This window comes from Clostridium sp. D53t1_180928_C8, assembly GCF_015667795.1.
Lineage (GTDB): Bacteria > Bacillota > Clostridia > Clostridiales > Clostridiaceae > Clostridium.
Window position 1 is genome coordinate 1 of sequence record NZ_JADPEL010000002.1, and the last position, 47,111, is coordinate 47,111.

Sequence of the window (47,111 nt, forward strand, 5' to 3'; positions counted from 1 at the left end):
CTAAACTACTATTATCCATATTGGATACCTCCTTGTATTATAGTTGTGGTCGGCAAACCTACTATAATTTTACAACGGAGGTTTTTTTATTTCTACTCACCGCTAGAAGCTTTCCGGAACCACAGGTCGAACCTGTGGTATTCTAAATACAATAAAAAAGGTTGTAGTTTAAACTACAACCTATAACAATCTAAAATTATCTTCTATTTTGTTCTTTTTTAGCTCTTCTGCAAGCTAAACATCTTGTAGGTTCGTTATCGAATCCTTTTTCTTTGTAGAATTCTTGTTCTCCTACTGTGAATACGAATTCGCTTCCGCAATCTCTACATGTTAATGTCTTATCTGTCATAAATATTCCTCCTAAAATTAAAGATTCTAAATTGATATAATAATCTCTAATTTTCGAGAAACTATCTACCTAAATGAAACTTTTTTATTTGTTAGCAAATCTGCTACTCTTTTATAATAACATATTATATATTTAATTGCAACCTTTTTTAATGATATTTTAAAATTATTTAAATTTAATACAATATTTTCTATCAAAATACATTGTTTTTCCTTTTAATTTATCCCACTATCAACTTGCATATAATTAACTTTTTATATTTTAAATAAGATTACTTACAATAATAAAACGCCATTATAAAATATATAATTTCTAGTTTTTATTTTTTATTTTTTATTTTTTTTAAACATTGTTGCACCTAAAGTAGCCATTAAACCACCAATAGCAACAACTACCCCAGCCCCTATAGGAGCCCCTGTTTGCGGTAAGTTTCCATTTGGCTTTCCTGTACCTTGTGATGGTTCTTCTGGTTTAACTGATACTCCTGGTTCTTTATCGTCATCTGGAGTTTCTGGTTTTTCTGGTATCTCTGGTTTTTGATTATCTCCTGGATTTTCAGGTTCTTCTGGTATTTCTGGTGTTTCCTCTTCAGTTGCTACTCCAACAAAAGTAGGCTTAATTTCAAATATTTCTGTCTTTCCTATATTATCTGTCCATTGCAGTTTTACTGTCACAATATTAGTTGCTTCATCTAAAACAAATTCATTATAACCTTCTGTTAAGCTTCCTAGCTCTATCCACTCTCCTGATGATTTTTGAGCTGTAACCTTAGCACCTGAAATATTATCAATTCCTTGAACTACTGTTATTTTAGATGATAATTTATTATCTAAAATTTTATAAACTAATTCATCTCCTGCAACAATATCTCTGCTTGGTATATAGGCAGAGTTTAAGTTATTATCCCTTGTGTTTTCTGCTCTATCAATATATGTTCCCTTAGCAGTTGTAGTTACTAAGTATTCTTCAGTTAAATTATTTACAGTAAATTCTCTTACCTTTATCCAACGATCCCTGTATTTTGTTGATGTTGCTCTCAAATATCTAGCTTCAATATCTAAATCCTTAATTACAATATCATTAGGGCCAAAATCAACATCTATTTCAGTCCAATTTTCCCCATCTACAGAATATTCAAGTATTCCATTATTTATAAAGTCTTCATCATGACCTTGTAATAATCTTATATCTCTAACATTCATTGTCTTTCCTAAATCTATTTGAATGTAATCTCCCTCTTGAATAAATGGAGTTGTTACAAGTTGTGTTCCTGTATCATAATCATCTCCATAAATAGCTTGTCTGTGTGGTCTGTCAGGATTTATTGGTCTATTAGTTGTCATTGTTATCTCTGGCATACCCTCTGTATGGATTTTTATAGATTCCAAGTTAACTTTTGTATCATTTAATGCCCTTATTCTAAAGTACTTACCTGTAACAGGTTTTACTTCTCTAAATGATGAACCACTTTTTACTTCTTGCCAATTCCAACTTCTATTATCTAACGAAGTTTCTATTACAAAGTCTTCTGTATTTAAAACTCCTGTAGTAGTTAATGCAACTACTCTTTTTATATCATTTAATGCAATTCCTATAATTTCTCCTTCTTTTAAAGATACTTCTCCGATATTATCTAAGGATACAAATTCTTCATCTCCATCTGTTCCCTTTAGTATATTTACCTTTGATGAATCAACCTTTCCTAATGCCTTTTCACTACTTTTATTTACATTTACTTTAAAATCTCTAACAAATAACTTATTATCACTATCCTTAGTAGCTCTATATCTAACATATCTTGCTTCAATATCACATTCTACCAACACTTCTCTATTAGTTGGATTCGTAACTAACTCTGTCCAATTAGTACCATCGACAGAATATTCTAATGTTCCATCTAAAAGTATTTCTGTATCATATCCAGTTTTACCCATTAATAAATACACATTATTTAATTTTTCTACTGTCCCTAAGTCAAATCCTATATATTGATTAGATTTAATATTATCCTTTGACCAGAAACCATTATCTAGTAACTTATCAAACATCTTATCAGGTCCATGTGTCGCTTTAGGCATGTACCATTGTTCATATTCATTATGCTCTATATTTCCAATAGATGTGTAATTATACTCTTTATCTTTTAATACTGTTGTTTTATTATCAAAATATTTATTTCCAACTTCATGAGCTTCCCTTATAAATGGATCTACAACTAAATTAGCTATTAATTCCTTCTTACTATCTAATTCTAATAAGGCTTTTGTTCCCTTATATTTATTGCTCCAGAATCCAATCATATTATCTGATTTTATATCTTTCAACATTTCAACTGTCATTAATCCTGTATTAGCATACATTTCAAATTTTTCTAAATGACCTTCGATTTGTTCTAATAGCCTTTCATTTTCTAATGTATTTCTTAAGGTATCTGGAGTAGATTTCATTTTTTCAAATTCAGAAGTTAATTCATTTAGCTCACCACTTACATCTTCTCCTTTATTCCACTTTTCCCACATTGAATTTATAAGAGAATTTAATTCTGGTGAATCTGGTCTTCCTGTATCTAATCTTGTAGTGTGATTTGCAAATTCTTTTAATGAATCTTTAGCTTCCCCACCTACTATTTCTAATGCTGTATCCCAAGATCTATTATAGTCATAATTCTTAGTATTCCATGCATAGTCAGCACCTGTTATAGTTGATATTTTAGATGCTTCAGCAAATCTCATGGGATTAACAATAAATCCTGATATTTCATCATCTAAATTTGTATCTAAATCATATATTGGTCCTAATGCTAATTTATCCTCTTTATAATCATTAACAGGATAGTTCCACCATAACATCATTTTCTTACCGTATATATCAGTTACTTTATTAGCATCTTCCATAGATACTCCACCTGGAGGAATAACATCATTTCCAGTCCACATAACTTCTATATCTTCATCTAAAGTATTAGCAAAATCTTGTGTATATTGCTTTATATTTGTACTATTCATTTCAAACATAGAGCTAGCCCAATACTCTTTAGGAACTGTTATTAATGTTTTAACACCTTCTCTTGTCTTAACAAACTCTTCATTAAATCTATTTAATATTTCAGCCTGCTTAGCTCCTTCATTATTTTCTATATCATCCCAAAGTATGGCAAATCTTCTAACCCCCATATCATATAATGTTTGTGCTTTGTTAATTAAAGCTTGGAAATCTGCTTCTGCCTCTGCTGCATTTTCTCCATTTTCACCTTCAAACTTAATATCTAAACCTGGAGAAATAGCAAATACAAAGTCCACTTTATTTGCATCTGCAGTATGTATTAATTCTTGCATTCTATCAAGTTCTGATGCTGGATATGGTTCTCTCCAAAGCTTTCTATGATATGGATCAGATTTAGGTGCATATATATATGCATTCATCTTATTTTCACCATACATTCTTAGCTGATCTAGCCTTTCTTCTTGAGTCCAAGGTGTTCCATAAAACCCTTCTACTACAGCTCTTAATTTTACACTTGGTTCATCCTTTATAGTAACTTCTTCTATATTTTTATTATTATCATTTTCTATAATTTGCTTTAATGTTTGAACTCCATAAAAAGTCCCTGATTCATCATTACCTCTAATAATTATTTTATCGCCCTCTTCACTATCCCTAGTTACTAAAACATACCCTTCTTCTTTAGTAATCGTAGATGCATCTACTCCAGTTTCATTAAGAGCTTCTTCCAATTCAGTTATATTATCATTAACTTCACCTATATATATAGTTGTAGCACCTTCAACTAATGTTTCATTAACAGTTATATTCATGCTAGATAAAATACTTTTTAATAATTCAACAGCATACTTATCTGCTTCACTTCCTCCAATTATATTAATTGTTTCTGTTAATTCTACTTCATTTTGTAAAATTTCCATGCTTTGTGGTAATGGATTAATTGTTAAATTATTATTAGATAAAGTACTTACCACTTCTCTTGTTATTTCATTAGATGCTTGTACGCTTATTGATGCCATAGAATTTACAGCTAACATTGCTACTAAGCACATACCCAATTTCCTTGCAAATTTTGCTCTTGCCATATCTCATCTCTCCACTCTATAAAATATTTTCAATATAGTTTTTTCTATAAATTTAGCTTTTTTTACAAAAAAAAAGCTAAAGGATATAGAAAAAATCTATTCCCCTAGCTAATGCCTACTTATTTGTAGTTACACGCCTGTTAATTTATTAATTATATTAACTACACTTTACCATAGGCTTTCTTTTCGGTAAACATTTTCATACATAATCCCTAGAATTTTTCCATAATTTCTAAAATTTTTACTATAACTCTGATTTTATAAATTACTATATTGACACTCTTTTATTAATCACAGCATAATTTTAATATATCGTTAAAAAAATTAAAATTTTAAGACAATTTCGAATTTTCTCTCAGAAACCCTTTACACACTTTGTCGAATATTGTATATTATAGTTGTAATTTGTATAAACTAAAAAGTTAAATATATTTATGTAATATAAAGAAAGGGTGATATTATGGCTAATATCGGAATATTCGACGTTTTGGGTCCAATTATGATTGGTCCATCATCATCTCATACAGCTGGAGCTGCTAGACTTGGAAAAATAGCAGGAACAATTGTTAATAAACCTATTAAAGAAGTAAGTTTTCTTCTTCATGGATCATTTAGAGAAACATATAAGGGGCATGGAACCGATCGTGCTCTTGTTGCAGGAATATTAGGATTTCTTCCTGATGATCCTAACCTTAAAGATTCTATTTCAATTGCAAATGAAAAAGGAATAATCATTAGATTTCTTCCGGCTGATTTGGGACAAGTTCATCCTAATACAGTTAAATTTTTAATTAAAGATATTGATGATATTGAATGGGACGTACTAGGCTCTTCTATTGGTGGTGGATTAGTTGAAATCCATGAGATTAATGGAAAAAAAGTTAAAATAACTGGTGAATATCCTACTATTATTACTTGCCATGATGATGTTCCTGGTACTGTTTCTAAAATATCTACCCTTTTCTATGAAAATAAAATAAATATTGCTTTCATGTCACTTAGTAGAAATCAAAAAGGTAAAGATGCTACTATGACCTTAGAAGTTGACACTAATATTTCAGATGAAATTATAAATGAAATAAAATCAATAAATGGAGTAAACCGTGTTATTGTAATTAATTCTTTAGGAGGATTTTAACTATGAATATTGCAAAATCAGGTAAAGAACTTGTTAATATATGCCAAAAAGAACAAATATCTTTAAGCGAATATGCTATTCGTAAGGAAGTTGAAGCTAAAGGTGTTTCACGTGAAGAGTTATTTTCACAAATGAAAAATACACTCAATGCAATGAGAGAAAGTGCTACTTTAGGTAGAGAGAAAAAGGTGTATTCCCTTAGTGGACTTATTGGCGGAGATGCTTATCGTCTACAACAATATAGCAATTCTGGCAAATCCCTAATGGGTAGTGGTATTGTTACTGCAATGGCTATGGCTATGTCCTCCTCTGAAGTTAACGGTTCTATGGGTAAAATTGTAGCGTGTCCAACTGCTGGTTCATGCGGTATATTACCTGCAGTAATTTTAAGCGCTGGAGAATTATTAAATAAAACTGATGACGAGCTTATTACCGGATTATTTGCAGCTTCAGCTATAGGAATGATTATTGGAATGAACGCTACCTTCTCTGGTGCTGAAGGAGGATGTCAAGCTGAATGTGGTTCTGCTGCAGCAATGGCATCAGGTGCTGTTGTTGAACTTATGGGTGGAACTCCAGAAATGAGTTTAGATGCTGCCGCTATTATTTTCAAAAATGTATTAGGTCTTGTATGTGACCCTGTTGCTGGTTTAGTTGAAATACCTTGTGCAAAAAGAAATGTATCCGGTGCAATAAACGCCCTTTGTACAGCTGATTTAGTAATGGCTGGTGTAAATTCAAAGATTCCTTTTGATGATGCCCTTTCAGCAATGTATAAAGTTGGACTAGGAATGCCTGCTGAATTAAGAGAAACTGCTTTAGGCGGTGTTGCCATTACTGAAACTGGTTTAAAACTTAAAGAGAAAGTATTTGGAAAAACTAATAATTAATAGGGGGATTAAGATATGAATATTATATTTGGAACGATTCTTTTACTTATAGTTCTTGGATTATTTACTTTATTCAGTTATAAAGCTCCAAATGGAATGAAAGCTATGGGGGCACTAGCTAATGCCGCTTGTGCGAGCTTCTTAGTTGAAGCATTCCATGATGCATTCTTTGGAGGAGTATTAAATATTGGATTTTTACAAAGTGTTGGTGCCGCTAATGGTAGCTTAGGTGGGGTTGCTGCAGCAATACTTGTACCCCTAGCTCTTGGTGTTTCTCCAGTTTATGCAGTATTAGTTGGACTTGCATGTTCAGGATTTGGTATTTTACCTGGTTTTATTGCTGGATACCTTATATCTTATGTTATTAAATTCTTAGAAAAGAAAGTACCTGCTGGTTTAGACCTTATTGCTATTATAATTATTGCAGCTCCACTTTCTCGTTTAATAGCATCAGGTATGACACCAATTGTTAATAGTACATTATTAAAAATAGGTGATGTATTACTTTCATCTGCTAATTCAAGTCCTATAATTATGGGAATTATTCTTGGTGGAATATTAACAGTAGTTGCTACAGCTCCACTTAGCTCAATGGCTCTTACTGCTATGCTTGGATTAACAGGAGTCCCAATGGCTATAGGTGCCCTAGCAGTGTTTGGTTCTTCATTTATGAACTATGTATTCTTTGGAAAAATGAAATTTGGTTCTAAAAAAGATACTATTGCAGTTGCAATAGAACCTCTAACTCAAGCAGATATAATTAGTGCTAATCCTATTCCGGTTTACGTAACAAACTTTATAGGAGGTGCATTAAGTGGCATAATAGTTTCTCTTATGGGATTAGTAAATATGACCCCTGGTACTGCCACTCCAATTGCAGGCTTTGCAGTTATGTTTGCCTATAATCCAGCTATAAAGGTATTAATAGCTGCTGCTGGTTGTATTTTAGTAAGTGTTATCAGTGGATATATCGGATACTTCATCTTTAAGAATAAAAAAATTCTTACTGCTGATGAGATTAGAAATCCACAAGCAGCTTAATTAGCTTAAATATATTTTTTAAGGAAGAAGCCCATATGAAAATATTTATCAACGGGCTTCTTCCTTACTTTTAAAATCCATTACTTTATTTCTACTATTTATAAATATCAGTAATTCTTATTGTAAATATTAAATTTATATCAATAAATTTAATTAAAATGCTAATTTTCTAAAAATATTTATTATACTCTTATCATGCAAACTCTTTATAAGTGATACAAAAATGGGTAATCCTAATAATCCTATCATTCCAAATAAATGAACCCCTAACAACATACTCATTAATGTTATTAATGGATGAAGTCCTACTTGTTTTCCTACAAGCTTTGGTTCAATAATATTTCTAACAATAGTAATTGCTATATATAACGTGCCTATTCCTATTGCTACTTTATAATTTCCAGATATTATAGCAATAATAACCCATGGTATCATTACTCCCCCACTTCCTAATACAGGAAGTATATCAAATAGTGAAATAGTAAATGCAATAATCCCAGCATTGGATATTCCTATAATTGAAAGCCCTATCCAAATTTCAACAAACGTTATTATCATAATTAATGCATATGAATATATACACTTAAATACAGTATCAAATATATATCGCTTACTTTCTCTTAAAATAATCGTTACTTTACTTGGAATTAAGTTTTTTATAAAATTAATTATTCTATCAAAATCAATTGTAATAAAAAATGTTGCAATAACAGTGATTATTGTCTTTATAAATATACCAGGAATTAATGTTGCAATATGAGAAAGTCTTGTTACAGCATCAGTAGATAATCCACTTATAATCTTACCTATTGATTTTATAACCTCAAATGAGCCTTGTTCTAAAAGCAAAATAATCTCTTGATCTAAGGAGCTTATTACTCCCTCAATATTGCTAAATATATTTTCAATAAAAGGAATAAACATTCCTGTAAATAACTCTGGCAAACTACTAAATAGCTTTTTTATAAATACATAAGATTCACATCCAATGTTAACTACTAATAAAATTGTAAAAATAAAAAATATTATTACCATTAGTATAGAAATAATTCCACGTTTTAAGTTTGTTTTTTTTACTATAAATCTAATAGGATAACTTAAAATACATGCTATTATAAAAGCTATTATAAAAGGTATAAATATAGGAACTATAAACTTTAATATAAATAATGTTATAATAGCTATTACACTAAAATAGCATATTTTTATTAGAAAGTTTTTTTGCTTTTTTAATATTAATTCACTCTCAAAATTCAATATTGCTTCTCCCTCCTAGACACTATTTATATAAAATAAGAACATTAAATTTTTCTTTATCACACAAATAACTTTTAATTTCTCCATTTTACTTTTGGAATAAAATTAGTTATAAACTTTCCCTTTCCTCTTTTCTTTAAATAAAAATACCCAAAAAATGAAAATATAAATGCACCTATAAAATTAACAAATAAATCCTTCATAGTATCTATAAGGCCAATATCAAGATATCCTCCAACACCTAGACTTTTACCATTAATAATTACTTCCTGTATATTTTCAATGGTTACTGGAATATTATGTCCATCTGAATTTAACTTTACTGAATTTATAATATTTATAATGCTATCCTTTTGCATATCCATATTAAAGAATATATCCATTCCACATTCAAAAAACTCCCATAATACTCCTATTGTCATTGAAAAACAAAATGCTACCAAAGCTTGATATACTGGTGATAATGAAACTGAAACTCTTTCATTTCTATTTAAAATATCAACTAATGCAAAACCAATAGCTGCTGCTAAAAATCCATTTATAGTATGAAGCATAGTATCCCAAAATGGAAATTTAACATAATAGGCACAAATCTCCCCTAAAATTTCTGCCGCAAATATAAACAATAGAATAATTGTTTCTAAAACACTTGGAAGTTCTATATGAAACTTCTTTTGTATAAAACTTGGTATCATAAACAGCATTAATGTTAATATGCACAAAAATAAATTTTCATAATTTCCCCTCATAAATGCAAGTACCATTTCTATAACTACTATTGTTCTTAAAAAAATATATATTATAAAAGTACTCTTATTAGATTTAAATTTTTTTAATTCGATATTACCTTTATGCCTTAATCTTCTCATTAAACTCACCATTATAATAATAAAAATATACAGACTTAAATTTTTTAAAATAAATGAATGAAATAATAATTGCCAACACCTCAGCAAATGGAACGGAAATCCATAATCCTGTTACTTTAAATAAACTAGGTAGAATTGTAATTCCAATAATTAAAAATACAAATGTTCTTAAAAATGATAATATAGCTGATACCTTACCATTAGATAAAGCTGTAAACATGGATGATGCAAATATATTTAGCCCCTTAAACAAGAAAGCTATTGCAAATATAGGCAATCCTTTTGCTGCAATAATAAATACACTACTTCCAACAGGAGCAAAAATTGACACAAGATTTTTTGAAAATATTACACATAATATACAAACTGTTATAGAAGAAATAAGTAGCGTTCTCACACTTATTTTCAATATTTTCCTTAAATTCCTCCTATTTTCTTCTCCGTAATTATAACTTATAAGAGGTGATACCCCCATAGAATACCCCATATATATAGCAACCAAAAGTGAATCCGTATAAAGAAGAACACTAATTGCTGCAACTCCATCAGGTCCTATCATTTTCATCATAGCAATATTAAAAAGATAAATAGTTATACCTCCTGCTAAATTAGATACCATTTCTGAAGAACCATTCATAAGACTTTCTTTTAAAACTTTAGTATCAAATTTAGGTTTTATTAAATATAAAGTACCTTTTCTATTTACAATAAAATAAAGTAACCCTAAAATACCTGGAATAGAGTATCCAATTCCTGTCGCAAGTCCAGCTCCAGCAAGTCCCATGTTCAAACTTCCTATAAATATATAGTCAAGTATAATATTTGTTATTCCTCCTACTGCTACAAAACCTAAACCTAATGCTGATTTACCTGCTGTTACAAAAAAAGACTGAAAAATTACCTGAAGCATTAAAGCTGGCATAAAACCTAACATAATTTTCATATAATCATAACAATATTGAGATACAACATCATTAGCTCCTAAAACTTTAATTAATGGGTTTATAAAAACATTACCAATTACTAAAACAACAATACCAACTACAATTCCCATAAGTACTAATAAAGAGAAATTTTCTCTTGATTCTTTGCTCTTTCTCTCTCCCATTTTTCTAGCAACTATAGCACTACCACCAGTTGCTAACATAATACCTATTGTACTTATAACCATTATAAATGGACTAATAAGATTTACAGCAGATAACGCATCAGTGCCAACAAAATTAGATATAAAAATTCCATCTACCATAGTATACAAACTCATAAAAGTCATCATAATAACTGTTGGTATAGAAAATTTAATTAATGATGCTATAGTTATTTTCTGTGCTAAAACATTACTCATCTTTCTCCTCCTAAAAACTTAGAAATTAAGCTTATACTTTAAATTTTTACAAAAAAATAATGATAAATAAACTTATCAATTTAAGGCTTATAAATAACTTTTAAAACTTCTATATAATACAGATAATCTAACCCTATTCGCCCTTTCTATTGACTTCATCTATATCTATCATATAATCTAAAGTATACAGTAACTGTAATGTCAAGAGGTGAATATTAAAAATGGCTAATAAAAATTATATTCTTTTCACAACTGGTCAATTTGCAAAATTACATGATATTAATAAACGAACATTAATATACTACGATGATATTGGACTCTTTTCTCCAGCAATAAAAAAAGATAATGGTTATAGGTACTATACATATTTACAAAGTCCTGTTCTTGAAATGATTCTTACATTAAGAGAACTTGATATGTCAATTGAAGATATACAAAAATATCTAAACCACCGTTCTGCAGAAGCCTTATCTAACTTAATAACTACAAAACTTACTGAAATTGATAATAAAATTAAGACTTTAAAAAAAATAGATAATCTTCTTCTTGAAAAGAAGGAACTATTAAATATAGAGCTTTGTAGTAATCTAGATAAAATTGAAATTGTTGAATGTAAAGAAGAGTACTTATATCTTAGTGAATCTATAACAGATATAACTAATGAAATAGATTTATCAACCATGATTGAACACGCAAAAAAATTTCATACTAACCGCTTATTTAACCATAATTTTGGTAGTATGATTTCAATAGATAAATTAATTAAAAATGATTATAATAATGCTGATTACTTCTTTACAAAAATAAAAAAGCCAACAAAAAAATCAGGATTGTTTATTAAACCTAATGGTAGATATATAAAAGCCTATTGTAAAGGTAATTGGGATGGCCTTCCATATAAATATAATGAAATATTATCTTTTGCAAATGAAAATAACTTAAAGCTATTAGGTTATGCTTATGAAGAAGGAATTAATGAACTTACAATTAAAAATATGGATGAATATATAACACAAATTACAATTCATTGTGAATAAATACCTTAATTATAATCTGTGTTGCTAATAATTTAGTTTATAAATTTTATCCTTATATAAAAAACGTACCACTACTTATGGTACGTTTTTTTATCTATATAATATAATTTTTTATAGAGCTCCAATTCTCTTAAGTGTATCAGTAATATGTCTACCTTCTTCAACACCTTCAATAATTCTTCTAGCTCTTACACTATCACCTATGTTAACAACTTCAACATTAGTTCCAGCAAATTTACCTTGTAATTCTGCCATTAATGGAGAGTATGCTCTCATTCCTAAACATACAAATCCATAATCAAAATTAATTTCTTCATCTGCTCCATCTTTATTAACTATAAAGCTATGATCCTTAATTTCTAATAATGAAGTTTCAACTCTTACATCTACTTCCTTCTTCTTAAGCATAGTCATGAAGTCAAGCTTAGTTATTATATCCATACCATTACCTACAGCTGGCATTCTTTCAACTATAGTAACGTGAGAACCTTTGTGAGCAAAATATTCAACTACATCTAGTCCAACAGCTCCTCCACCTATAACTCCTATTTTCTTGCCTTCTAAGTTCATTTCATTAAACCTTTCAATATTATTTATTAATCCAAATATTGATAGCACTTTTGAATCTTCCTTATCAACTCTATCATGTAATCCAGCTATTGGAGGTAATAATGGAGTAGATCCTGTAGCATTAACAACTACATCTGGTTTTAAGTTTTCTATTGCTTCCATTGTAGCAGTAGTATTTTTAAATATATAAAGATTTCTTAACTTCTTAGCTCTGTTAATTAAGTAATCTGGGAAGTCATTAATTCTATCCTTAGCTGGCAATTTAGCTATTTCCCTAGCTAATCCCCCTAAATATGGCTTAGCTTCAAATAAGAATGTTGTACATCCAACTTCAGCAGCTGTACAGGCAGCTTCAAGACCTGCAGTTCCTCCACCAATAACAACAACATTAACTAGTTTGTTTACTTTCATTGAAGTATGAGCTTCTTCTCCTAAAATAACTTCTGGATTTATTGTACATCTTACTGGTCTATTTATTCCGATTCGATGTCCAGCACATCCAATATTACAAGATATACATTTTCTTAACTCATCTTCTCTTCCACTTTTTACTTTATTAACCCACTCTGGATCAGCTATAAGTCCACGTCCCATTGCTAATAAATCAGCATGTCCTTCTGCTAATATCTTTTCAGCAATTTCTGGGTTTCTAATATTTCCTGAAGTTATAACTGGCTTATTGAACTTTTCCTTAAAAGCTTTAGCCATATATGATCTCCAACCATCTTTTAAGTAGTTAGCATCTATTTGATATTGAAGCGTATCATTAACCGCTGCAGATACATTTAATATATCTATTTCATCAACAAGATATTCTATCATATTTAATGTATCTTCTAATGTATTTCCACCCTCCATAAATTCATCAGCACTAAATCTAAAGCTTATTGGGAACATTGGTCCTACTGCAGCTCTAACCTTTTCTAATACTAACTTAGGAAATCTTACTCTATTTTCTAAGCTTCCACCAAATTCATCCGTTCTTTTATTATATAATGGTGATAAGAATTGACATAATAAGTAAGAGTGTCCTCCATGAATCTCAACAGCATCAAATCCAGCCATTTGAGCTCTTCTTGCAGCATCTGCATACTTGTCTGCAATTTCATATATTTCCTCTACTGTAAGTGATCTTGGAATAGCTCCACCTGTTTTGGAAGGTACATTTGAAGAAGATACCGGAGTATGTCCTTCTATTCTTCCCGGTACAGCTGATGCTCCAGAATGATTTATTTGAATAGCAACACAAGCACCATGTCTATGTAATCTTTCAGTTAATCTAAATAAATTTGGTATATATCTATCATGGTCTAATCTAATTTGAGTTGTTCCATTTGAACCTACTGGAAAATCAACACAAGCATTTTCTACTATGATTAAACCAGTTCCACCTTTAGCTCTCTTTTCATAATATTGAACATGCTCTTCAGTGAAATCCCCCATTGCCCCACCATAGTTTGTTCCCATTGGAGGCATAGCAACTCTATTTCTGATAGTCATATTTTTAATTGTTAATGGTGTAAATATGTTTTGGTACTTATTCATCCTACATTCTCCTATAAATATATATTGATAAAGTTTTAACTTTTGTTTTCATACATTTCCTTAGATAAGTATAACCCTATAGCAATTATAAATCTAATGAATATTTTTATCTTTTTCTATAGATATAATCTATATAAAAGATATGAGTTAAGAAGTAAACATAAAGAGTTAAAGTAAAAAAACTCGGGTTTCTTTTTAATATAAACTTTAAAAATTCACATAACCGAATTATTCCATAAATTCTTCACTTTTACTTCAAAAATTAAAAGGCTGTGCATATATCTACAACAGCCTACTAATATTATTTATTTCTAGTGATATAGTCTTCTAATGCTTCCATTGCTAAAACATAACCTTTTTCACCGAACCCACACATTTGTCCTATGCAAGCTGGAGCTGTCTTAGATTCTTTTCTAAATTCTTCTCTAGCATGTACATTTGAAATATGAACTTCAACTGTCGGAATTCCAGTATTTCCTTTGATTGCATCATGTAAAGCTATGCTATAGTGAGTGTATGCACCTGGGTTTATAACAACACCATCAAATTTTTCAAAGTAAGCTCTTTGTAAGAAATCTATCATAGTTCCTTCACAGTTACTTTGAAGAAGTGTAACTTCATGTCCTCTTTTTTCCCCTTCTTCTTTTATGTAATGACAGATCTCAGTAAAACTCTTTGATCCATATATTCCTTTTTCTCTAACCCCTATCATGTTTATATTAGGTCCATTTATTACCATAAATTTCATAATTAATTCCTCCCAAATTTTAATTATTTACTACCAAATAAGAATTCTTTCATGTGTTCTATTGGCATTTCTTCTCCAGTCCAGCATTTGAATGCTTCTGCACCTTGGAATAACATCATTCCTAATCCATTTATACTTTTACATCCAACTTCCTCAGCTAATTCTAGTAATCTAGTTTTTGCTGGTTGATATACAACGTCACTTACTATAAGATCTGGTCTTAACATATCTTTTTCTATGTAAGTTTGACCAACGTATGGTTTCATACCCATTCCAGTAGCATTTGTGAATATTGCAGAGTCAGCAATTTCTTCTCTTAAAGCTTCCTTATCTTCTAATCTAAATAATTTAGCTTTACAGTTAGTTTTTTCATTTATTTTCTTAACTGTTTCTTCTGCTCTTGCAAAGAATTCATCATCTTGATTAAATATTGAAAGTTCAGCTACTCCATCTAAAGCTGCTTGTATACAAATTGCTGTAGCTGCTCCACCAGCTCCAACTATAGTCATCTTCTTACCAATAATATCAAATCCAGCATCACTTAATGATCTCATATAACCAACACCATCAGTTATATGTCCAGTTAAAATACCATTATCATTTATTACTGTATTTACAGCTCCTGCAAGTTCTGCAGCTGGAGTTAATTTATCTAAGTATTTATGAATAACAGTTTTATTTGGCATTGAAACATTGCATCCTCTAGCTTGCATTGCTTTTAAGCCTTTTACTGCATCTTCTAATCCATCATTTCCAACTTCAAATGCAAGGTAAGCATAATCTAAACCTAAGTATTGGAATGCTTCATTATGCATCTTTGGTGAGCTTGTATGCTTAATTGGTGTTGCTAATAATCCTATTAATGTAGTATAACCTGAAATACGTTTTTCCATTGTATTCTCTCCTTTATATCAATAGCCTCTTACTATAAGCTACTCTAATCAACTTAATCGTCTTAGTATTTTTGAATAAAAATAATGAACGTTAAATATTTAACACTTAATTCACTTTTATTATATTCTAGTATTCTATACTATTCCAATTGATTTTAACCACATTATCTATAGATACAACCTATATATTATATCATATTATATAACTATACTTTATGAATTCACTTAATAAATATCTATTTCATTATAAATAATATCCTAAATCTTAAACCTAATTTATTAAATTAATGAATTAGCTAGTGTAAAAGGAGTTTCTATTAATATATAAAAATAATGATGAATTTAAGATATAAGTATCTTAACTCATCATTATAAAAATCTTATGCAATTGATTCTTTATTTTTCTTTATCCATTTATAGTACTTATCTTGACATTCTATAGAACAAAACTTATTTCCATTCCAGAAGTCTACATAATTAGTTTCGCCATTACAAACACTACATTTAAGTGTTTCTTTGACTTTCATCATATTATATTGCCCCATATTTAATTTGTTGAATTTCATTTTATATGCCCCCTTATAATTTAAATTATTATATATATTTTATCACTTTTATATCTAATTAGTAATTCTTTTTATAGATATTTTCTATCAATTTTATAGTTTTTTTCTATATTTTTATTATATATAATTCATTTCCTATTACATACATTAGTTAAATTATTGACATATTATTTCATCTAATATATTATTTATCGTAGCGTTAAATAGTTATATTCCATTAATAAAATATTCAACACTTAATTTTCAATCTGTTAATTTACAACCTTTACATAGGCTAAATATTATCAGCATTTTAATATTAATTATTGGGAGATAATTTTATGAAGTTTAATTTTACAAAAGGAAAAAATAAATCTACTGAGCTTGCTATAAGAATGGCAATATCTCTTGTACTAGCTCTAATTATCGGCTCTGCTTTCATATTACTAAGAGAAACATTAATTGCTAATGATAAAATCTTTATATGGAATACTATTAATAATATTTTATTTCAAGATATAACTACTGATGAAGGAAGAAACTCTATAGGTATCTTTTACATATTAGGGCAGCTATTTATTAACTGTCTTCAATTAATAATAATTCCAATGGTATTTTCATCAATAGCACTTGCTATGTGTCATATTAGTGATACTAAAAAACTTGGAAGAATATCATCAAAAACACTATTAGGATTTTTAGCTACATCTGTATTTGCATTAGCAACTGCATGTCTATTTGGTTTTACTGCTTACAAGCTTGGCTTCTTTAATATTAATCTTTCTAGCGACGTTGCTACATCTGTGACTACAGCTAGTGGAAATAATCCCTTGCTTGTAATACTTAATGCTGTTCCTAATAACATAGCTAACGTTATGACAAATAATTCAATGGTATTATCCATAGTATTTTTAGCTGTAGTTGTTGGTTTATGTATTAATTCTCTTGGTGAGAAAATATTAGTTTTAAAGAGTTTACTTATTGATATTAATAATATAATTAGTGTATTTTTAGGGTTTATTATAACTAAATTTAGTCCTATTGCTGTTTTCGTATTAGTTACTAGAACTTTTGCAGTATATGGGCTAGATCGTTTAAAACCGGCTTTAGCATATATGCTTACAGTTGCAATTGCATCAATAATATTTTTAATGATTGCTTACCCACTATTTGTTTATTTATTAACTAAATTAAATCCAATTATATTTATGAAAAAAATTGCTAAAGTTGCTCTTTTAGGTTTTTCAGCTGCAGCCTCTTCTGCTGCATTATCATTAAATGAAAAAACAACAGTTGAAGAACTTGGAGTTGATAAAGATATTGCCTCTTTTGTACTTCCCTTAGGAATGACTATTAATATGAATGGTACTGCAATAATGCAAGTAATAGCAGCTATATTTATTGCTGCTAGTTCTGGTTACTCATTAACTATTCAAAATATAATATTAATAGCAGTTTTAGCACTAATAGCTTCTATAGGAACACCATCTGCACCTGGTTCATCATCAATAATACTTTTCACAGTATTAACAGGAATGGGATTTAATAATGAAGCTACACTTATAGCTTATTCATTAATTATTGCTATAAATAGACCTATAGATATGCTTATTACTTGTTTAAATGTAATTGGCGATTCTGCAACTGCTGTTGTTGTTGCTAACTCTGAAGGCTCTTTAGATAAAAATATCTATAATAATTAAATTAAAAGGAGTATCTACTACTATCTTAGATACTCCTTTTAATATTTTAAAATTACACTAATAATACCCTATCTATATATTGTTTTCACTTATATTTCCTTGATTATATTCTATATTATTGTCCATTATCTTATTTCCTTCATGTAATGTAAAGGCTGTTGGAATAATGGATAATATTGCAGCTATAACACCAATCCTTCCAATTGGAATTTCTATTTCATAATTAAAAAAATCATAAACTCTCTTCTTAAAGCCTTTATTTATTAAAGCTTCTGTATTTATTTTCTCTTTTAACTCTGAAGTTAATTTTATATCATCAAAACTATTCTTTATTTTGCTTCTTACTTCATCATCAAATAATGAATCAAAATCTTTATTATCCAATTAAATTCCCTCCTTTTCAATAATCCTTTTTAACGCTATTTTACCTCGCTTAAGTCTAGTCTTTATAGTATTTTCTTTTTCTCCAAGTATAATTGCAATTTCTGTTATTTTCATTTCTTCAAAATAAAACATATATAGCAATACTCTATATTTTTCAGGAATTTTCATTAAAGCTAATCTTATATTTTTAGCTGTTAAGGTTTTTAATATAATCTCTTCTGTAGCCTTATTATCATTAATAAAGTCTATATATAGAGATATATCGTCTAATTTAAATTTATTTTTCTTCTTTAATATATCAAAGCAAGTATTTATGGATATTTTATAAATCCAAGTATATATTGATGAATCTCCTTTATATCTTCTTATATTTTTAAACACCTTAAGAAACACTTCTTGAGTTGCATCTTCTGCCTCTTCTATATTACCTAGTTGTACAAAACATAGCTTTAATATCTTATCACCATAAACTTCTATAATTTCTTCTACTACAGCCTGACTATCATCATTTATTCTATTTAATAACTCTTTCCCCCTTAGGTTATCTATCATCATTCTATTACATACCACTCTCTCATTTTTTTATCAAAACCTGTTTTATTAATTTCTTCTAATCTATTTATTAATTCATCTCCAAGCTCAGTATCTCCTCTTTCATAAGCAATTCTCATTAATGGGTAAATATATTCCTTATTCATAGGATCATTTTTCAACTTTTCATATAGCCAATTATATCCTTCATCTATTTTATAATCTAATATCAGCTTTTCACCTTCATTTAACTTCTTCTTTTTTAGCTTAACTTCAATTGGCTTAGTAGATTTTGATAATATTAGTCCATTTTCATCATACGCATTAACACTTATATATATTTTTTCAGTATCTATAGCTCCCAAATAATATTCAGAACTCATTCTAAAATTTCCATCTTCATCTTCTGTTTGAGTCATAATTGAAAAACTTTGAAGTGAACCTTTAGTTAATGGAATCCTTATTTCATTATCACTTGTTATCTCATTAATATATATTACGTAACAATCAATACCAATATCTACTCCATAATAATAAGCATTAGGATATTCTTCACAATTAATAACTATTTGATCATTCTCATAATCAGCCTTTATATCATTAACCTTAACTTCATCATTTAAAGTAATATCAATATTAACTTTTTCTCCTTCATTTAAAGATATAGGAGTAACATTTTCCTGTCTTGAAACCTTATCTCCATAAACAGATGGTATAGATAAAATTATTCCATAATCTATATTTGGAAAAACCTTATTAAAAGTAAATTCTCCATTTTCATCTGTATAAACAGTTTGATTATATTTATAGTTAGATCCATTAAAATCTAATCTACCATTTTCAGGGTTAATACCAATACCACCCCATTGTTCATGTAAAATAACAGCTGTATTAGCTATTGCTTTTCCCTTAACTGTTACTTTTCCACTTATTTCTCCAAAATTAATGTTTTCTGTACTTACTCCTTTTTCATACCATTCTATAGGTCTAATAAAATCTATATCCTTTAAAATATCAGCTGAAACTATTAACTTATTTTTTTCAGCCTCTTCTCTTAATTTTTCATTATATTTATCAATATCCTTGGAGTCTACTAAATTACCTTCTGTTTCAATTTTATCAATATCACCTTTAATATAATTAATAGAATTTTTATATCCCTTTAATACTGGTAGATATTCTTCATTTTCATCACATAAATTTAAAGCTTTATCATACTCCCCTTGCTTTGCATAATATATAATTTCATTTAATAATGCTACTTGATTAATAGCTTCACTTTTACTCTTTTTAGCTTCCATTATTAAATCAAATGCTTTATCAGCATTTCCTAAAACCATTTCTAGGTTTATTAAAGCATTTAAATTTTTAGCGTAATAACTATCTTCTTCTCCTAATTCTATTCCCTTTTCAAAATAACTCTTTGCAATTAAGGCTTGCTCCATATTTCCACTTTTAATTGAAGTAAGAGTAGTTCCATTTGAATAGTAATATAGCACTTCCCTAATATAATCATAATTACTCATAGCAATCATATAATAAGTTCTTCCCATATCAAATTTAAATGTTGGATAGTGCTCATATAGCTTTAAAAACCCTGAAGTATATGTCTTTATATTGCTTTCATTTCTGTTGCTACCAGCCTCAAAACCTATAACCCCTATAAAGTAAAATATATATGGAATAGTAAAAAATAAAATAAATATTGATAATATAATTGTTTTAACTTTTATCTTTATTACCTTCATTAATATGTGTCCCCCTTTTCCTCTTATATAATCTTAGACTTATATTTTTTAAAAAGGTTTCACAAATATAAAAATAAAGCATCTAAAATAAGATGCTTTATTTTTATATCTCTTTTATCTATTATTTTTCCTTAATTACAGCTTTTCTAATTAATAAAAATGATACTCCACATAAAATTATTGTTATTACTAAAAATGTTAATATGCATGCAAAAACATTTACCGGATTAAAACCAAATATATAATCAAAAAACTTATTTATTTTCATTGTTAATCCAGGATTTTTTATAGAAAAATTGCCACTAAATATTATAAATGCTATTGGAATAGCTGATACTATTACTTTTATATAACTATTAGATCTATAATAAACCATGTTAATTACTATACCTGCTACATAAGCTAAAAGACAAAATGTAAATTGAAATAAAATTGTATTAATAATAGTAGTAAAACTATTATTTTGCACCCAATAACCTTGATAAACACTATTCATTCCATCGATTAAATTTCCATAAGCCATATCATAAAGAGTAGGATTTTTAACAAAAATATTATTTAATCTATTAATTATAATATCTATAATTGACATAGATAAAGACACTGGCACACTTGATATTAATAAACCTTTAATAAATGTTTTTCTTGAAACACCACTACTTTTAGCAAAATAAAAATTTGATTTAAAAGAATTTAATCCACAAACAAATAAAAATATTATAGTTGCAAACTCTAGTCCTGACATTGTACTGTTTATATTATTAATATAATTAATTGTACATAAGCCTATAATTATAACAATAAATATTGAATAATATATTGCTGCAGATTTCATAATACTTTCAATATTCATCTTAGCAATCTTCAAACTTTTCATATTAAACCTCCTCCTTTTCAGTTAAATATATAAATAACTTTTGTAATTCAACCTTTGAAAACTTTAAGTCTAAATCTTCCGCTAACTTCTTATCTTCCTTAGTTAAATTACCTATTATAGTGGCAGATTTAAATGATGTTATTTCTTCAATATTTACTATATTTTTTGCTTCTACAAACTTATCTATATTTTCAGTTAATCCTGAAACTGTATATGATTTTTCTAATAATTCCTCTGCTTCATCACTAGTAATAATTTTACCATTATTTAAAATAACTACCTTTTCTATTAAATTTGAAACTTCTTCAATAATATGAGTAGATAAAATTATAGTTTTAGGGCTTTCAATATAATTTTCCATTAGCACTTTATAAAATAATTCTCTATGATTTGCATCAAGTCCTAATACAGGCTCATCAAATATTAGTACTTCTGCATTTGAAGCAAGTGCAGTTATTATTTTGCATATTGAATTATAGCCTGTAGAGAGATTCTTTATTTTAGTATTAACATTTAGACTAAACTTTTTGGCTAATTCTAAAGAATACTTACTATCAAAATTATTATAAAATTCCTTAGTCCATTTAAATATATCTTTTACTTTAAAGTCCTCTGGATAAAGAGTTTTTTCAGTCATAAAATATATCTTTTCTAACGCCTTGTCATTTTCATATACATTTTCACCATCAACTGTTATTTCACCAGAATCAACTATTGCCCTATCAGTAATTAAATTTAATAAAGTAGTTTTTCCAGCCCCATTTCTACCTAGTAAACCATAAATTTTATTTTTCTCAAAAGTTATATTTATATCTTTTAAAACTTCTTTTTTGTTATAACTTTTATTTACCCTTTTAACCTTTATTGTAGCCATATTTTTACCCCTCTTTATTAATCATTTTTATAATATCTTCAATTGATATATTTAATTTCTTTGCCTCATCTAAAAGTGTAATTATATAATCATTAAAGAAACTTTCTTTTCTTTTACTCATTAATAATTCCTTACTTCCTTTTGAAACAAACATACCAACACCCCTTTTTTTATATATAATTCCTTCATCAACTAAAATATTAAATCCTTTTCCCACAGTAGCTGGATTTATCTTATACTTAACTGATATTTCTGTAGTTGATGGTATCATTTCATCTTCTTCGAAAATTCCCTTTATAATATTATCTTCTATCGATTGTGCTATTTGAATGTAAATAGGAATATCATTGTTAAATTCTATAATCATATTTTATTCTAACCTCCCTTTTGTTTAGTAGTTAATTAGTTAATTACTTATATAATTAACTATATAACTTCTGGTTATACCTGTCAACTAATTTAATGTATATTTAGTATATTTTTACAAATAACTTTATAAACATTATCTAATATGATATTGATCTTATTTTATTGTATAATATATCTATTATTTAATAATTGAAGGGAGTTATGTTAAATGAAAGAATTAGAAACTAGAGTAATGGATATTGATGTTGAAGATATTAGAAATAAAATGAATTCTTTAGGCGCTGTTAAAGTTAAATCTGAAGATCAAGTTAATGAAATATATGACTTTGAGGATGGTAGGCTTTTAGCTGCTAAAGGCTATGCAAGAGTTAGAACTACTATTGATAGACTTACTGGCAAAGAAACTGTATTTATGACTACAAAAAAAATGTTAAGTCAAGGTACATTTAAAGTTATGGAAGAAAATGAAACTATAGTTGAAGATGGAGAAATGGCTAGAAAAATATTTAAATCTTTAGGCCTTATGCTTCAAGAATCTATTTCTAAATATAGAGAAAGCTATAAAATCAATGATTCTTTAATTGAAATTGATATTAATGATAAGAGCTTTTGTCCTTTTCCATACTTAGAAATTGAAACTACTTCTGAAGAAAAACTTGAAGAGACACTTAAATTAATAGGTTATACTTTAGCTGATACTACGTCTAAAACTATTTATGAAATTCTTGCCGAAAGAGGAATAGAAGGTAAAATAAAAGGAAGATAAAAAATATCGTAAAGAAAAAAAGTTAAGGACCTATCGTCAATTAAGTTTTAAACTTCTTAACTGCCTACCAGGCCTTAACTTTTATATATTTTGTAATTTAATTATTTGACTCATATTATATTTTACTTTATAGTCTTAAACTCAAAACCTTTGCTTTGTAAATACTCAATTATTCTTGGAAGGGCCTTTACAGTTTCTTCTTTTCCATAAGTGTCATGCATTAATAAAACAACGCTATCTGCATTTGGTCCTAAAGCTTCTACACTTTCTTTAGTACATTGTACTAATTGATCTGCATTTTTCTTTGCACCTTCAGCATCTTTGTCTAAGGCATTCCAGTCTACATTATAATATCCATCTTGTTCCATGGCCTCCTTCATCGCTGTACGACCGTCCCATGACCAATATCCACCCGGTAATCTAATTACTCTTGTTGTAAAGTCTTTTCCTAATACTTCTTTCATTACATTTTCATTTTTTTGAAGGTCTGATACAATATTATTTACATTCATAACTCTATTAGGATATAAATATGAATAGTCATGGCTATATGTATGATTTGCTATTGCATGTCCTCTAGCAACTTCCTCTTTTAGTAATTCTTTTGCTTGATCATTAGCTGATATAGATGTTCCTAAAACAAAGAATGTTGCTTTTACATTATATTTATCTAATATATCTAATACACCTGGGGTATTAGTAGTTGATGGTCCATCATCAAAAGTTAAATAAACAACCTTCTTACCATCTGTTCTTACAGGATATGTTTTAGTTCCATTTAAAAGTCCCTTAGTATTTGCTGCAACAACCGCCCCATCATCTGCATTAGGGTCTTCTTCAAATGATGTATAACCACTATTATCTAATTTAGGAACTTCTACCTTATCTTTATTCTCTGCCTCTTCCTTATTATTAGATTGTCCATTATCAATTGTCTCATTGTCATTTTTACCATCATTACTTGTCCCATTATTTTCTATTTGCAAATTTTGATTTTCATGTTTAGGAATAAATTTAATTCCTACAAATACTGCAATCACTATTAAAATACATATTGCTAATATAGCCTTTTTTCTTTGTCTTTTCTTCTTTTTACTAACTCTTTTATTCTTATGATCCATTATTTTATGTTTTCCTCCACCATTTTTTTTAATTAATTTCATTATACATCTGCTCTTTTCTCTAATAATACTATACAACATATCTATATATAAATTCGTTACAAAAGTATTACAATTATATTTCAATAAAAAAATAAAAGGACAAGTTTTTTACTTATCCCTTATTTATGTATCTAACTATTTGATAGTTCTAAATTCATATCCACTACCTTGTAAATATTCTATTATTTGTGGAAGAGCCTTTACAGTTTCCTCTTTTCCATATGTATCATGCATCAAAAGAACAACACTATCTGCATTTGGTCCCAAAGCTTCTACAGTTTCCTTAGTACTTTGTAGTAATTCTCCTGCATTTTTCGCCTTACCTTCAGCATCCTTATTTAGTGCATTCCAATCTATATTACAATATCCCTTTTCTATCATTTTATCTTTCATAGGTGTACGTCCTTCCCATGACCAATATCCACCAGGGAATCTAATAACTCTTGTTTTAAAATCCTGTCCTAATATTTCCTTCATTACATTATTATTTTTTTCAATATCTGAAACAATATTATCTACATTCATAGTTCTATTAGGATATAAGTATGAATAATCATGTCCATATGTATGATTTGCTATAGCATGTCCACTTTTCGCAATATCTTTTAATACATTTTTTGCCCCTTCATTGCCTTCAAGTGATTTTCCTAAAACAAAAAATGTTCCCTTGACATTATATTTATCTAAAACTTTTAGTACTTCTGGGGTGTTTGTTGTTGATGGTCCATCATCAAAAGTTAAATAAACAACCTTCTTACCATCAGTTCTTACAGGATATGTCTTAGTCCCATTTAAAAGTCCTTTAGTATTTTCAGAAACCATTGCTGCATCATCTGCATTAGGATCATCCTTTAACTCTAAGTAATTACTATTATCTAATGTATTTCTTACTTTGTCTTCTGTATTATTTGTAACTTCTTTATCTTCAAAATCATTTTTTTCTTGATTATCTTTAGATTTGTTTAATTCCACATTATTTTTTTCTTGCTCTTGATTTGCACCAACTTGTACATTAAATTTATCCTTTTTAGGAATAAACTTAATAGCTAAAACAACTGCACATACTATAAAAAAAGTTACTACTAAAAAAATAGCACTTTTTCTACTTTTTCTAGCCCTATACTTCTTTCTATTAACCCTTTTTCCTTTCATTGTTAACATCCCCTACTTTTAAAATTATGTAATTTCTATTACTAATATATATTAACATATATTAAAATATTCTCCAAAACTCTTTTCCTAAATTTTTAAATATACTTTATATTCTTCGTCTTATTTTTACATAATAAAAAGGAAAAGTCATCACTTTTCCTTTTTATCTATTAATCTTCTATTAATTAAAATAAGTTTTATAAATCTGGTTTCTTATATTAATTTCAACTGTATCATCTTTATTAATTCTTTGAATGAAATATAATATTATAGTATTATTTTCTGGGTCAATTACGGACTCTGTTCCAGCCCATCCTCCCCACCCAAATTGCCCTATAGCTCCAGGAGTATTAGCTGAATTTTTATCTTTTAAAACCTTAACTAAAGCACCATATCCATATCCCTTTAGTTTTTCCCAATCATATGTTTTTATCTGTTCCTCATTTAAATGATTAGTTCTCATAAACTCAATAGATTCTTTACTTAAGATTCTATTATTCTTATATATTCCATCATTAATTAACATAATGTCAAAATGTAAATAATCATCATATGTAGATACTAATCCCGCTCCCCCTGACTCAAAACCTGGCAATTTATTTTGTCTCATTATAGCCAAATTATATCCATTATAAGGTCTTAATTTAGGTTCTTCTTCAAAATATTCATATACCTTTGCAAATCTATTCCACTTTTCTTCCGGAACATAAAAATCTGTATCTATCATTTCTAAAGGTTTAAAAAATTCATCCTTTAAGAAATCTCTATATTTTTTTCCTGATACAACTTCAATTACAGCACCAAGTATATCAGCTGAAAATCCATAAGCCCATTTCTCGCCTGGTTGAAACTCTAAAGGTACTTGTCCTAATTTATTGCAAAACTCTATTGTTTTTAATGGTTTTCCCATTAACTCTTTTTCAATAGCTTCATTAACAACTTCATTAACCTTTATCCCAACCTCAGTATCGCTTGGATATGCCACTCCCGAAGTCATAGTTAATAAATCTTTTATTACTACTTCCCTATGAACATCTTCTAACTTTCCATTACATAAAACTTTTTGATTTTTAAAACCATCTAAAAATTTAGATACTGGAGTATCTAATGAAAATAATCTACGTTCAACACAAATCATTGCTGCTGCAGCTGTAATTGGCTTAGTCATTGAATATATGTTAAAAATGGTATCTCTTTTTATTTCTATTTTTTCTTCTAAATTAGAATATCCAAACTGCTTACTAAAAACTTCTTTACCATCTTTAACTGCATAAATACTTACACCAGCTAAATTTCCATTTTCCAATTCTTCTTTTACTAATTTTTCAATCTTTTCACTCACCTATACTCACCCTTTTATCCGTTGCATATTTTGAATTAACTAATTATCTGATAAAGGTACTCCATCAGCGTCTGTAGTTATTGTAGTTCCACATAAAATAAGTATTCCTTCAATAAATCCCCAAAGGCTACCTGCGCCACAAGTTAAAATAGTAACTACAATTTGTAAAATTCCTATTCCTACATATCCTAAGTAAAATCTATGAATTCCAAGTCCTCCAACCAAAATCCCTAATATTCCTGCTGCAACTTTTGATTTTTGTCTTTTTGTTACATAACCTTGGTTATTTCCTTGATTATTATAGTTACTAGAATAACCTGTATTATTATTTGAAGAATAGTTTTGATTATTATAAGTATTTTCCTTTAAATCTTCCTTATAATTTTCTATTACATTTCCACAATTACTACAAGTAGTTCCATTTACTCTTACGCCACAATTTTCACAATAGCCTTGTCCTTCACCTGCTTTAAATCCACAGTTAAAGCAAAAGTTAACACCTTCATTTAATTTTTCTCCACAATTTTTACAATACATATTCCTTTCCCCCTTAATCAACTATGTAAATATTATACAGTATTTATTGAAAGCTTATCTATATATTTCATTATATACTTTATTATTATTACTACTTATTCTAAAAAATGTGGTTTTTAATATAATAATAACAAAAAACCTAGGTTATTATTACCTAAGTTTTTTGTTAACTTTTATATTAATTTATTTACTTTTTATTATGCAATTTAACTAAAAGAAACATTTCCTATTTCCTTTATTTCCTTTATTTCTTTTATTTGAGATAAAACACCTCTTATACTTTCAAATATTATCTTATTTTTAATTCCTTTAGCTGATACAATATGCTCTTTCACTATTTCTATTATATTATCAATATTTTCTTTTCCTACCTTTGATAATAAATTTAAATCATCAAGCATATGTTCAACGTGTTTATACTTAACTTCACTTCTTTTTACTAATGCATATAATTGATAAATATCTACAACTAATTCCCTTATTTTATCAAAGTAAATAGAATCACCCTCAGTAACTGAATCACTGTTATTTGAAGAAATCCTCTCTTCTATCATCGAACTTACAAGTATTAATGTATCAATTTCATGAGTATTGTCATTCTCATTTTTTGCTTCTTCATATACCTCATTTAACATCTCAGATACTACTTCACTATACATATCCATTAATTCTTTATTCGCATCCTTCATTTTTACTGGTAATACAAATCTATTAATTATTATACCAATTATAATACCTACTATAACAAATAATATTCTATCTAATGTTAAAACAACTTCTCCACCTAACATTGCTGCTGAACCTATAGCAGATACTGTACTATAAATAGTTCCACACCTATAAGTTGTTGTATATGATTTTAAATAACCTGCAATCATTAATATTAATACCCTTGATAATGTACTTGTAAATATAGTAAATAGTATAACTATTATAACTCCTCCAACAAGTGTTGCAAACATTCTATCCTTCATTTTTTGTTTTGATAATTCATATATAGGAATTATTATAGATAATGCTGTAAAGTAAATCCATCTACCTTCTGCAAGCTTAAAGTAATCACAAATAAAAGCCGCAACAGTTATACCTAATGATACCCTTACTGAATATGAAAACTTTAATGACTTACTATAGAACTCTTTCTTATGAACATTAACCATTTTATACTTGTCCGGTATACCAGCTTTATCATTTATATTATTATAATTTTCTATACCTAATGATTTTAACTCTTCTAAAGATATATTTAACATATTAATAGTGTTTAATATTCTTAAATCATATACATCAGAAATATCTTCTTTAGTATAACTATTTATTAAACTTCTTATATTCTCATTAATACTAGTTAAATTATCTTTATCCCCTAAACTTTCTTTTAATTCCTTTAAGCACTTTACTAAATCATTTAATATTTTTCTATCATTACAACTAATTTTATCTATTTCATTTGAAAGTTTCTCTAGTATTACAACAATATTTAATTTTATTCTTCCTTCTTCTGTTATATAAAAATCATCTTTTCTATTATCAAAAATAATTTTTCTAAATTCATTAGAATTACTTTTTATTGATTTATTTATTTCATCTTTACTAATACTATTGTCACTTATCTTTTTTATAATATCATCACAAATACTACCTATTAACTTGTTTCCAACCTTAGTAGTTTTATTTTTATTAACTAATAATTGAATTAACATAATTCCAATTGGCGCTGCAAGTAATGAAATTAATCTCATTGGCAATTCAGCTAAAGTAATTGGTGTTGCTATTAAAAATAAATATTGTAATGAAAATGGTAAATATATCGGGAACTTTAAATTATAATAAAATGTGTAACTTATTATAAATATAGCTATAAAATTTAAAGGTATAGCTCCCCACGTATTAAGATTTGCTAGATATGAAAATATACCCATTCCTATATTTATTACGAATAATTTCATCAAATTTTTTCCTGGAGAAATAGTAAGATTAACTTTTGTAAGCATTAACATTGCTGTTATACTTGTTACTCCTATAAGTGTATTTTTATCTCCCAAAATAGTTTTAAATATAATTACAAATGCTACTATAAAAACATATAAAATAGTCTGTGATATAACAAATTGTTTAGTTATTCTTTTTTGCCACTCCAAAATACTCTCCCCTTTTACAAATAAATATACAAGAAACAATTCTACTACTAATTAGTTATTGAATCAATTTCATATTTTAACAATATTTATTAAAATTTTTCTTAATATACCTATAACAAACGATTTCATCTGTGTTATTATCTTTTATTCATAACATTATTTAACTTTTCTCTTATTATTCTTTGAATTTAAATAACAAAATGGAGGATTCAAACTAGAATCCTCCATTTTTTATAAATTATTATTAAAGATTACTTACTACGTATGTCTTTAATAACACTTATTATTTTTTCTTTCTTCTTAATAATGAACCTACTCCTGCTGTTATAGCTCCTAATAATACTGCTGCTACTGATGAAGTTCCCCCTGTTGCAGGTAACTTTCCATTGCTATTTCCATTATTATTGTTTCCTGTACCTGCATTATTTGAGCTATTATTATTTGAGCTATTGTTATTTGATCCATTTCCTCCATTATTAGAGTTATTATTGTTATTATTTGAATTGTTATCATCTGCATTAGCAATTAATCCATCAAGAGCTCCCTTTAATTCTCTTTCTGCATTTATTACCTCTTCTTCAGTTGCATCATCATTTGCTAACACAACTTTAGCTGAATTAAGTTTTGAAACTAATGTATTCCATGTATCTTTAGTATACTTATTTGAATCTAATCCTTCAGCTTTATTTATTAAATCTTCTAGTCTATCTTTACTTGGTTTTAATCTTAATTCTAAGAATGCTCTTAATAACTCATCATAAGTTTTAGTAACTTCTTCTTCCATAGCATTTTGGTCAGCAATTACACCATTAGCTTTTGCTAATACTACTTGAAGCTTATTCCAAGTATCTGAAATATAATCATTACTTTCTAATCCGCTAATTCTTTCTACTAATGAAATTAAGTGTTCCTTATTTCCTTTTTCAAAAGATAACATTTGCATTGCTTTACTTAATCTATCAAATGATGTGTTAACTTCTTCTTGAGTAGCATCTTTATTACCTAATATTGTTTTAGCTTCTGCAAGGGCAGCCTTAAATTCTTCAACAACTACAGGTACAACATTTTCAAGATCAGCTTCTGATACCTTTTCAGCTTCTTCTACAGCTATTTGTAAATGTTTATTTATTACATTACTTTCTTCTTCTTTTTCTATTAAGCCATCAATAGCTGCTTCTACTGCTTCAATAGCACTATTAACATCTTCTGTTGTTGCTGCTGCATTTTCTACTACTGTAGTTGCATTAGCTATTGCTTCCTTAAGAACATTTAATGTTTCTTCAGTATATTGAACATCACCATTTATAATATCATTACCTTTATTTATAACGTTATTTAATCCTGAAATATCAACTAATCCAGTTATTGCAACTGTTAAGTTTTCTTTAGCAGTATTAACATCTTCTTGTGATGCACTTCCAAGATTTTCAACAACTTTCTTTGCAGCTTCTAACGCTTTGTTATATGCATTCCAGCTGTTAGCTGTATAATCTTCTTGAGCATAATTACTTGAAGCTATAAGTTCTTCTAAGTCGCTTATATTAGGTACTTCATAATCATTAATTGTAATTAATTCATAAATAGTAGGAGCTGTTCCTTCCCATTCAATCTTAACTTCAAAAATATTATCATACTTAGTATTTACTATTTCATTTAAGCTCTTATTTAATACTCCAATTTGGTTCCAAATCTCTTCACCAGCTTCATTATATCCAGTTCTAACCATTACCTTAGCATTTGAAATACTGCTTCCACTTTGAACAATGTTTATCTTCTTAACATCAGTATTTTCAGATAATCTATAAGTTAAGCTTCCACTCTTTATTTCTCCATTATTAGTATTTGGTTTATATGCACTAGTTAAATCTCCATCTTTAATGTTTTGTGGTTCAAATCCCTTTACTTCTATTGGGTTAGAAACAAATGTTGGATCATTAACTGTTGGAATATATTCTCCATTGTTTATTAAGAATTCATTAATAACAGTCCAACGATGATCATAGTTAGCAGTAAATTCTACTCTTAAATATCTAGCCTCTTGATTTATTTCTCCACTATCCATATAACTATGTGAAATTGGAACTATTCCATTTGATAAACTACCATGAGTATATCCATTATCTTGTGGTTTTGAATCCATATCCTCTCGTGAGTTTGCAACTCCATCACCTATTGTGATTACATCAGTCCATTCTTGTCCATCTAAAGATAATTGAATCTTAGCATCACGAATATGATCCTTTTCTGTATCTAACACAGCATATTTAAGGTTATTTACATTTATAGTTTGTCCTAAATCATAAACTATAGTATTTCCTTGTCTAGGTACTGCTGTAAATTTAACACCAGTATTAAAGTTTCCATCAAATACTACCGCTGGATCAGCATTATATGCTGTATATGCACTTACTAATGATGGTGAGTAAACTTCATTTGATTTAACTTCTAATTTATTTAAATCAAATGTTACGCTCTTATTAGCAATTAATCTAACATAACGAGCATCTTGTAAATTTGAGTTATCTGTAACATCATTCCACTCTACTGCATTCATAGATGTTTGTAATTTTAATCCATCATTATTAGAAACATCTAAAGCTATTTCTTTTAAATCCTTTATACGACCTAGTTTAATACCAATATATTCGCCTTCATTTAAAGTAATATTTTCTTTTGCTACTAACTTAGTTAATTCTTCACTTTCTAAAATTGACTTTACATCTAATTGTGTGTTTGTATAAACATATTTAGAAGATGGTAATGAAGTACAAGCTTCAACATTAAATTCTGAGAATTTAACCCATTTGTGTTCTTCCTTCATATTTGTCAATCTTACATATCTAGCTTCAATTCCTTGGAAATCTTCATCAATACTATCTTTTCCACTAGCCTTACCATCATATTCTTTGAAAGTTGTCCACTCTTGATTATCAGTAGAATATTCTAATTTATATTTTGTCCACTTATCTCCGTTGTCAGCTCCAACTACAAAGTGAACTCTTCCAACTGGAATTACTTTTCCCAAATCTAAACCTATATAATCTCCTACACGAGTCATATCACCAGTATGTGTTCTATACCAAACACTTGTATTATCATTACCATCAGTTAAATTAGCTTCATTTCCGCTATAAACTCCCCAGCCTGGTGTTCTTATAAGAGATGCATTTATTTCTGTATCTCCTCCTGCCGATTCCATATCACCTTTGTTTACAGTAATATCTTTAATACCTAACCAAGTATTTGATTTATCTTTAGTTGCAATTACACGAACTCCCTTAACTTGTAAATCTAATCCTTCTATTACAATTTTTTGTGGCATAGAATATACTTCTTCATTTATATCTACCCAATTGTCCCCATCTACTGTATATTGAACTTTAGCTTCTTGCATTGTATCATTTGCATTTGCTTTTGCACCCATTACAATTTCAACATCTTTTAGTTTTATAAGCTTATTGTATTTAACTCCAACATAAGTTCCTGTTGCAACAGAATTTGGATTTTTATAAACAATTTCAGTTTCTGGGTTATTATCGAATAAATTATCTGTGCTTCCTGCTGGTGCATCTGTTCTATTTGTTATAAATGTAGATATTACCTTACTTGGATCTACAATTGAACCTACAACACTTGAAAGATTTTGTCCCATAAATTTAATAAATGGAACTATATGTTGTACACCTACTTCAGCATATTCAGTATGATCTACATAATGGAATCCATACGTCTTAGATTTTTCAAATGCAGCTTGTGCCTCTGAATATTGAGCCCAAGTTTCATTATTATCCCCTTCTTCTGCAGCAATTGCAGCCTTTAAATATCCAATTGCAGCTGTTGTTGTGTCTTCCCAACAATTTAACCAGTAAATTATTTGATCTCTAGTACGAGTGTTACCTGGATTTTCTTTATAATAAGCAGCATATTCCTTTAACTTTGTAAACTCTGCTATTAAAGCTTCTGCATCTTCTTTAATACTAGCTCCAGTTGCATACTTTTCCTTAAATGCATTTAATTTTGGTGCTAATTCTACTGATTCTTGTAATGCCGTAACACGACCATCCATGTTTTGATTTATCATGTGCTTACTTAATTCTCTTAATGCTGTAGACGATGCTGTTTCTTCTGCAGTTCCATGATCCATATATTTAAATGAATCTTCCCAGTTTTTATCTGCTCCAGCTTTATCAGACCAAATATTCCAAGCATAATCGGCAACTGCAAATAATGCTGATTTATTTGCTTCTGCTTGTTGCATTGGGTTTAATACTATACCCTTAACTGATTCTGGTTGTACCCCAGGATGTAAGAATGTATCATTACCACCCATAATTAAATGCTTCTTAGAGTTATCTGAACAAGGCCAGTTTATCCAGAAATAAGGAGCTCTTCCCTCATGTCCTTCTGATGCAATGTTATTTTTAAAGCTTGTAGCAAAGTTTTGAGAAACCTCTCCCCATATTTTACCACCAGTCATTACTATACTAACATTATCTCCAGCTTTATTAACCTCTTTTAATTGCTCTGAACCTCCCCATCCCATATAATCATTTGGACAGAAGATGATATCATCTTTTAAATCTGGATAAGTTTCTTGTTGTTCTCTTAACCATACTGTTAAATCATTTAATAATTTTACATATGTTTTTGGCCCTTGAGCTGGAACTCCTGCATCATCAGCTAAAATACCAAACTGTCTAACTCCAGCTTCTAAAAGTTGTGTAAACTTCTTTTTTATTATATTAAGGTCATTTTGATAATTCTCTTCCGTATCAAATTTAATAGCATTATGCATAAAAGGGTGTAATGCATAAACATATCTAGTTTTACTTGCTTCACCAGCAGCTGCTAACTTCTTAATCCCTTGAAGTGCATCTTCTGGATATAATTCTCTCCATTTAGAATTGTGATATGGATCATCCTTAGGTGCAAATATATATTGATTTAATTTATAATCCCCACCATAAGTCATAAGATCTGCTCTATCGTCATTAGACCATGGATTTCCGTAATAGCCCTCAATAAATCCACGATATGCTACATCTGAGTAATCATCTATTCTAAATTCTTTAATTTCATTGTTTTCTAATTGATTAAATACATGCTTTAAAGTAGTTACACCATAAAAGGCACTATCTGCATCTTCCCCTAATACCCCAATAACATTATCATTAGAAGAAACTATATGTGCATCTGTTTTTTCTTCAAAAAATTGCTCTTCATGAGGTACTTGAGTATTAAAATAATTATCAACAACTCCATTAGATTCATTAATTCCAATAAGTATATTAGTTTCTCCATCTACAATTCCATCAGAAATATTAAAATTAATATTATGTAAATTCAATACTTCCTTAAGTTTATTTTGAGTATATATATCTACTCCACTCTCAAATACAACGTTTACAGACTCTCCAACATTAAAACTAGTATTTTCATAAGTTGAAGATTGTGGAACTGGATAAATTTCATATCCTTCATTCACAATTGGTGCATTTGAATCTGTGTTTGAAATTACCGTTGCCGATATTTCCCTTGGTAACATTAAATTAGATACAGCTATTGTAGCCGCAATTAAAAGTGATAACCCTTTTTTTGTTCTTTTTATCATCTTTTTATCCCCCATTTAATATAATTTTATTTTTATAGAAGCTTAATTTAAAAAAATAAAAAAAGCTGAAAAGGACAAACTAATCCTTTTCAGCTAATGCTCAATAGTTATTGATAGCACGCTAAATTTAACTTCTATATTATATTAACATTATTTTACTATAGAAACTATAACTTTTCAACTACTTATGTTAATTTTTTTATATTTTATAAAAAATTTAACATTTATATTTTCTATAGCTGTTCTCTTCTTAAAGAAGATTTTATAAATAGTTCTTCTAAGCTAACCTTATCATCATTTTCTAATGAAAGTTTTATTTTATCTAATTCTTTTTCAAAATTATTAATTGATTCAAGTAAATTTTCTTTATTTCCTAAAAACAACTGACTCCACAAAGATTCATTTATATTTGCAATTCTAGTTAAATCTCTATAACTATCTCCTATAAATTCTCCTGTATTTCTACCTTCCATATCACTATTTATCAAAGCTACAGCAAGTGCATGAGGTAATTGACTTGTAAATGCAATCATCTCATCATGATACTTAGGGCATATTCTCTTTACATGCTTAAATCCCATTTTGTATGCTAAATTTTCAATTAAATCTAAATTTTTTTCCTTATTTCTATCTATAACTGTTATTAAAAAATTAGCACCTTTAAATACTGTATTTGTTGCATAATCTATTCCCTTCTTTTCTCTTCCTGCCATAGGATGAGCAAAAACAAAGTCAATATTTTTAGGTAATATTTCAATTATTTCATTAATAAATAATTGCTTAATTCCTGTAACATCTGTAATTACTGCACCATCTTTAAAATGTTCTTTATTATTAATAATAAAATTTTTCACTAAATTAGGATAAATAGCTAATACAATTAAATCAGCCTTTTCAACAATTTCCCTCTCATCTTCATATCCTTCTTTTATAATACCTAAAGCTTTTGCCTTTTTAAGAGTTTCCTTGTTTTTATCTATACCATAAACTTCAGTATAACCAGCTTCTTTAAGTGCCATTGCATATCCACCACCAATAACACCAAGCCCTACAATAACAATTCTCATAATAACCCCCTTTTTATTTAGTTAGGAGTTAGTAATTTTTAGTTTAGTAATTACTTTTTAAAGTTTCTAAAAAGTACATTTTCAACATCTGGTAAACGAGATATTATTCCTTAACTACTAACTCCTAACTGCTAACTATATTGTCTTTCCTTCAATTTCTGCTAAAACTTTTACCTTTTGCATTACTTTATCAAACAATTCTGGTTTAAGTGATTGTTGTCCATCACTTAATGCACATTGAGGATTATTATGAACTTCTATCATAAGTCCATCTGCTCCTGCTGCTATTGATGCCTTTGCTAGTGGTTCAACTAAATGCCAGTATCCCGCTGCATGACTTGGATCTACTATTACTGGTAAATGAGATAATCTTTTAACAACTGGAATGGCACTTAAATCTAATGTATTTCTAGTGTAAGGCTCAAAAGTTCTTATTCCCCTTTCACAAAGAATTATATTCTCATTTCCACCAGCCATTATATATTCAGCACTCATAAGCCATTCTTCTATAGTTGATGATAAGCCCCTCTTAAGTAAAATTGGTTTATCAGTTTTACCAAGTTGCTTTAACAAGTCAAAATTTTGCATATTTCTAGCCCCAACTTGAATTACATCAACATCTCTTACAAAATCATCAATATAATCTGTAGACATTATTTCTGTAACTATTGGTAACCCAGTTTCTCTTTTTGCAATTTTTAATAAATTTAATCCTTCAAGCTCTAACCCTTGGAAACTATAAGGTGAGGTTCTTGGTTTAAAAGCCCCCCCTCTTAAGAAGTTCGCTCCTGATTCCTTTACTGATTTAGCTATTTCAATTATTTGTTCTTCACTTTCAACAGAACATGGCCCAGCCATAATCCCAAGATGATTTCCACCAACTAAAGTTCCATTTACATTAACTACCGTATCATCTGGCTTAAATAATCTATTTGCCTTTTTAAAAGGCTCTTCAACCTTTAATACCTTGTCAACTCCATCAAAAGTTAATATCTTATCTGCATCTATACATCTTGTTTCACCAACAACACCAATTATGCAAAATGTTGACCCTTGAGAAAGGTTAATACCTAGCCCTAATTTAATTAATTCACCTTCTACATTTTTAATTTCTCTTTCACTACATTTAGGATTCATTACAATAATCATTCCTACCATACCTCCATACTACTTTTAATTTATATTTTAAATTACTCCTATACTATAAGGAATTTTAAGTTGTCTTTTAATTTAACTGATAATCAATTTTTAAATAAGATTCGCTATCTTATCCACAACCTCATCAAGACTTCCTGTATTTTCAACTCTATAATCACAATAGTTCTTATAAAGATTATACCTTTCATCATATAATTTATATAATACTTCTTTACCATTTGCTAGTAAAGGTCTCTTTTCAACCTCTATATCACTTAATATATTTTCTACTGGTCTATCAATAAAAACTACTATAGAATTATTCTTTAAATACTCTATATTTATCGCTTTTTTAACAACCCCTCCACCTGAAGAAATAATAGTTTTTCCTTTTTCTCCAAGCTCTCTACATGTTTCAGTTTCTATATTTCTAAAATAATCTTCTCCATTTTTGAATAACTCAATAATAGTTTTTCCTTGTTCCTTTTCAATATAAAAATCCATGTCAATAAATTCATAATTCAATTTATCCGAAAGTAAATTTCCTACTGTAGTTTTTCCACATCCAGGTAACCCTATCAGTGTAATACTCTTCTCCATATCCTTCATACTTACACTCCTACTTAAAATCTTTTGATATATCATCATATACATAGTTTATTAGTTCTTCACTTATTTCTTTATTATTAAATATAGCTTGACTTTTTACTGCCTGCCCAACAAGCATATGCAATCCACCTATAGCAACCTTCCCTTGTTCTGTTGCTAGCTGAAGAAACTTAGTTTGTGTAGGATTATATACTAAATCTACGGCCACATCATAATTTTTAACTACGTCACCATTAACTACAGATTTATCAATATTAGGATACATTCCAACTGGTGTTGTATTAATTATTAGATTACCTTTTATTTCATTTAACTCATCATAATTAATTATACATATCCTTTCATTTAACATATTCAAACTAATGCTTTCTGGTGTCCTACTTACTATATATATTTTCTCTATCTCATTATCTAACAAATAAGTAATTACAGCCTTACAAGCACCACCTGAACCTAGTATAACTGCAGTTTTATTTTTTAGTTTAATATTTTTACTCTTAATCATAACTCCAATTCCAAAATAATCAGTGTTATACCCATAAAGTTTATTATCTCTTAACATAACTGTATTAACAGCACCTATTCTAGTTGCTTCATCTGAAATATAATCTAAATATTTCATTATACTTTCTTTATATGGAATTGTAACATTAAACCCATTTATCTTAAGTAATTTTACTGCCTCTACAAAATCTTCTAATCTATCTTTAGGAATTTCAAATAATTTATATGCACCTTCAGTATTATTTTTTTCTAGTATCATCTTATTGATTCTTGGAGATAAACTATGCCCTAACTTTTCACCTAATAATCCATAGAACTGCATTTAAACACCCCCTTTAATTAGCTGATAGTTTTTAGTTTAAGGTAAAACCCTTTTATAGTTCCTAACAACTAACCTTCTTGTAGTTTCCAAGCAATTTGAAGTATTCACTTTTTCCTTCGATTAACTTAATTGCTTTTTTTACGTCTTCACTTTCTACATTACCTTCAAAATCTACATATAAAAGATATTGCCAAGGTTCATTTTTACTTGGTCTTGATTCTATCTTAAGCATATTAATATTATTTTCTGCAAAATGTCTTAAAAGATTATATAAAGTACCTGACTTATCATCTAATGAAAATACCACTGTAATTTTATTACATTCATTTGATGATTCTAGCTTTCTTCCTATTATAATAAACTTTGTATGATTATTATCCCTATCATTTATTGCCTTTTTGATTACATCTAATCCATATATTTCTGCTGCTCTTAAGCTTGCAATAGCAGCCTTTGATTTATCATTAAGTTCTGAAATATATTTAGCACTTATTGCTGTATTATGAAATGGTATAAGCTTTAAGTTATTACAACTACTTAAAAACTCCATACTTTGCTCAAAGCCTTGAGGATGAGAATATACTTCTTTTATATCCTCAAGTTTAGTCCCTTTGACTCCAATTAAGTTCTGGTCTATTTTTATACACTCTTCTCCAACTATATATAGACCATACTTAGCTAATAAATCATAAACAGTAGTTATTGCTCCTGTACATGAGTTTTCTATTGGTACTATTCCATAATCAATTTTATTATTTTTTAAAGCTAAAAATACATCTTCAAATTCTTCATAATCTGTAGTTGTATGATTTTCACCAAAATATTTAATCATTGCCTCTTCACTAAAAGAACCCTTAACACCTTGATAACCAATCTTAATATTATCTAAAGTTATTTTACTTTCATTATTTGATATATTTTCTTCTATTAAATCTCTACTGATATCTTTATTAGAATTAAACCTCTCTCCTTGAAGACTCCTACTTAACTCCATTAAATTAGCAAAAAATTTTTCTGTAAGCTTTGAATATTCTTTATTATTAAGCCTATTAACATTATTTTCTATAACTTCAGCTTCTCTAGCTTCATTAAGAATAGGAATATTATTTTCTATTTTATATTCTGCTACCTTTATTGCAACATCCATTCTTCTTTCAAATAACTCAACTAACTCTTTATCTATCTTATCAATTTCTTTCCTACATTCTGAAAGATCCACATTATTCACCACCCTTATTTAGTTACAAGTTTCAAGTTTATCAATATTTTTTAACTCCTAACTAACTCTAATATTCCAATAGCTGTTACCGCTTCTATAACTGGAAGCGCCCTTTGAACTATACATGGATCATGTCTTCCTTCTATACTAAGTCTAGTTTCTTTCATAGTTGCTATATTAACAGTATTTTGTTCCTTGAATATTGATGCTGTTGGCTTAATTGCAACCTTAAAAATTATTGGCATTCCGTTAGTTATTCCACCTAAAACTCCACCATTATTATTGGTTCTTGTTTTAATATTTTTACCATCTAAATAATACTCGTCATTAGCTTCCGAGCCTCTCATTCTAGAAATATCGAAGCCTTTTCCAAATTCAATTCCCTTAACTGCTGGAACCGAAAACATTAAATGAGATAATGTTGATTCCACCGAATCAAAAAACGGATTACCAACTCCAGGCTTTATACCTAAAACTGCACATTCTATAGTTCCACCAATAGAATCCATATCCTTTCTTGCATTCATAACTTCTTCTCTCATAGAATCTTCTAAGGATGAATTAATTAAAGGTAATTCTTTTCCCTTAAACGATTCTATTAATTCTTCAGTTATATCACTTTCTAAAAAGCTTTTATCTTTAACATTTCCTATAGAATTAACATGTGCTGAAATTATTATTCCATTTGCTTCTAATATTTGCTTACAAATAGCTCCTGCAAATACTAAAGGTGCAGTAATTCTTCCCGAAAAATGACCTCCACCCCTGTAATCATTAAATCCATCATACCTCATAGCACCTGTATAATCTGCATGTCCTGGTCTCATTACATCTTTAAGCTTTGAATAATCCTTAGATTTTGTATTAGAATTTCTTATTATTGCACAAAGTGGTGTTCCTGTAGTTTTTCCTTCAAAATATCCACTTAATATTTCTGGAATATCCCCTTCTTTTCTTGGCGTCGATAGTGGACTTTTCCCTGGGGCTCTTCTTGCCATTTCTATCATTACCTTATCCATATCAATAAGAAATCCTGAAGGTAATCCATCAATATTAATTCCTATTGCATTTCCATGAGATTCTCCAAAAATAGATATTCTTATATTATTTCCCCACATTCCACTCATGTACATTTCCTCCTAAAGCTTTAAAATCATCAAAGAAATTTGGATAAGATTTTGCTATACATTCATAATCTTTTATTACTATCGGCTCTTCGCATCTTGTAGAAGCAATTGCTAAAGTCATTGCTATTCTATGATCTTTATTACTCCATACTTCTACTCCACCTTGAAATTTTTCTACTCCTGTAACTATTAATCCATCTTCTTTTTCAATTATTTTAGCCCCTAATTTATTTAACTCTGATGTTACTGCAGCAAGCCTATCACATTCTTTAATTCTTAATCTTCCTGCATTTATTATTTCTGTTGTACCTTTTGTTAAAGCAGCTACAGCTGTAAGTACAGGTATAATATCTGGACACTGACTTCCATCAATTACTGTACTCTTTAACTCTCCATTAAGAGTAGCACTTACCCCTATGTCATTTGCTTCAAATAAAACATTCATTCTTTCTAAGATATCAATTACTTCCTTATCACCTTGAAGAGAATTTAAATCTAAATCCTTACATAATACATCATTACCTAACGCATCTGCTGATAAGAAAAATGCTGCTTGAGAATAATCTCCCTCAACACGATAATTTCTTGCCTTATATTTTTGATTTCCCCTAATAATAAACTCTCTATAATCATTATTAATTACTTCTATTCCAAAATCACTCATTGCTCTTAATGTTAAATCAATATATCCCTTAGATTCCATTTCAGTAGTAATTATAATTTTAGAATCTTCATTTAATAGTGGTAATGTAAATAATAAACCAGTTATGAATTGAGAACTTACATTACCTTCTACTTCAAATACTCCTGGCTTTAACTCTCCATTTATAACTAAGTTAAGGTTGCCTTCTTCATAAGAATATTCAATTCCCTGATTATCAAATATATTATAATAAGTAGTTAATGGCCTTTTTCCTAAATTACCCCTACCTATAAATTTATTGCTTCCTTTAAATAACAATGAAATAGGAACTAAAAATCTTAATGTTGATCCAGATTCATTACAATCAATGATTCTACTCTCCTGTGGCTTTTTAGGATTTCCATATACCCCTATTACCTCTATATGATTTTTATATTTTACTATTGTAGCTCCCAATGAATTCATCGCAGCAATAGTTGCTATAATATCATCTGAATAATCTATATTTTCTATAATACATAATCCATCACTTAATGCTGCACAAATAATTGCTCTATGTGCCATACTTTTTGAAGGAGGAATTTTAACTTCTCCTTTTAGTTTAGATGGAACTAACTTTAAATCTGCCATATCACACTTCCTCCATTGTTCCGGTATCTTGCCCCAGGGGCGCCCCAGAGGCGCCCCTGGGGCACCTGTTAATTTAAAAATTCTGCCGTTGTTTTATAAATTTTAGAATTTCCTATTTTCTTTAATATAATAATATTTAGTTCTTTACCTAATTTTTTCTTATCTAAATTAATTGCTTCTAATATATCTCTTACTTTAACATCCATTTCATATGGAAGGTTATACCTTATTAAAATATCTTTAATTCTTTGAGCTGTACCCTTTTTAGTTAATCCTTTTTCCTCACTAATTTTACTTATTACGTACATTCCAATAGCAACACCCTCACCATGACTATACTTAGTATAATTATAATGTTGTTCTATTGCATGACCTAAAGTATGCCCAAAGTTTAAAAGCATTCTTTCCCCTTTATCTTTTTCATCATTTTCCACAACCCGTCTTTTAATATCACAACATTTGTGGATAACCAATTCCATATTGTTTATTAATTGTTGATTATTTTCCATTTTTTCAAGATACTCAAAAAACTCTTTATCTTTAATACATCCATACTTAATTACTTCTGCCATTCCATCTATAAAAAATCTATCTTCTAAAGTATTTAAAACCTCTGGATCTATTAATACACATTTTGGGTGATAAAAACTACCTACTAAGTTTTTTCCCCTATCTAAATCCACTGCAACTTTACCCCCAACACTGCTATCAACTTGTGCTAAAAGTGATGTAGGTATTTGAATAAAATCTACTCCTCTTAAATATGTAGAAGCTATAAAACCTGCTAAATCACCTATAACTCCTCCACCTAAAGCAATTATTAAATCACTTCTAGTTAAATTAAAGTCTAGAAGTTCATTATATACAATAGGTAGTTTATTGAAATTTTTAGTTTCCTCACCAGGCTTTAATGATAATACCTTAACTTCAAAATCACTATTCATTAATTGATTACTAACCGTTCTACCATAATATTTATTTACATTATCATCAGTAATAATAAATATTTTTTTTCCCTTGTATACCTTCTTTATTTCTTCAGAAACCTTATTAATAATTCCTTTTTTAATAATTATAGGATAACTTCTTTCCTTTAAATCAACTACTAATTCCATACTACTATCCTTCCTATACTTTAATACGTAAAAATATAACTAAATTTCTCTTCCAACCGCTGCTGCTATCATCTTTAAGTCTTCCATTAACTTTGCAAATACGTCTGGTTTTAATGATTGTTGCCCATCACATAATGCCTTTTGAGGATCATTGTGTACTTCAATTATAAGCCCATCAGCTCCAACTGCAACTGCTGCTTTTGCTAAAGGTTCTACCATCCACCATTTTCCTGCAGAATGACTTGGATCAATTACAACTGGTAAATGACTTAATTTTTTAATTGCTGGTACTGCACTTAAGTCCAAAGTATTTCTAGTATATGTTTCAAATGTTCTTATTCCTCTTTCACAAAGAATAACTTGTTCATTTCCACCAGCCATAATGTATTCTGCACTCATTAATAACTCTTCTATTGTTGCTGATAAGCCTCTCTTTAACAGTATTGGTTTATTTACTTTTCCTAATTCCTTTAATAAATCAAAGTTTTGCATATTTCTTGCACCCACTTGAATTATATCAGCTTTTTCAACAAATGTTTCTATATCATATGGTGACATAAGCTCTGTCACTATTGGTAATCCTGTTTTAGCTTTTGCTTCATTTAATAAATCTAAACCTTCATATTTTAATCCTTGGAAACTGTAAGGAGAGGTTCTTGGTTTAAATGCTCCACCTCTTAAAAAACCTGCCCCATGTTTTTTAACTTCATCAGCTACTAAAGTTATTTGATCCTTACTTTCAACTGAACAAGGTCCTGCTATTACAGCTATTTTATTTCCTCCAATGGTATGTCCATTAACGTCAATTACTGTGTTTTCTGGATGAAATAATCTATTCGCCTTCTTAAAAGGTTCTTGAACATGCATTACCCTTTCAACATTAGGATTTGCTTCAATATATGATGGGTCTATTCTTGTTGTATCCCCAACTAATCCTAATATACTCATTTCAGTTCCTATTACAGGATTAACCGTAACCCCTAAAGATTCTAGTTTTCTTGTTATTTTTGTTATTTCCTCATTGCTTGTTTTTGGTTTTAAAATTACTACCATTTAAATTGCCCCCTTTAAATTATTTAGGAGTTATTAGTTCTACTAGCTCGTATACTATTCTCCTTAACATTTTTTTATATGAAACACCTTCTCCCTTAAGATCGAATGTGTAACTTCAACTAACCAAATTAAAAATTTGCAGTTTCAGTTATAAAAAAAAGAGAACCCTTAATGAGTTCTCTCTTATAAACTATACTTTTAATACACTTTTAAATATTAAGATATATAAAAAGGTTCACTAAACACTCATTAGAAAAGTTTTGTATTTATTTTTGCAAAAGAAATAGCCAGCGCTATAATAAAAGCCCCAGAATATAAAGTAAAAAAAGCTATAAAATTTTGCTAATAAATTCTTTTCTAATCCTTTCATAATATATACCTCTTTAAAATTAATAAATTCTTTTCTATAATTCTAACCATAATTAACCACTTTGTCAATCTTTTTACATTTGTTTTTTCTTTTATATTATACTATTTTCTACTATTCTATAAAATCGGTGCTAATAATCTTATTAGCGATTCTTTAATTTTTAAATTTCTAGACCTCTTATAGTATTCTTCTTTAGTTACTAATTTAGATTTTAATTGATCATTTAAAAATATATTTTCTTGTTCTTTAGATACTTTTTCATCATAAATAAATGCATTTACTTCAAAATTCAATTTAAAGCTTCTTATATCCAAATTAGCAGTTCCAATACTGCATACTTCTCCATCTGCAACAATTGTCTTAGAATGAATAAACCCATTTCCATAACGATATATTTTTATTCCATACTCTATTAACAATCCTATATTAGCGCTAAGCATCCATTCCATAAAGAAATGATCTGGAACACCTGGTACTATAATTCTAACATCTACACCTGAAAGTGCTGATATTTTTAAAGCCTCAAGCATTGGACTATCTGGAACTAAATATGGTGTTTGAATATAAACATAATTTTTTGCATTATTTATAATTTTCATATATGAATTTTTAATATACTCTTCCATATGGTCTGGTCCAGATGATATTATTTGCATACCAACATTTCCAGCTATTTCTGGAGTAGGAAAATACATTGACATATTCCCCATATTTTCACCTGCTGCATAATCCCAATCCAATATAAATCTCTTGTTTAATTCATTAACAGCCTCTCCCTTTACTCTAATATGAGTATCTCTCCAAAACTTAAACTGCTTTCCTTTATTAACATACTCATTCCCAACATTAAATCCGCCAACATATCCGATTTTACCGTCGATTACAACTATTTTTCTATGATTTCTATAGTTAATACGAGTATTTATATGTGGTAAAACTCCTGGGAAAAATATAGCCATTTTTATTCCGTAAGATTCTATTTCTCTAATTATTTTTTTTGTAATTAGTTTTGATCCCATTCCATCTATAAGTAATCTAACTTCAACACCATCTTTTGTTTTCTCTCTTAGTTCCTTTATTAACGCTTTTCCCAAATCATCATACCTAAAAATATAATATTCTATATGTATAAAACTTTTTGCAGCTCTAATGTCATTAAATAAATCTCTAAATTTATCTTCTCCATTAATATATGTTTTTACATCATTATTAATTGTGTAAATTGCACCTGAATGATTATAGTTCATTAAAATCAAATCCTCATAATTTTCATTTATTTCACTATCAAAATTAGGTAATTCCAATTTTCCTCCTAATCTATATCTTTTAATTTTATCTGCAAGTTTCTTTTCTCTAAATATCTTTTGTCTACTCAAATTTTGACCTAACAATAAATATAAAATAAATCCTATTCCAGGTAAAACAATTAATATTATAAGCCATGCCCATGTAGTTGTAGGTTCTTTTCTTTCAATAAATATTAATGATAATGCAGATAACAAATTTAACAGGAAAAACATTGCTAGTAATACTATATATGCCATAATCATTAATTCCTTTCAAACTTAGCTATTATTTATTATTATACATCAATAAAGTATCATTTAATACAATTAACTAAATTGTATATAAAAAGAACCATACTTTTCAGCATGGTTCTTTTGTATAGGAATTTCTAGATATTAAGCAAAGTATCTGTTTAATAATCCTTCGAAAGCTCTTCCGTGTCTAGCTTCATCTTTACACATTTCATGAACTGTGTCATGAATTGCATCTAAGTTTAATTGTTTAGCTAATGTAGC

General features: G+C 28.5%; 37 protein-coding genes and 1 pseudogene. 6 read left to right on the top strand and 32 right to left on the bottom strand.

Going from position 1 to position 47,111, the window contains the following annotated elements:
- Positions 1 to 196: 196 nt before the first annotated feature.
- Positions 197 to 349: a zinc-ribbon domain-containing protein gene (locus tag I4V51_RS01515; protein WP_195986573.1), complete on the bottom strand. Its 153-nt coding sequence runs from the start codon at positions 347 to 349 to the stop codon at positions 197 to 199.
- 326 nt (positions 350 to 675) lie between these two features.
- The gene (locus tag I4V51_RS01520) at positions 676 to 4,437 is read right to left on the bottom strand and encodes a beta-N-acetylglucosaminidase domain-containing protein (protein WP_195986574.1); all 3,762 of its coding nucleotides are present in this window, start codon (positions 4,435 to 4,437) and stop codon (positions 676 to 678) included.
- 460 nt (positions 4,438 to 4,897) lie between these two features.
- On the opposite strand from I4V51_RS01520, the gene sdaAB reads away from it, so the two are divergent.
- The 3 genes from sdaAB to I4V51_RS01535 are packed head-to-tail and all read left to right on the top strand — an operon-like array spanning position 4,898 to position 7,506.
- The gene (sdaAB, locus tag I4V51_RS01525; RefSeq protein WP_195986575.1) at positions 4,898 to 5,575 is read left to right on the top strand and encodes an L-serine ammonia-lyase, iron-sulfur-dependent subunit beta; all 678 of its coding nucleotides are present in this window, start codon (positions 4,898 to 4,900) and stop codon (positions 5,573 to 5,575) included.
- A gap of 2 nt (positions 5,576 to 5,577) precedes the next feature.
- On the top strand, positions 5,578 to 6,465 hold the full coding sequence (sdaAA, locus tag I4V51_RS01530) for an L-serine ammonia-lyase, iron-sulfur-dependent, subunit alpha (RefSeq protein WP_195986576.1): 888 nt from the start codon (positions 5,578 to 5,580) through the stop codon (positions 6,463 to 6,465).
- Between the two features lie 15 nt (positions 6,466 to 6,480).
- Positions 6,481 to 7,506: a PTS sugar transporter subunit IIC gene (locus I4V51_RS01535; protein ID WP_195986577.1), complete on the top strand. Its 1,026-nt coding sequence runs from the start codon at positions 6,481 to 6,483 to the stop codon at positions 7,504 to 7,506.
- A gap of 153 nt (positions 7,507 to 7,659) precedes the next feature.
- Here I4V51_RS01535 and ytvI read toward each other — a convergent pair whose 3' ends face one another.
- The 3 genes from ytvI to I4V51_RS01550 form a co-directional block, all read right to left on the bottom strand.
- Complete coding sequence (gene ytvI / locus I4V51_RS01540) at positions 7,660 to 8,763, bottom strand: sporulation integral membrane protein YtvI (protein ID WP_195986578.1); 1,104 nt, start codon at positions 8,761 to 8,763, stop codon at positions 7,660 to 7,662.
- Positions 8,764 to 8,837: 74 nt separating this feature from the next.
- Positions 8,838 to 9,632 carry a hypothetical protein gene (locus I4V51_RS01545; protein ID WP_243281354.1) on the bottom strand — a complete coding sequence of 265 codons (795 nt, stop codon included), beginning with the start codon at positions 9,630 to 9,632 and terminating at the stop codon, positions 8,838 to 8,840.
- Entirely contained in the window at positions 9,613 to 10,977 is a 1,365-nt protein-coding gene (locus I4V51_RS01550) for an MATE family efflux transporter (RefSeq protein WP_195986580.1), read from the bottom strand. Before I4V51_RS01550 ends, I4V51_RS01545 begins: the two co-directional genes overlap by 20 nt.
- 221 nt (positions 10,978 to 11,198) lie before the next feature.
- On the opposite strand from I4V51_RS01550, the gene I4V51_RS01555 reads away from it, so the two are divergent.
- Positions 11,199 to 12,014, top strand: coding sequence for a MerR family transcriptional regulator (locus I4V51_RS01555; RefSeq protein ID WP_195986581.1), 816 nt, complete (start codon positions 11,199 to 11,201; stop codon positions 12,012 to 12,014).
- A 111-nt stretch (positions 12,015 to 12,125) separates the two neighbouring features.
- Here I4V51_RS01555 and I4V51_RS01560 read toward each other — a convergent pair whose 3' ends face one another.
- The 4 genes from I4V51_RS01560 to I4V51_RS01575 form a co-directional block, all read right to left on the bottom strand.
- On the bottom strand, positions 12,126 to 14,129 hold the full coding sequence (locus tag I4V51_RS01560; protein WP_195986582.1) for an FAD-dependent oxidoreductase: 2,004 nt from the start codon (positions 14,127 to 14,129) through the stop codon (positions 12,126 to 12,128).
- Positions 14,130 to 14,430: 301 nt separating this feature from the next.
- Positions 14,431 to 14,877, bottom strand: a complete 447-nt coding sequence (aroQ, locus tag I4V51_RS01565) for a type II 3-dehydroquinate dehydratase (protein WP_195986583.1) — start codon at positions 14,875 to 14,877, stop codon at positions 14,431 to 14,433.
- A gap of 23 nt (positions 14,878 to 14,900) precedes the next feature.
- Positions 14,901 to 15,770, bottom strand: coding sequence for a shikimate dehydrogenase (locus I4V51_RS01570; RefSeq protein WP_195986584.1), 870 nt, complete (start codon positions 15,768 to 15,770; stop codon positions 14,901 to 14,903).
- A 380-nt stretch (positions 15,771 to 16,150) separates the two neighbouring features.
- Positions 16,151 to 16,336 (bottom strand): hypothetical protein, encoded by a 186-nt coding sequence (locus I4V51_RS01575; RefSeq protein ID WP_195986585.1) that lies wholly within the window; start codon positions 16,334 to 16,336, stop codon positions 16,151 to 16,153.
- A gap of 320 nt (positions 16,337 to 16,656) precedes the next feature.
- Between I4V51_RS01575 and I4V51_RS01580 the strand changes: the two genes are divergently transcribed.
- Positions 16,657 to 18,018, top strand: a complete 1,362-nt coding sequence (locus tag I4V51_RS01580; RefSeq protein ID WP_195986586.1) for a dicarboxylate/amino acid:cation symporter — start codon at positions 16,657 to 16,659, stop codon at positions 18,016 to 18,018.
- 72 nt (positions 18,019 to 18,090) lie between these two features.
- On the opposite strand, the gene I4V51_RS01585 is transcribed toward I4V51_RS01580, so the two are convergent.
- The 6 genes from I4V51_RS01585 to I4V51_RS01610 all read right to left on the bottom strand — a co-directional run bounded on the left by I4V51_RS01585 (position 18,091) and on the right by I4V51_RS01610 (position 22,799).
- Positions 18,091 to 18,402, bottom strand: coding sequence for a hypothetical protein (locus I4V51_RS01585; RefSeq protein WP_195986587.1), 312 nt, complete (start codon positions 18,400 to 18,402; stop codon positions 18,091 to 18,093).
- Positions 18,403 to 18,957: a sigma-70 family RNA polymerase sigma factor gene (locus I4V51_RS01590; RefSeq protein WP_195986588.1), complete on the bottom strand. Its 555-nt coding sequence runs from the start codon at positions 18,955 to 18,957 to the stop codon at positions 18,403 to 18,405.
- Positions 18,954 to 20,681 (bottom strand): carboxypeptidase-like regulatory domain-containing protein, encoded by a 1,728-nt coding sequence (locus tag I4V51_RS01595; protein WP_195986589.1) that lies wholly within the window; start codon positions 20,679 to 20,681, stop codon positions 18,954 to 18,956. Before I4V51_RS01595 ends, I4V51_RS01590 begins: the two co-directional genes overlap by 4 nt.
- A 121-nt stretch (positions 20,682 to 20,802) precedes the next feature.
- Positions 20,803 to 21,558, bottom strand: coding sequence for a hypothetical protein (locus I4V51_RS01600; protein WP_195986590.1), 756 nt, complete (start codon positions 21,556 to 21,558; stop codon positions 20,803 to 20,805).
- A gap of 1 nt (position 21,559) precedes the next feature.
- Positions 21,560 to 22,432: an ABC transporter ATP-binding protein gene (locus I4V51_RS01605; RefSeq protein WP_195986591.1), complete on the bottom strand. Its 873-nt coding sequence runs from the start codon at positions 22,430 to 22,432 to the stop codon at positions 21,560 to 21,562.
- 4 nt (positions 22,433 to 22,436) lie between these two features.
- Positions 22,437 to 22,799: a GntR family transcriptional regulator gene (locus I4V51_RS01610; protein ID WP_195986592.1), complete on the bottom strand. Its 363-nt coding sequence runs from the start codon at positions 22,797 to 22,799 to the stop codon at positions 22,437 to 22,439.
- Between the two features lie 210 nt (positions 22,800 to 23,009).
- Between I4V51_RS01610 and I4V51_RS01615 the strand changes: the two genes are divergently transcribed.
- Positions 23,010 to 23,567 (top strand): CYTH domain-containing protein, encoded by a 558-nt coding sequence (locus tag I4V51_RS01615; protein ID WP_195986593.1) that lies wholly within the window; start codon positions 23,010 to 23,012, stop codon positions 23,565 to 23,567.
- A 122-nt stretch (positions 23,568 to 23,689) separates the two neighbouring features.
- Here the strand turns inward: I4V51_RS01615 and I4V51_RS01620 are convergent, their stop codons facing one another.
- The 17 genes and pseudogenes from I4V51_RS01620 to I4V51_RS01700 form a co-directional block, all read right to left on the bottom strand.
- Positions 23,690 to 24,730 carry a polysaccharide deacetylase family protein gene (locus I4V51_RS01620; RefSeq protein WP_243281355.1) on the bottom strand — a complete coding sequence of 347 codons (1,041 nt, stop codon included), beginning with the start codon at positions 24,728 to 24,730 and terminating at the stop codon, positions 23,690 to 23,692.
- A 135-nt stretch (positions 24,731 to 24,865) separates the two neighbouring features.
- Positions 24,866 to 25,882 (bottom strand): polysaccharide deacetylase family protein, encoded by a 1,017-nt coding sequence (locus tag I4V51_RS01625; RefSeq protein ID WP_195986594.1) that lies wholly within the window; start codon positions 25,880 to 25,882, stop codon positions 24,866 to 24,868.
- A 181-nt stretch (positions 25,883 to 26,063) separates the two neighbouring features.
- Complete coding sequence (locus I4V51_RS01630) at positions 26,064 to 27,224, bottom strand: serine hydrolase domain-containing protein (protein ID WP_195986595.1); 1,161 nt, start codon at positions 27,222 to 27,224, stop codon at positions 26,064 to 26,066.
- A 39-nt stretch (positions 27,225 to 27,263) separates the two neighbouring features.
- Entirely contained in the window at positions 27,264 to 27,761 is a 498-nt protein-coding gene (locus I4V51_RS01635) for a TM2 domain-containing protein (RefSeq protein ID WP_195986596.1), read from the bottom strand.
- Positions 27,762 to 27,967: 206 nt separating this feature from the next.
- Entirely contained in the window at positions 27,968 to 29,902 is a 1,935-nt protein-coding gene (locus I4V51_RS01640; RefSeq protein WP_195986597.1) for an FUSC family protein, read from the bottom strand.
- Between the two features lie 283 nt (positions 29,903 to 30,185).
- Entirely contained in the window at positions 30,186 to 35,513 is a 5,328-nt protein-coding gene (locus tag I4V51_RS01645; protein WP_195986598.1) for a beta-N-acetylglucosaminidase domain-containing protein, read from the bottom strand.
- Between the two features lie 233 nt (positions 35,514 to 35,746).
- Positions 35,747 to 36,580 (bottom strand): prephenate dehydrogenase, encoded by an 834-nt coding sequence (locus I4V51_RS01650; protein ID WP_195986599.1) that lies wholly within the window; start codon positions 36,578 to 36,580, stop codon positions 35,747 to 35,749.
- A 135-nt stretch (positions 36,581 to 36,715) separates the two neighbouring features.
- Complete coding sequence (aroF, locus tag I4V51_RS01655; protein WP_195986600.1) at positions 36,716 to 37,729, bottom strand: 3-deoxy-7-phosphoheptulonate synthase; 1,014 nt, start codon at positions 37,727 to 37,729, stop codon at positions 36,716 to 36,718.
- Positions 37,730 to 37,828: 99 nt separating this feature from the next.
- Positions 37,829 to 38,317, bottom strand: a complete 489-nt coding sequence (locus tag I4V51_RS01660) for a shikimate kinase (protein ID WP_195986802.1) — start codon at positions 38,315 to 38,317, stop codon at positions 37,829 to 37,831.
- Positions 38,318 to 38,336: 19 nt separating this feature from the next.
- Positions 38,337 to 39,152 (bottom strand): shikimate dehydrogenase, encoded by an 816-nt coding sequence (gene aroE / locus I4V51_RS01665; protein ID WP_195986601.1) that lies wholly within the window; start codon positions 39,150 to 39,152, stop codon positions 38,337 to 38,339.
- A 61-nt stretch (positions 39,153 to 39,213) separates the two neighbouring features.
- Positions 39,214 to 40,371, bottom strand: a complete 1,158-nt coding sequence (gene pheA / locus I4V51_RS01670; protein ID WP_195986602.1) for a prephenate dehydratase — start codon at positions 40,369 to 40,371, stop codon at positions 39,214 to 39,216.
- A gap of 50 nt (positions 40,372 to 40,421) precedes the next feature.
- Positions 40,422 to 41,498 (bottom strand): chorismate synthase, encoded by a 1,077-nt coding sequence (aroC, locus tag I4V51_RS01675; protein ID WP_195986603.1) that lies wholly within the window; start codon positions 41,496 to 41,498, stop codon positions 40,422 to 40,424.
- The gene (gene aroA, locus I4V51_RS01680; protein WP_195986604.1) at positions 41,476 to 42,771 is read right to left on the bottom strand and encodes a 3-phosphoshikimate 1-carboxyvinyltransferase; all 1,296 of its coding nucleotides are present in this window, start codon (positions 42,769 to 42,771) and stop codon (positions 41,476 to 41,478) included. Before aroA ends, aroC begins: the two co-directional genes overlap by 23 nt.
- 68 nt (positions 42,772 to 42,839) lie before the next feature.
- Complete coding sequence (aroB, locus tag I4V51_RS01685) at positions 42,840 to 43,886, bottom strand: 3-dehydroquinate synthase (protein WP_195986605.1); 1,047 nt, start codon at positions 43,884 to 43,886, stop codon at positions 42,840 to 42,842.
- A 39-nt stretch (positions 43,887 to 43,925) separates the two neighbouring features.
- Positions 43,926 to 44,939, bottom strand: a complete 1,014-nt coding sequence (aroF, locus tag I4V51_RS01690) for a 3-deoxy-7-phosphoheptulonate synthase (RefSeq protein ID WP_195986606.1) — start codon at positions 44,937 to 44,939, stop codon at positions 43,926 to 43,928.
- A gap of 486 nt (positions 44,940 to 45,425) precedes the next feature.
- Positions 45,426 to 46,853: a cardiolipin synthase gene (cls, locus tag I4V51_RS01695; protein WP_195986607.1), complete on the bottom strand. Its 1,428-nt coding sequence runs from the start codon at positions 46,851 to 46,853 to the stop codon at positions 45,426 to 45,428.
- Positions 46,854 to 46,991: 138 nt separating this feature from the next.
- Positions 46,992 to 47,111: pseudogene (locus tag I4V51_RS01700) on the bottom strand (NADH peroxidase); the annotation flags it as partial.

What these genes read in the sequence shown, in the direction of transcription:
- I4V51_RS01560 (WP_195986582.1), bottom strand. Translation starts at nt 14,129, where the DNA reads ATGAATAAGTACCAAAACATATTTACACCATTAACAATTAAAAATATG.
- I4V51_RS01650 (WP_195986599.1), bottom strand. Translation starts at nt 36,580, where the DNA reads ATGAGAATTGTTATTGTAGGGCTTGGTGTTATTGGTGGTGGATATGCA.
- I4V51_RS01625 (WP_195986594.1), bottom strand. Translation starts at nt 25,882, where the DNA reads ATGAAAGGAAAAAGGGTTAATAGAAAGAAGTATAGGGCTAGAAAAAGT.
- I4V51_RS01515 (WP_195986573.1), bottom strand. Translation starts at nt 349, where the DNA reads ATGACAGATAAGACATTAACATGTAGAGATTGCGGAAGCGAATTCGTA.
- sdaAB (WP_195986575.1), top strand. Translation starts at nt 4,898, where the DNA reads ATGGCTAATATCGGAATATTCGACGTTTTGGGTCCAATTATGATTGGT.
- sdaAA (WP_195986576.1), top strand. Translation starts at nt 5,578, where the DNA reads ATGAATATTGCAAAATCAGGTAAAGAACTTGTTAATATATGCCAAAAA.
- I4V51_RS01575 (WP_195986585.1), bottom strand. Translation starts at nt 16,336, where the DNA reads ATGAAATTCAACAAATTAAATATGGGGCAATATAATATGATGAAAGTC.
- I4V51_RS01550 (WP_195986580.1), bottom strand. Translation starts at nt 10,977, where the DNA reads ATGAGTAATGTTTTAGCACAGAAAATAACTATAGCATCATTAATTAAA.
- aroF (WP_195986600.1), bottom strand. Translation starts at nt 37,729, where the DNA reads ATGATTATTGTAATGAATCCTAAATGTAGTGAAAGAGAAATTAAAAAT.
- I4V51_RS01570 (WP_195986584.1), bottom strand. Translation starts at nt 15,770, where the DNA reads ATGGAAAAACGTATTTCAGGTTATACTACATTAATAGGATTATTAGCA.
- aroE (WP_195986601.1), bottom strand. Translation starts at nt 39,152, where the DNA reads ATGCAGTTCTATGGATTATTAGGTGAAAAGTTAGGGCATAGTTTATCT.
- aroQ (WP_195986583.1), bottom strand. Translation starts at nt 14,877, where the DNA reads ATGAAATTTATGGTAATAAATGGACCTAATATAAACATGATAGGGGTT.
- I4V51_RS01580 (WP_195986586.1), top strand. Translation starts at nt 16,657, where the DNA reads ATGAAGTTTAATTTTACAAAAGGAAAAAATAAATCTACTGAGCTTGCT.
- I4V51_RS01535 (WP_195986577.1), top strand. Translation starts at nt 6,481, where the DNA reads ATGAATATTATATTTGGAACGATTCTTTTACTTATAGTTCTTGGATTA.
- cls (WP_195986607.1), bottom strand. Translation starts at nt 46,853, where the DNA reads ATGGCATATATAGTATTACTAGCAATGTTTTTCCTGTTAAATTTGTTA.
- I4V51_RS01595 (WP_195986589.1), bottom strand. Translation starts at nt 20,681, where the DNA reads ATGAAGGTAATAAAGATAAAAGTTAAAACAATTATATTATCAATATTT.
- I4V51_RS01520 (WP_195986574.1), bottom strand. Translation starts at nt 4,437, where the DNA reads ATGGCAAGAGCAAAATTTGCAAGGAAATTGGGTATGTGCTTAGTAGCA.
- I4V51_RS01645 (WP_195986598.1), bottom strand. Translation starts at nt 35,513, where the DNA reads ATGATAAAAAGAACAAAAAAAGGGTTATCACTTTTAATTGCGGCTACA.
- I4V51_RS01555 (WP_195986581.1), top strand. Translation starts at nt 11,199, where the DNA reads ATGGCTAATAAAAATTATATTCTTTTCACAACTGGTCAATTTGCAAAA.
- I4V51_RS01600 (WP_195986590.1), bottom strand. Translation starts at nt 21,558, where the DNA reads ATGAAAAGTTTGAAGATTGCTAAGATGAATATTGAAAGTATTATGAAA.
- I4V51_RS01620 (WP_243281355.1), bottom strand. Translation starts at nt 24,730, where the DNA reads ATGAAATTAATTAAAAAAAATGGTGGAGGAAAACATAAAATAATGGAT.
- aroB (WP_195986605.1), bottom strand. Translation starts at nt 43,886, where the DNA reads ATGGAATTAGTAGTTGATTTAAAGGAAAGAAGTTATCCTATAATTATT.
- I4V51_RS01590 (WP_195986588.1), bottom strand. Translation starts at nt 18,957, where the DNA reads ATGATGATAGATAACCTAAGGGGGAAAGAGTTATTAAATAGAATAAAT.
- I4V51_RS01605 (WP_195986591.1), bottom strand. Translation starts at nt 22,432, where the DNA reads ATGGCTACAATAAAGGTTAAAAGGGTAAATAAAAGTTATAACAAAAAA.
- I4V51_RS01545 (WP_243281354.1), bottom strand. Translation starts at nt 9,632, where the DNA reads ATGAGAAGATTAAGGCATAAAGGTAATATCGAATTAAAAAAATTTAAA.
- aroA (WP_195986604.1), bottom strand. Translation starts at nt 42,771, where the DNA reads ATGGCAGATTTAAAGTTAGTTCCATCTAAACTAAAAGGAGAAGTTAAA.
- I4V51_RS01610 (WP_195986592.1), bottom strand. Translation starts at nt 22,799, where the DNA reads ATGATTATAGAATTTAACAATGATATTCCTATTTACATTCAAATAGCA.
- aroF (WP_195986606.1), bottom strand. Translation starts at nt 44,939, where the DNA reads ATGGTAGTAATTTTAAAACCAAAAACAAGCAATGAGGAAATAACAAAA.
- I4V51_RS01660 (WP_195986802.1), bottom strand. Translation starts at nt 38,317, where the DNA reads ATGGAGAAGAGTATTACACTGATAGGGTTACCTGGATGTGGAAAAACT.
- I4V51_RS01615 (WP_195986593.1), top strand. Translation starts at nt 23,010, where the DNA reads ATGAAAGAATTAGAAACTAGAGTAATGGATATTGATGTTGAAGATATT.
- I4V51_RS01635 (WP_195986596.1), bottom strand. Translation starts at nt 27,761, where the DNA reads ATGTATTGTAAAAATTGTGGAGAAAAATTAAATGAAGGTGTTAACTTT.
- aroC (WP_195986603.1), bottom strand. Translation starts at nt 41,498, where the DNA reads ATGAGTGGAATGTGGGGAAATAATATAAGAATATCTATTTTTGGAGAA.